The organism is Levilactobacillus mulengensis, from assembly GCF_003946045.1.
GTDB lineage: Bacteria > Bacillota > Bacilli > Lactobacillales > Lactobacillaceae > Levilactobacillus > Levilactobacillus mulengensis.
On the sequence record NZ_RHNW01000005.1, the window covers coordinates 1 to 57,671 of the forward strand.

Annotated in this window: 43 protein-coding genes; 11 read left to right on the forward strand and 32 right to left on the reverse strand. The window is 50.7% G+C overall.

Features of this window, described 5'->3' with window-relative positions; all coding sequences use genetic code 11:
- Nucleotides 1-270: 270 nt before the first annotated feature.
- Nucleotides 271-1,458, reverse strand: a complete 1,188-nt coding sequence (locus tag EKM84_RS06215) for an MFS transporter (protein WP_125764803.1) — start codon at nucleotides 1,456-1,458, stop codon at nucleotides 271-273.
- 309 nt (nucleotides 1,459-1,767) lie between these two features.
- Between EKM84_RS06215 and lysS the strand changes: the two genes are divergently transcribed.
- Complete coding sequence (gene lysS / locus EKM84_RS06220) at nucleotides 1,768-3,282, forward strand: lysine--tRNA ligase (RefSeq protein WP_125764805.1); 1,515 nt, start codon at nucleotides 1,768-1,770, stop codon at nucleotides 3,280-3,282.
- Between the two features lie 20 nt (nucleotides 3,283-3,302).
- Nucleotides 3,303-4,820, forward strand: coding sequence for a UDP-N-acetylmuramoyl-L-alanyl-D-glutamate--2,6-diaminopimelate ligase (locus EKM84_RS06225; protein WP_125764807.1), 1,518 nt, complete (start codon nucleotides 3,303-3,305; stop codon nucleotides 4,818-4,820).
- Between the two features lie 91 nt (nucleotides 4,821-4,911).
- Here EKM84_RS06225 and EKM84_RS06230 read toward each other — a convergent pair whose 3' ends face one another.
- The 7 genes from EKM84_RS06230 to ptcA all read right to left on the reverse strand — a co-directional run bounded on the left by EKM84_RS06230 (nucleotide 4,912) and on the right by ptcA (nucleotide 13,072).
- Nucleotides 4,912-5,874, reverse strand: a complete 963-nt coding sequence (locus EKM84_RS06230; protein ID WP_125764809.1) for a hypothetical protein — start codon at nucleotides 5,872-5,874, stop codon at nucleotides 4,912-4,914.
- A 152-nt stretch (nucleotides 5,875-6,026) separates the two neighbouring features.
- Entirely contained in the window at nucleotides 6,027-6,833 is an 807-nt protein-coding gene (locus tag EKM84_RS06235) for a MurR/RpiR family transcriptional regulator (RefSeq protein ID WP_125764811.1), read from the reverse strand.
- Between the two features lies 1 nt (nucleotide 6,834).
- Entirely contained in the window at nucleotides 6,835-7,941 is a 1,107-nt protein-coding gene (gene aguA / locus EKM84_RS06240; RefSeq protein WP_125764813.1) for an agmatine deiminase, read from the reverse strand.
- Between the two features lie 503 nt (nucleotides 7,942-8,444).
- Entirely contained in the window at nucleotides 8,445-9,389 is a 945-nt protein-coding gene (gene arcC, locus EKM84_RS06245; RefSeq protein WP_125764815.1) for a carbamate kinase, read from the reverse strand.
- Nucleotides 9,390-9,455: 66 nt separating this feature from the next.
- Nucleotides 9,456-10,550, reverse strand: a complete 1,095-nt coding sequence (gene aguA, locus EKM84_RS06250; protein ID WP_125764817.1) for an agmatine deiminase — start codon at nucleotides 10,548-10,550, stop codon at nucleotides 9,456-9,458.
- Between the two features lie 23 nt (nucleotides 10,551-10,573).
- A complete protein-coding gene (locus tag EKM84_RS06255) occupies nucleotides 10,574-11,974 on the reverse strand; it encodes an APC family permease (RefSeq protein WP_125764819.1) in 1,401 nt (466 codons plus the stop codon).
- A gap of 63 nt (nucleotides 11,975-12,037) precedes the next feature.
- The gene (gene ptcA, locus EKM84_RS06260) at nucleotides 12,038-13,072 is read right to left on the reverse strand and encodes a putrescine carbamoyltransferase (RefSeq protein WP_125764821.1); all 1,035 of its coding nucleotides are present in this window, start codon (nucleotides 13,070-13,072) and stop codon (nucleotides 12,038-12,040) included.
- A 465-nt stretch (nucleotides 13,073-13,537) separates the two neighbouring features.
- Between ptcA and EKM84_RS06265 the strand changes: the two genes are divergently transcribed.
- Nucleotides 13,538-14,707: an acetyl-CoA C-acetyltransferase gene (locus EKM84_RS06265; RefSeq protein ID WP_125764823.1), complete on the forward strand. Its 1,170-nt coding sequence runs from the start codon at nucleotides 13,538-13,540 to the stop codon at nucleotides 14,705-14,707.
- 54 nt (nucleotides 14,708-14,761) lie between these two features.
- Complete coding sequence (locus EKM84_RS06270; protein WP_125764825.1) at nucleotides 14,762-14,953, forward strand: hypothetical protein; 192 nt, start codon at nucleotides 14,762-14,764, stop codon at nucleotides 14,951-14,953.
- Nucleotides 14,954-15,023: 70 nt separating this feature from the next.
- Here EKM84_RS06270 and addA read toward each other — a convergent pair whose 3' ends face one another.
- Together addA and EKM84_RS06280 are read right to left on the reverse strand one after the other, a co-directional pair.
- On the reverse strand, nucleotides 15,024-18,815 hold the full coding sequence (gene addA, locus EKM84_RS06275; RefSeq protein ID WP_125764828.1) for a helicase-exonuclease AddAB subunit AddA: 3,792 nt from the start codon (nucleotides 18,813-18,815) through the stop codon (nucleotides 15,024-15,026).
- Nucleotides 18,799-22,407, reverse strand: a complete 3,609-nt coding sequence (locus tag EKM84_RS06280; RefSeq protein WP_125764830.1) for a PD-(D/E)XK nuclease family protein — start codon at nucleotides 22,405-22,407, stop codon at nucleotides 18,799-18,801. Before EKM84_RS06280 ends, addA begins: the two co-directional genes overlap by 17 nt.
- A gap of 362 nt (nucleotides 22,408-22,769) precedes the next feature.
- On the opposite strand from EKM84_RS06280, the gene EKM84_RS06285 reads away from it, so the two are divergent.
- On the forward strand, nucleotides 22,770-23,912 hold the full coding sequence (locus tag EKM84_RS06285; protein ID WP_125764832.1) for an ArgE/DapE family deacylase: 1,143 nt from the start codon (nucleotides 22,770-22,772) through the stop codon (nucleotides 23,910-23,912).
- Between the two features lie 57 nt (nucleotides 23,913-23,969).
- Here the strand turns inward: EKM84_RS06285 and EKM84_RS06290 are convergent, their stop codons facing one another.
- The 3 genes from EKM84_RS06290 to EKM84_RS06300 all read right to left on the reverse strand — a co-directional run bounded on the left by EKM84_RS06290 (nucleotide 23,970) and on the right by EKM84_RS06300 (nucleotide 26,241).
- Entirely contained in the window at nucleotides 23,970-25,004 is a 1,035-nt protein-coding gene (locus tag EKM84_RS06290) for a polysaccharide deacetylase family protein (RefSeq protein WP_225418158.1), read from the reverse strand.
- Between the two features lie 129 nt (nucleotides 25,005-25,133).
- Nucleotides 25,134-25,508, reverse strand: coding sequence for a hypothetical protein (locus tag EKM84_RS06295; protein ID WP_225418159.1), 375 nt, complete (start codon nucleotides 25,506-25,508; stop codon nucleotides 25,134-25,136).
- Between the two features lie 130 nt (nucleotides 25,509-25,638).
- Nucleotides 25,639-26,241: an NAD(P)-binding oxidoreductase gene (locus EKM84_RS06300; protein ID WP_125764835.1), complete on the reverse strand. Its 603-nt coding sequence runs from the start codon at nucleotides 26,239-26,241 to the stop codon at nucleotides 25,639-25,641.
- Between the two features lie 149 nt (nucleotides 26,242-26,390).
- On the opposite strand from EKM84_RS06300, the gene EKM84_RS06305 reads away from it, so the two are divergent.
- Nucleotides 26,391-27,374 (forward strand): aldo/keto reductase, encoded by a 984-nt coding sequence (locus EKM84_RS06305; protein ID WP_125764838.1) that lies wholly within the window; start codon nucleotides 26,391-26,393, stop codon nucleotides 27,372-27,374.
- 510 nt (nucleotides 27,375-27,884) lie between these two features.
- Nucleotides 27,885-29,195, forward strand: a complete 1,311-nt coding sequence (locus EKM84_RS06310) for an NCS2 family permease (RefSeq protein WP_125764840.1) — start codon at nucleotides 27,885-27,887, stop codon at nucleotides 29,193-29,195.
- Between the two features lie 60 nt (nucleotides 29,196-29,255).
- Here the strand turns inward: EKM84_RS06310 and EKM84_RS06315 are convergent, their stop codons facing one another.
- The 17 genes from EKM84_RS06315 to EKM84_RS06390 form a co-directional block, all read right to left on the reverse strand.
- Nucleotides 29,256-30,866, reverse strand: a complete 1,611-nt coding sequence (locus EKM84_RS06315) for an ATP-binding cassette domain-containing protein (RefSeq protein ID WP_125764842.1) — start codon at nucleotides 30,864-30,866, stop codon at nucleotides 29,256-29,258.
- A 473-nt stretch (nucleotides 30,867-31,339) separates the two neighbouring features.
- On the reverse strand, nucleotides 31,340-31,921 hold the full coding sequence (locus tag EKM84_RS06320) for a hypothetical protein (protein WP_125764844.1): 582 nt from the start codon (nucleotides 31,919-31,921) through the stop codon (nucleotides 31,340-31,342).
- A 4-nt stretch (nucleotides 31,922-31,925) separates the two neighbouring features.
- Entirely contained in the window at nucleotides 31,926-32,402 is a 477-nt protein-coding gene (locus EKM84_RS06325) for a hypothetical protein (protein ID WP_125764846.1), read from the reverse strand.
- Between the two features lie 2 nt (nucleotides 32,403-32,404).
- Nucleotides 32,405-32,734 carry a hypothetical protein gene (locus tag EKM84_RS06330; RefSeq protein ID WP_125764848.1) on the reverse strand — a complete coding sequence of 110 codons (330 nt, stop codon included), beginning with the start codon at nucleotides 32,732-32,734 and terminating at the stop codon, nucleotides 32,405-32,407.
- A gap of 148 nt (nucleotides 32,735-32,882) precedes the next feature.
- Nucleotides 32,883-34,103: an RNA-guided endonuclease InsQ/TnpB family protein gene (locus tag EKM84_RS06335; protein WP_125764850.1), complete on the reverse strand. Its 1,221-nt coding sequence runs from the start codon at nucleotides 34,101-34,103 to the stop codon at nucleotides 32,883-32,885.
- A 130-nt stretch (nucleotides 34,104-34,233) separates the two neighbouring features.
- Nucleotides 34,234-34,371: a hypothetical protein gene (locus EKM84_RS14160; RefSeq protein ID WP_164511335.1), complete on the reverse strand. Its 138-nt coding sequence runs from the start codon at nucleotides 34,369-34,371 to the stop codon at nucleotides 34,234-34,236.
- Nucleotides 34,372-34,465: 94 nt separating this feature from the next.
- Nucleotides 34,466-34,765, reverse strand: a complete 300-nt coding sequence (locus EKM84_RS06340; protein ID WP_125764852.1) for a hypothetical protein — start codon at nucleotides 34,763-34,765, stop codon at nucleotides 34,466-34,468.
- A 192-nt stretch (nucleotides 34,766-34,957) separates the two neighbouring features.
- Complete coding sequence (locus EKM84_RS06345) at nucleotides 34,958-35,872, reverse strand: prenyltransferase (RefSeq protein WP_125764854.1); 915 nt, start codon at nucleotides 35,870-35,872, stop codon at nucleotides 34,958-34,960.
- A gap of 144 nt (nucleotides 35,873-36,016) precedes the next feature.
- Nucleotides 36,017-39,115, reverse strand: a complete 3,099-nt coding sequence (locus EKM84_RS06350; RefSeq protein ID WP_125764856.1) for a YfhO family protein — start codon at nucleotides 39,113-39,115, stop codon at nucleotides 36,017-36,019.
- A 372-nt stretch (nucleotides 39,116-39,487) separates the two neighbouring features.
- Nucleotides 39,488-41,314, reverse strand: coding sequence for a DUF2207 domain-containing protein (locus EKM84_RS06355; protein ID WP_125764858.1), 1,827 nt, complete (start codon nucleotides 41,312-41,314; stop codon nucleotides 39,488-39,490).
- 998 nt (nucleotides 41,315-42,312) lie between these two features.
- A complete protein-coding gene (locus EKM84_RS06360) occupies nucleotides 42,313-43,863 on the reverse strand; it encodes a glycoside hydrolase family 43 protein (protein WP_125764860.1) in 1,551 nt (516 codons plus the stop codon).
- A 343-nt stretch (nucleotides 43,864-44,206) separates the two neighbouring features.
- Nucleotides 44,207-45,829, reverse strand: coding sequence for a glycoside hydrolase family 43 protein (locus EKM84_RS06365; RefSeq protein ID WP_125764862.1), 1,623 nt, complete (start codon nucleotides 45,827-45,829; stop codon nucleotides 44,207-44,209).
- A 180-nt stretch (nucleotides 45,830-46,009) separates the two neighbouring features.
- Nucleotides 46,010-46,795 (reverse strand): alpha/beta hydrolase, encoded by a 786-nt coding sequence (locus EKM84_RS06370; RefSeq protein ID WP_125764864.1) that lies wholly within the window; start codon nucleotides 46,793-46,795, stop codon nucleotides 46,010-46,012.
- Nucleotides 46,796-46,811: 16 nt separating this feature from the next.
- The gene (locus EKM84_RS06375) at nucleotides 46,812-47,669 is read right to left on the reverse strand and encodes an alpha/beta hydrolase (protein WP_125764866.1); all 858 of its coding nucleotides are present in this window, start codon (nucleotides 47,667-47,669) and stop codon (nucleotides 46,812-46,814) included.
- 35 nt (nucleotides 47,670-47,704) lie between these two features.
- Nucleotides 47,705-49,513, reverse strand: coding sequence for a family 43 glycosylhydrolase (locus tag EKM84_RS06380; RefSeq protein ID WP_125764868.1), 1,809 nt, complete (start codon nucleotides 49,511-49,513; stop codon nucleotides 47,705-47,707).
- Between the two features lie 37 nt (nucleotides 49,514-49,550).
- On the reverse strand, nucleotides 49,551-50,972 hold the full coding sequence (locus tag EKM84_RS06385) for an MFS transporter (RefSeq protein WP_125764870.1): 1,422 nt from the start codon (nucleotides 50,970-50,972) through the stop codon (nucleotides 49,551-49,553).
- Nucleotides 50,973-50,988: 16 nt separating this feature from the next.
- Nucleotides 50,989-52,422: an alpha-N-arabinofuranosidase gene (locus EKM84_RS06390; protein WP_125764872.1), complete on the reverse strand. Its 1,434-nt coding sequence runs from the start codon at nucleotides 52,420-52,422 to the stop codon at nucleotides 50,989-50,991.
- A gap of 209 nt (nucleotides 52,423-52,631) precedes the next feature.
- Between EKM84_RS06390 and EKM84_RS06395 the strand changes: the two genes are divergently transcribed.
- On the forward strand, nucleotides 52,632-53,540 hold the full coding sequence (locus tag EKM84_RS06395; RefSeq protein ID WP_125764874.1) for an ArsR/SmtB family transcription factor: 909 nt from the start codon (nucleotides 52,632-52,634) through the stop codon (nucleotides 53,538-53,540).
- 93 nt (nucleotides 53,541-53,633) lie between these two features.
- Here EKM84_RS06395 and cls read toward each other — a convergent pair whose 3' ends face one another.
- Nucleotides 53,634-55,091, reverse strand: coding sequence for a cardiolipin synthase (gene cls, locus EKM84_RS06400; protein WP_125764876.1), 1,458 nt, complete (start codon nucleotides 55,089-55,091; stop codon nucleotides 53,634-53,636).
- A gap of 118 nt (nucleotides 55,092-55,209) precedes the next feature.
- Between cls and EKM84_RS14165 the strand changes: the two genes are divergently transcribed.
- Nucleotides 55,210-55,365 (forward strand): hypothetical protein, encoded by a 156-nt coding sequence (locus EKM84_RS14165; protein WP_164511336.1) that lies wholly within the window; start codon nucleotides 55,210-55,212, stop codon nucleotides 55,363-55,365.
- Nucleotides 55,366-55,776: 411 nt separating this feature from the next.
- Here the strand turns inward: EKM84_RS14165 and EKM84_RS06405 are convergent, their stop codons facing one another.
- The gene (locus EKM84_RS06405) at nucleotides 55,777-56,601 is read right to left on the reverse strand and encodes a DNA/RNA non-specific endonuclease (protein ID WP_125764878.1); all 825 of its coding nucleotides are present in this window, start codon (nucleotides 56,599-56,601) and stop codon (nucleotides 55,777-55,779) included.
- 258 nt (nucleotides 56,602-56,859) lie between these two features.
- On the opposite strand from EKM84_RS06405, the gene EKM84_RS06410 reads away from it, so the two are divergent.
- Nucleotides 56,860-57,402: a hypothetical protein gene (locus tag EKM84_RS06410; RefSeq protein WP_125764880.1), complete on the forward strand. Its 543-nt coding sequence runs from the start codon at nucleotides 56,860-56,862 to the stop codon at nucleotides 57,400-57,402.
- Between the two features lie 57 nt (nucleotides 57,403-57,459).
- Complete coding sequence (locus EKM84_RS14170; RefSeq protein WP_164511337.1) at nucleotides 57,460-57,630, forward strand: hypothetical protein; 171 nt, start codon at nucleotides 57,460-57,462, stop codon at nucleotides 57,628-57,630.
- Nucleotides 57,631-57,671 lie beyond the last annotated feature (41 nt).

Below are 57,671 nucleotides of genomic sequence, written 5' to 3' on the forward strand. Positions count from 1 at the left end.
TTGATGGCTGCTTCCAACGAAGCAACTTAATTAATATATCATTTTGTCGTCATGCTTGTCAACAACTATTTTCAATCTTTCGAATTGGTCTAGTTGGTTAATCGCCGTGACAACGTATATAACTATACCAACCACAGCCCGCCCCGTCAACTAAAATAGGTGAAAAATGAAAATAATTTTCAAAGACGAATGGTCGCTGTGAAACCAATAAAAAACGACCGAGTTAATCGGTCGTTTTGCCAGGAAACGCCTGGTGATAGTTCGCATCAATTATGACTGCCGTTTGAGTACCGGGACAACGCCGACCAAAAAGCCTAGCGCAATCACCGCATTAACGACGGCACAGAACCAAAAAAGCAGGTGAAATGATCCTAAATGGGCAATGACCACACCGCCTAACACAGGACCCAATGCTTTACCTAATGAAGAAAACGCATTGACGAGTCCTTGATAGGTTCCTTCGTTCCCCACCGTGTATAAATTGATTAGTGCAGGGACCCCCGGAACGTACACGGCCTCCCCTATCGTTAGCAGGGTCATCGCGGCAAACAACACCACGACACCGGATTCACTAGTTAATAGAAGAAAAGAACTGCCAATTGCCACTAAGCCACCCAGGATTTGCCAAGGTAACACCTTGCTATGACTGACTTTTGCCATCAAAGCTTGCACCACAATTAGAAGCACACCGTTATACACCCAAAGCGTACTATACAGTTTAATCCCCAGGCCCTCATTTTGAATGTAAACCGACACGTTACTCATCCACTGGGCGTAGGTGATCCACATCAGCACGAGGCTCAGAAGAATGATGACGAGGCTCATTCGCGACAAGCGGCCACTCGCAGTTGGCTGAGCCGTTGCAGTCATCGGCGTTGCTTGCCGTGGCGTTTGACCTGCGGACTGTTTTTCAAAGCTGCCTGCCCGCCAACTCCAAAGAATGGCCGCGAGCACGTAGCAACTCAACAACAAGCCAAAGATGGGTTTCAAACTATTATGGTAGAGAACGCCGATACTTGCCGTCCCCACCACCAGGCCGACATTGATAAAAATGTAGAGCAGATTGAACAACCGACCGTCGAGATGGCTGAGCTGGGCGGTCATCGCCGTAATCAGCGTCAACATGCCCCCGGTCAATAGGCCAAAGACCACCAGCACAATTGGATAAGCGATGAGGCCATTCCAGAAAAAGCCAATCACCGCATCGATAATCAAGCCGACCAACATGCCGACGCCAACCGTTCTTGCCGAGTAGCGGTCCGTCAACACGCCACCGAGGTAGCCACCCAGGACATTACAGCCGGAATAGGCCGCCAGGATCAAGCCACTCTGAACCAGATTCAAGTGGAGATCGCCGTGCAGGTAGATGGTGGTTAACGGCCACATCACACTATAGGCCGTGTTCACCAAAAATCCGAGCAGCAACAACGGCCACATTTTGCGCATTAATCTTAACATGACTGATACCTGACCCCCTTTTAAAACGTGAATGAGCTAAGTCTATCATGTTTACCCGACCACTCGAAAGGGGGTTGCCGAAATCTCTAGCGGACTTTAGCCGGATTGGCAAAATTGCCTGAACGTTTCTCCTAATTACCAGGTCACTTGCGTCCAGCATTAGCAAAAAATTCTAGCGGCACCATTTTGTAAGCGTCTTCATTCGGCTAATCCCCCTTTATGGCTTGCTTATTGGGCGAAAATCAACTAAATTTAAGGGAGGTTTGGATTCATGACACTTTGAATCAATACTTAATAGGAGGACACAACATGGGTAACAGCAAAAATAATAAAAATGCCGCACCGGCCGATCTGAATGATCAGATGCAGGTTCGTCGGGATAAAATGGATAATTTACAAGAACAGGGCATCGCGCCTTTCGGTCACCGCTTCGATAGAACTGACGACAGCAAGTCGCTCACTGAAAAATACGATAAGTATGATAAAGAAGAGCTGATGGAAGACAAACATTATGTTGCTGTTGCGGGTCGGATTACCGGTAAGCGTGGCAGCGGCAAGGCCGGCTTTATCGATTTGCTCGACAGAACTGGTGTGGTCCAAGGTTACGCACGTCAAGACGAACTGGGCGAAGACAAGTACGCCCTTTACAAGACGTTAGACTTAGGGGACTTCATTGGTGCCAAGGGTTACGTCATCAAGACGAACACTGGCGCTTTGACGCTCCGTTTCACTGATTTTGAATTCTTATCTAAGGCTTTACGGCCATTACCAGACAAATACCATGGTCTGACGAATCCTGAAACCATCTACCGTCAACGGTACCTGGACTTAATCGCTAACCAAGATAGCTTTGACCGATTCATCAAGGTCACCCAAATCAAGAAAGCGATTCGCGAATACTTAGATAGCGAAGGCTACCTGGAAGTGGACACCCCCGTTCTCCAAACGGAAGCCGGTGGGGCCGAAGCACGGCCATTTGTCACTCACTCCAACGCCTTTGACATTCCTCTGTACCTGCGGATTGCCACGGAACTTTACCTGAAGCGCCTGATCGTTGGTGGGATGGAAAAAGTTTACGAACTGGGCAAGGACTTCCGGAACGAAGGGACCGACTTACGGCATAACCCTGAATTCAACATGGTTGAAGTCTATACCGCTTACGCCGACTACACGGACGTCATGGACTTAACGGAAAACATCTTCCGTTTCGTAGCCAACAAGGTTAACGGCTCCGGCCAAGTTTCTTATCAAGGTAAGGACATCGACCTTGATTCCGACTTCAAGCGGGTTCACATGGTTGATGCCGTTAAGGACGCCACTGGTATCGACTTCTGGCAACCAATGTCTGACGACGACGCTAAGAAGTTAGCTGAAGAAAACGGCATTCACTGCGAACCTTACTGGAAGGTCGGTCACATCATCAACGCCTTCTTCGAAGAAAAGGTTCAAGACACGTTGGTTAACCCCACCTTCATTTACGGCCACCCGGTTGAAATCTCACCACTGGCTAAGAAGAACCCGAAGGACCCTCGTTTCACCGACCGGTTCGAACTTTACATCGACGGGAACGAATACGGGAACGCCTTTACTGAATTAAACGACCCAATCGACCAAAAGAAACGGTTTGAAGCCCAAGACGCCGAACGTGCAGCTGGTAACGAAGAAGCCCATGGAATCGACAACGATTACATCGAAGCCATGGAATACGGTATGCCGCCTACTGGTGGTCTGGGTATCGGGATCGACCGGATGACGATGCTCTTAACTGACGCAGCTTCTATCCGCGACGTAATGCTGTTCCCTACCATGCGGCCTAACGATTAACCACGAAAAGAGGCAATTGAATGAGAGCAAACCAGCTGATTGCGCTGCTTCAGGAGCATAACTTGTTTCTGAGCACCACGCTACCATCAGACGACGTCGACTTTGCATCCTTAGCGTATGATTCACGCAAGGCCAGCGCCAACGGCCTCTTCGTCTGCAAAGGCTTCAATTTCTCAGTGGACTATTTACAGTCGGCGATTGCTAACGGGGCAACCTGTTACTTAGCCGAAAAGGATTACCATGTTGACGTGCCAGTCATCTTGGTCAACGACGTGCGCAAGGCCTTGTCCTTGGCCGCCCAACTCTACTTTGGCTTCCCGCAAAATAACCTCTTCGTCATTGGCTACACCGGGACCAAGGGGAAAACGACCTCGACGTATCTGACGACAAACATCCTGAGCCATGCGTTCCCACAGCAGGTCGCCATGTTCTCGACCATCAACCACATCATCGGCCCCAAGCCGGAAGACCAATTCAAGGCGCATTTAACCACGGCAGAGTCATTTGACCTCTTCCACGAAATGCGGCAAGCGGTCGACAATGGCGACAAGGTGCTGGTGATGGAGGTGGCCTCCCAGGCTTACCTGCTGGACCGCGTGTACGGGCTGACGTTTGACGTCGGTATCTTCCTGAACATTTCGCCCGACCACATCGGGGTTAACGAGCACCCGAACTTTGCCAACTACCTCTTCTGCAAAATGCAGCTGATGATCAATTCGCGCAATTGTATTATTGATGCGGACATGGACCATTTTGACGAGGTTTACGCGGCAGCCAAGGTCTCCACGGATCCCGAACACATCTTTACGTACGGCTTTAACCAGCCGGACGCCACGTTGTCCATCACCAGTAGCACGGCGACGCTGACCGATAGCGAATTTGGCTTGACGGTCCACGGTGCCGACCAGCTACAGGCCTTGGCCACGACGTATCACGTGTCCGTGCCGGGTGACTTCAACCAAAGCAACGCCACGGCCGCCATTCTGGCGAGTCATTTGGCCGGTGCCGCGGTTAGCGACCTGCAATACGGTTTGGCTCATACGACCATTCCGGGCCGGATGGAGTCGATTACGACCAAACATCATGGGACCATCTATATCGATTACGCCCATGATTGGGGCAGCATGAACGCCCTGCTGAGCTTCCTGCACACGCAGTTCCCCGACCACCACATCACTGCCGTTCTTGGCAGCACTGGTGACAAGGGTGAGGACCGCCGCGAGGGCTTCGCTAAGGCGCTCAACGATTACGCTGACACGGCCTTCCTGACGACGGACGATCCGGGTCACGAAGACCCCATCGCCATCGCTAAGGAAATCGACAGCCAAATTGACCACGATAAGGTCAAAACTAGCATCATTCCGCAACGGGAAGACGCCATTCAACACGCCATTACCAGTGCCACCAACGACGATTTAGTCGTGCTGGCCGGTAAGGGTGAAGACGCCTACCAAAAGATCAACGGTGTTGACACGCCTTACGCGTCCGACCCCGTTGTCGCGGAAGACGTGATTGCTGGCTTGGCGGACGAACAATAATCTAAAATAAATGGTTATAAAAAACGAGCAAGTGGCTCTCTTCAAATTGAAGGGAAATCACTTGCTCGTTTTTTTTACGTTTTAGAGGCCCTTAACGACGACGGTGCTTCCGCCGCTTCTTTTGGCTGTATTTGATTTGCTTAATATGCTTCTTGTGAGTCAACTGACGATCCGTCGTAAAGAGTTCCCGGCTGGTCGTGGGGTGGGCCCGCAGGTAATCCTGGGTGAAGGCATCCACCGCCTTGGCATCATCGGCGTCGATATTTTGCGCCTGCATGGCCGTGGTCAGGTCTTCAAAGAAGCTCTCTAACTTCGGGTCGTACATGGTCACTAATGCCGTGTGGTGCTCGCTGACCCAGTCCTGTAAGGCCGTGGCGGCCGGTAACTGTTGCTGGTCGGCCAGGTAGGCGAATAATGTTGTCAGAGCAAATGGCACCAGGTTGAACAACGCTGGCACCCGATCCTTTTCGTCTAGTAAATGGGTGAAGGGCCCAAACATGATTTCGCTTAACGTTTGCACGTCCCAGTCCTTAGGCTGTTTACCCTTTCCGGTAATCATCAGTTCAGCCGTTGTGTGGACGATAGTCATGAAGTTTTGTTGGTCAGCAGCCGATAAATTGGCGACATCTGGCTGGTCAGTCATGGCTTGGACCCACTGCTCAACGAGTGCGACTACGCCCTCGTAAGCTTCCTGCTCATCGGCCGCAGCAGCGTGCTTTTCGACCAAATCAGGGCGAGCAGCTTTCAGAGCGGCGTCCAAGGCTTTCAGATTGGACAACTTTTGGGCCTTAAAGTAAGCCGATAAGACCGGCACGACCGCCACGAAGTACAGATGTGGCTGGTCGACCATCGTTGGTAAGGCCGCTAACGTCGCAGCAACCTGTTGCGGCGTCCAGTCTCCCTGCGCCATGTCGACCGTCTTGCGGACGCGCAGCACGTCATTTAAAATGGCGGCTGCGTATTTTTGTTGATTAGCTGATAATGAAGCCAACCGTTGCGGCGTCAGGAATTCTGCCGGCGTCAACGATTTGGCAGTTGAATCTGATTGTTCCATCACTTTTATTCCCCTATCTTGAGTCCATTACCTACTATTATAGAGAAATTCCTTAAGAAAATGCAAATCTGGGTTACTTAGTGACCTAAAAAACGGACCGCAGACAGCGTGCCTGAAGTCCGTTACTGGTTTAAGTTGCTAGTGGTTGTCGGTTACTCTTCACGCTTGTGGAAATGGAAGTCACGACCACCATAGTCCTCAACGTATTGATACAAAATTAGTTCCATCACCGAAATCGTCGAAATCCGTGAACTAATGTCCGTGTTATTGATGGTGACCCCATCGGTAAAGATGTAAAAGTTAACGTCGCTCAAATTTTGAATCGTGTTATTATCCGGCTCAGTAATCGAGACCAACAGTGGCCGGGGACTCATATCGACTAGCCGGCTCATGTTGTCCAGCATTTCACCGTCGGAACCCTCATAGGTCAGAATAAAGACCAAGTCATCCCCGCCAATCTGGCCCAATGCCTGCTGCCGATAATCATGGTCGCGCGGGTAATGGGTCCGGAAGCCAGCCATCGCATACAGGTAATCAATATACTCGACGGCATGCTTGCTAACACCCTTAGCGAAGAAAAAGATGTCGGGATGCTGGGCTAGGCGTTCGACCACCTGCCGCATGCGTTTCGGTTGAATCACGTGAATCGACTCCGCAATGTTCTTCAAGTATTCTTCGCGGTAATCCGTTTGCTTAACCACAAATGGCGTTGCCTGGTCCGTGTCCTTCCGGTTGATCAATGTGAACTTGATGACGGTCGTAAATTCACTAAATCCGGAAAAGCCGATTTTCTTTACGAACCGCAGAAAGGTTGCGGTCGACACAAACGTGGCCGACGCAACCTCCCGGATACTTTGATTCTTAATTTGATCCATATTTTTAACCACGTAGTCAAACAGTTTCTGTTCGTTCGGGGTCAAGCTCCCCAAGTGTGCATTGACGATTTCAAAGAAATTCATGCTACTTTCCTCCCGTGTGACGTCCTGGAACGCCGGCCGCAATCGTATGGATGTTTCCCCCACCGGTTAAAATCTCGGTGGCTGGGACGTCGACGACCTGGCGCGTTGGATAAAGTTCAGCAAGCTGTTGGTGCGCGATGGCATCCTGGGGATCATTAAATGTTGGCATCAAAATAGCCTGATTTGTGGTGATGTAGCTCACGTAGCTCGCCGTCAACCGTTGCCCAGCCACTCGGGGCAACATCCCGTTGATGGGGTCAACGCCGTTCGCCTCTTCTTCACTCAACGTCAGAATCCGGGGCGTCTGTAATTTGTGAATCTTGAAGCGTCGGCCCTGGGCATCGGTTTCAGCAGACAGCCGGTTATAGGCATCTTGGCTAATTTCATATTGCGGGTCCGTTTCGTCATCGGTCCAGGTCAGGACCAACTCACCGGGTGCCACAAAATTCACCATGTTATCAATATCACCATTGGTTTCATCCATGAAATACCCCTCCGGCAGCCAAATTGTCTTGGTCACCCCTAGGTAGTCGTGGAAGATTTTCTCGGCATCGGCCTTTGACAGCCCACCGGGATTGCGGCCCTCAGATAAGACCACACTCTCCGTCGCAATCAGCGTTCCCTGCCCATCCACATGAATGGCACAGCCTTCGAGCACCGCATTGACCTCGTACACGGGGAAGTCCTGAAGATCCGCAACCTTCTTCCCAATTTGGTTATCCTTATCCCACGGGAAGTACAGGCCATCGAGGAGGCCACCCCACGCATTAAATTGGAAATCAACGGCACGAATGTCACCAGCGTCGTTGACCACGTAAAAGGGACCGCAGTCTTTCATCCAAGAATCATTGCTACTCATCTCAACGACCCGAACTGCTGGGGATAGGCTCGCCCGGGCATGACTGTACTGGTCCTGATTAACCAGCATCGTCACGGGTTCAAACTTGGCAATCGTTTCTGCCAAACGGGCAAAGGCCTTTTGCGCGGGCTTGCCACCCTCACGCCAGTTGTCTGGTCGCTCTGGCCAAATCATGTAGCTCGCAGCCTGATCTTCAAACTCGCCAGGCATGCGGAAACCATCTTGTGCAGGTGTTTCTGCTAGTCTCATTTTACTCACTCCGCTTTATATCATAATTATTAACCGATGCTTGCACTTTCATTCACTGATGATGAAATCATGTCATGCGCAATTACATTAGTCACTCATTGCATTCTTTACTTAGCAGACATCCCCGCTAATTTATTCACTTATTTTACACTAAATCCCCTGGTCAAACGCATAGCCCTTACAGCAAATATTGCCAGCTATGTACAACAGAGTCTGGGACAAAACCCCAGACTCTGTTTGTGTACCCATTTATATGGCCGAAACGTGCGACAAAAGGCACCCGGTTCCGCTTAAAACTGCTAACCAAACAATCCAAAACCAGGATTATTCGGTTAGCAGCCTTAATGCTCGCCGGCTAACCGCCTTTTGTCCCACTCTCAGTCAAATATTGTCAAAGATAAGTTTGGAAATTTGATGGGTCATGTGCAGCCCTAGACTGCTGGCACGCCAGACTATTCTGTTAGTTTCTAACTCACTGTGAGCCGCAGTTCCCCATCATTTAGTTACTTACGAATGATGGTCCCAGAACCGTTCTCCAGGAAATCACCCACGTTAGCCAACGAGGTGATGACAACTTTGCCTTCAGGCCGGTTGTTCACGAAGTCCAGTGCTGCCTGAATCTTGGGTAACATGCTTCCCTTGGCAAATTGGTTCTCCGTGATGTACTGGTTCAATTCGGCAGCGGTCACATCGGTCAATTGCTTTTGATTGGGTTGGTTGAAGTTGACGAAAACGTGATCAACGGCCGTCAGAATAATTAAGAGATCGGCGTGGACCAGCTCAGCCAATTTTTCAGAAGCAAAGTCCTTATCAATCACGGCTTCGCGACCAACTAATTGGTTGCCTTCCTTGACGACGGGCACACCGCCACCCCCAACGGATACGGGAATGATGTTGGCATCAACTAACGCGTTAACGACAGCCGATTCCTTCACATCGATTGGCTTAGGCGAAGCGACGACCCGGCGGTACCCCCGACCGGCATCCTCAACGTAAACATTGTCTGGGTGCGCCTGCTGTTCAGCAGCAACTTCTTCCTTGGTGTAGAACGGACCGATTGGCTTGCTGGGATCCGTAAAGGCCGGATCATCAGGTGAAACTTCTACCTGGGTCACAACCGTGGCAACGTCTTGGGTCAAGCCTTCATCGGCTAAGGCCTTGTCCATCGCATTTTCCAACCAGTAGCCAATGCTCCCTTGGGTCATCGCCACCGCCGTATCCAGTGGCATCGCTGGGTTCTTGGCCGTACTACCAGCGGATTGCTGGAGCAACAGGTTCCCCACTTGCGGACCATTTCCGTGAGAAATAATCAGTTGGTCCCCCTGCTTGACGAACTTGACCAAATATTTGGCCGTATCAGCTAAGGCTGCCTGTTGGGCCTTTGCGGAAGCATCATTTGCTAAGATGGCATTGCCACCTAAAGCGACAACAATTTTACGCTTTGTCATAAATCATTCACTCCTTAATTTTTAAAGAAAAAGGCCAGGCTCTTCACCTGACCTTCCGATTCCCGTTTAAGCTTCGGGAACTTGTTGCGTAATGCAATGGATATTACCGCCACCGAGTAAGACTTCACGAGCGGGAACGCCCACAACTTTGCGGTCTGGGTAAAGTTCTTCCAGCGTTGCTTTGGCCTTCTCGTCGGCTGGATCACCGAACAGTGGGAAGACGATGCCGCCGTTAGCTGTGTAGTAGTTCACGTAGCTGGCAGCCAAGCGGTCGCCTTCAGTCCGTGGTAAGGTTCCATCAACCGCGTCGACGCCTTCGCTTTCTTCCTTGGTAATGGTGATTGGCTTTGGCAAGTAGAGCTTAACGACCTTGATTTTCCGGCCTTTAGCATCCGTTGCGTTTTCCAAAATATCCAAGTTTTCCTTAGAAATCTTGTATTGTGGATCGTTCTTGTCATCCGTCCAAGCTAAGGCAACTACGCCTGGCTTAACAAAGTTGGCAATGTTATCAACGTGACCATTAGTTTCATCGAGGTAAATCCCGTTCTTTAACCAGATAACCTTCTTCAAGTTCAGGTTTTCCTTCAGAACTTCTTCAATCTGTTCCTTGGACAGCTGTGAGTTCCGGCCGTCAGACAACAGGCATTCTTCAGTGGTGATCAGCGTGCCTTCACCATCGACGTGAATGGAGCCACCTTCCAAAATGAAATCGTCTAACCGGTAACGGTCAACGTGTTCCAATTCAGTCATCTTTTCAGCAACCCGGTCGTCCTTGTCCCATGGGAAGTAGAGGCCATCAACTAAGCCACCCCAGGAATTGAACGTCCAGTCAACGCCCCGCAGGCCGCCCTTGTCGTTCTTAACAAAGGTTGCGCCACAGTCACGAATCCAGGAATCGTCATTAGACATTTCAACAACTTCAACGTCGTCAGGCAAGAGGTTTTTGGCATTGGCGTACTGGTCATCATTGACACCGACCGTGACGTGTTCGAATTGGGAAATGGCCTTAGCCACTTCAACGAACGTCTTTTGGGCAGGCTTACCACCGTTACGCCAGTTATCTGGACGTTGTGGCCACAGGATGTAAACACCCTTGTGTTGTTCGAATTCACCTGGCATGCGGTAACCGTCTTGTTTTGGTGTACTATCTAACGTCTTCATACTTATTTCAGCTCCTTATCAATTTAGTTGTTTTCGTTTGCAGGTTTCGTTTCAGAATCTTGTTTAGCCGGTTGATGATGTTCTGCGTAACGGACCACAATTTCACCAACAGCTAACGTAATGATAACCCCAATCAGGACTGGCATCTTGCTGGAAATCTCACTCGCAGAGCCGTTCATTGGAACAATGGAGAAGATAATCGTCAAAATTAAGAGCACTTCTGGTACCCAAGTCATTAAGTTAATCATGAGCTTGCCACCAGGAACCTTGAATGGCCGTTCTTTGTCTGGATCTGACTGCCGTAATTTCCAGAAAGCTGGGAATAACATGGTGTAGGATAAGAGCAAAGCAACCACGTTCAGGGAGAAGAAAGCCCAGAAAATGTCTTGGTTAGGAATGAATGGGGCAGCAATGACCAGCACACTGGCAATGATACCGTTCAGGTAACCCGTCCCAACGGGCATTCCTTTGGCGTTTTCCTTGGCAAAGATTCGTGGTAAAGCGCCATCTTTCCCGGCGTAGTCGGCAACGTAGTTAACCCCTAACGCCCAGGAAATCATTTCAGAAACTAAGATGTACAGGAAGAAGATCCCGATTAGAATGACGAACCAGTTCATGTGACCAATCAACAGCACAAAACTGTCGATCAAACCACTGGAAGCAGACAATTTGTCAGTTGGAATCGCAGCACCCATCCCGAAGGCCCCTAACAGGTAGAAGAAGGCAATCAAGATACCACCATAGATGATGGCTTGGGGGATTTGTTTCTTAGGATTGTCCATGTCATCGGCCATCGTAGCCACAACTTCAAAACCTAAGAAGTTGAAGATGATGACGGATAAGTTGGTCAAACCAGATAAGTTAAAGTGTGGCATCAGCGTCTGTAACGTGAAGGTGTTGGCCACCCCACGCGTCATGGCAACGTAGATTCCCAAACCACCTAACGCCAGAATAGTGAAAATCTTGGTGAAGGCCGCTAAGTTCATGATCCATTTACTCTCGGAAACGGGTTGGTTCCCCATTAGGACAACGACCCAAACAAAGACTAACTGAACAATAATTGACCCTAACGTATTAAGCTTGATATTAAATATCTGATCACTGACTTGGACGAATAACACGGCCAAACTCGCCATCCATAATGGGTAGTTAATCCAGTAGAGCCATGCTAACCGGCCACCCCAGCGTTGACCAAATGCTTGACGAACCCAATCATATAAGCCACCGTCCCCGGTGTAGGTCGTCCCCAGCTCGGATGAAATTAAACCATACGGGATGAAGAACAAGATTAATAAGAAAATCCACCAGAAGAACTGCGACGGGCCGATAGCAGCCGCCGGAGCGACCGATTCCACGACCATGATGACAACCACCGACATTAAGACGGCGTCAAATAGTCTAAACTTTTTCTTTTCTGTTTGCACGATCCTATCTCCTTAGTCCGCTATCCTTGTTCCGTTGCGCGGCACTCTAATCGGATAACCAGTTTATTTTGCGTTACGTTCGTCAACGGCGTTCCGTAACATTAATTCAAATTCTGCATCGTACTTGTCAGCAACAGCCTTAGAAGCGTACTTCAATTCTGGGTTCAACAGGTAAACGAAGATAGCACGCATAGCCGTCTTACGGTTTTCAGCTTCGTCCCAAACGATAGAGTAGTCGGAGTCAATGACTTCGTCGGTAACTTCTTCGCCACGGGTAGCTGGCAGGCAGTGCATGAACTTCACGTGATCGGAGGCCTTAGATACTAAGTCAGCGTTGACTTGGTACTTAGGGTAGAAAATCTTCATCCGGTCATCCTTGGATAATTCAGCTTCGTACAAGCCGTACCAAACATCGGTGTAGATAAAGTCGGCATCCTTCATGGCTTCGTCAGCGTCTTCAGTAACTAAGACAGAACCGCCAGAAACTTCAGCGTTCTTCTTACCAATTTCAAGGGTTTCAGGCTTGATTTGGAAGCCTTTAGGGCCAAATTGTACGAAGTCCATCCCCATCTTGGTCGCCATGAACATGGTTGAAACACAAACTTGGGTAGCGTCACCAACAAAGACAATCTTGCAGTCGCTAAGCTTCTTGCCCTTTGGTAAGTGTTCCGTCATGGTAATGATGTCGCCAAGTTCTTGCGTTGGGTGGTTGTAGTCACTCATGAAGTTAACCACTGGCACCTTAGCAAATTTACCAACTTCAGCAACGGTGTGGTGACGTTCAACCCGGGCACCGATGATATCAAGGATGCGGCCCAGAACTTGTGACGTATCTTCAATGGATTCGTGACCACCTAATTGGATTTGGCCTGGTGCTAAGTATTGAGCGTGACCACCTAATTCAGTCATGGCAGCTTCGGCAGAAGTCCGGGTCCGCGTTGAGGATTGTTCAAAGATCATCCCGAGCGTCTTGTTCTTTAACAATGGTGGGTAGTAACCGTTTTTGATGGATTCCTTAATCTTGATCCCCAATTCGATCATGTATTGGATTTCGTCTTTCGTGTAAGTGTTGGTATCAATAAAATCGCGTTTAGTCATGTCAATTACTCCTCTATATTTTTTATTTGTGTTGTTCGTATCAATTGATTACGTGCTTAGCATAATGTAAATATGCACTCTTGGGAAGCGTTTTCAGGCAAGCTGATTCTAGGGTTTTCGGGGTGTTTCTAGTTTCATTTGATGAAACATGTTTCATCGTTGGTGGAGCACTGAACGGTGTAGCCTGTGGTTGTGCTGATTCAATTTAGAGCATGCTCTGGACTCGTAACTGATGAAACACACTAGCACAATGCCTCTGCTCTAGGTCTAGTTGAATATATTATGTATAAAATTACATGTTATTTATAAAATGGATTTGTCGTTGCTCATCTTGCATCGAATTGAGCAACGCCGAATTCCTTAAGAAAATGCAAATCCCCAATCATCTTGGCACGTAATCCAAGACAAACCGGGGAAAGTCAGTTATATTTAAAGTTCGGATACTATCGGAAAAGGAGAGTTATCATGGCAGAAGAAGTTGTGATTGTTAGTGCGGTGCGGACCCCAATTGGTAAATTTGGGCGGAGTCTTCAAAAACTTTCGGCCGTTGACTTGGGAACCATCGCGGCACAGGCCGCCGTTAAGCGGTGCGGTCTTGCCCCCGCCATGATTCAGCAAACCATCTTTGGCACGGTGCTCCAAGCAGGGCTCGGCCAAAACGTGGCGCGCCAAATTGAACTGAACGCCGGCCTGCCTGTCACCAGCACGGCCATGACCATCAATCAGGTCTGCGGGTCCAGTCTCAAGGCGATTCGCCTGGGCCAAAGTGCCATCTTGATGGGCGACGCGGACGCCGTATTGGTCGGTGGAACGGAAAGTATGAGTAACGCGCCATTCTTAAACAACAATATTCGGTGGGGGCAGAAGTTTGGCCACACCAGCTTAATCGACAGTCTGGCCCATGACGGCCTGACCGACGCTTTTGGTGGCGAAACGATGGGTATGACTGCGGAAAACGTGGCTGAAAAATACCACGTGAGTCGTGCCGAACAGGATGCTTTCGCCCTGCGTTCCCAACAGAACGCAACGCAGGCTCAGCTCGACCACCGCTTTGACGCGGAAATCGTGCCGGTCAAGGTCGGCAACCAAACCATCACGGCGGACGAACCCGTCCGAACGACGACATCGGCGGATCAACTAGCCGCCCTGAAGCCTTCCTTCAAGGCAGATGGCACCGTCACGGCGGGGAACGCCGCTGGCTTGAACGATGGTGCCGCTGCTATGGTACTGATGCGCAAATCGACTGCGCTGGCCGCGGGTATCCCTTACCTGGCAACCTTAGGTGCATATCAAGAAACTGGTATTGACCCCGCCATCATGGGGTACGCGCCCGTCACAGCGATTCAAGGCGCCCTGGCCAAAGCCAATCTAACGGTGAACGATGTTGATCGTTTCGAGGTTAATGAGGCCTTTGCTGCTCAGTCCGTCGCCATCACCCGTGACCTTCACATCCCCAACGACCGGTTAAACGTGAACGGTGGTAGTATCGCTCTCGGCCATCCCCTGGGCGCATCCGGCACCCGCATCGTGGTTACGCTACTGCACGAACTCATCCGGGCAGACCTGCACCGCGGCCTGGCCTCTATGTGTATCGGCGGCGGGATGGGTATTGCGCTCACCATTTCGCGCGATTAGCCACGAGGTCTGGTATAATGACGGTAACTATTCAACGTAAGGGAAGCGGACGCAATGCTAACAGCGGATTTTGACGTTAAACTTAAACTGATTATTTTACTCGTCGTCGGCCTCGTGGTGCTCGCCAGTGTGGTCGGTTACCTCTGGCACCGTGATCACCACTACAGCCAGTCATTCACCGGTGTCTTCGGCGTGATGGTCGTTCAGGCTTTCGTGCTCGTCTCTTTACTCCTCATTCATCAATAAATTAAAAAAACGAGGTCGACCCTGCCAATTTGGCGGGATCAACCTCGTTTTTGCATCTAATCATTTTATCTTAATCTGGTAAATTCTGAATCTGTTTAACCGGTACCGGCAATAAGTCACCACTAGCCAACAGATACAGGTACTGCGCCAGCACGGGTTTGCCCGTCATCTGTTTCAATGCCGCTGCATACAGATTTACTTGACCCCCATAACGGTCGAGCAATTTGGCTTCGCTTTGGGCAACGGCCTTCATGTTGACGTGATCGGTCTTGTAGTCAAACAGGATAACCCCGTCCGCCGTTTCCAAGTAACCATCGACAATCCCATGGACCAATACCTGTGAGTCGGCTTCCTTAAAGTCCCGGAACAAGCTTCGCGCCGGCATCAGTAGGGAGAATGGCACTTCACGATGAAGATCTTGTGGGTCCGCCAGAATCTGCTGGCCGAGTTCGCTGCTGTAGAAGCGCAAAATGAATTCCGGTTGAATACGCTGCGCCACCTCTGCTGACAAGACTTGGTCAGCTACCAGTTGATCAATGACCTCCTGAACGCTGTCGGCCGTGGGTGCGGTCGTGACGTCTAGCTTCTGGAGCACCAGGTGGGTCGCGCTCCCAATTTCAGTTGGCAAGGGCTCCCGCACCGTTTGTAAGAAATATGGCCGCGCAAAATCGTGGGTCACGAACCGGTTCCCGGTCGTCTGGCCCGTGGCGCTGGCTCGGTACTCGCCAATCGACGCGTTGTCGGGATCCTCAAACAATCGCTTGGCCTCGGAAACTGACTGGTAGGCTGTGGTCATCGTTGCCGCCTGGTGCGGATAGTGGAAGTCCATGATTTGCTGGATTTGTTCACCAGAAACCGCCTTAGCAGTCACCTTGGCGGCCGTTTCACTGGTCGTTTGGAGCCAATCCGTTGCTGCTTCATTAACACTTTGGGCGGGTTCCAAATCATTAGCCGTCGCAAACGCGATACCAAAATCAGCAGGGTCGCCAGCTAAGCCTGAGAAGGTCGTTGACCCTTGACGTAAGTCGGCCGAGAATTTGGGATCACGAACCAGGCACATCCCAATCCAGTCGAGATAGTTCGCTTGTGTCGACTTTTCCCGCAAGGTCGCGTTCAACACTAGATCAGGACTCTGATAGGCCTGCTCCCACGCCGCAATGGCCTCCGCCTGGGTCTTGTGCGACCCAACAATGTAGAGTCGAGATTCTGCCCGGGTTAGGGCCACGTACAGTTTCCGCATCTCTTCGGCCAGGCTGGCCCGCGAAATGGCCTGGGCCGTGACCAGCTTCTGCAGGCTCGGCGCCTTGACACGGCTGTCCGGGTCCAGATAATCAATCCCAATCCCGGTCTTGCCACTCATGACGTAGTTCCCCTGTTGGTCCTGCTTATTGAACTGACGGGACGCATCCATGATGAAGACCACTGGAAACTCCAGTCCCTTACTCCCATGAATGGTCATGACCGACACGGCATCCGTTGCCGTTTGTACCGGCGCACCCGCCAAATCGGCATCGCGCTCCTGTAGGCGTTCCACGAACCGGACAAACTGGAATAGGCCTTTAAAGCTACTCTTTTCATAGCTCTGGGCCCGTTCATACAGCGCATGTAAATTGGCCTGACGCTGCTCCCCAGCTGGCATCCCTCCGACATAATCGAGGAAGCCGGTGTCCTGGTAAATACGCCAGATCAAGGTGACCAATTCATTTTGCTGGGCCACGTCCCGGAAGGTTTGTAGCTGTTCCAAGAAGTGGGTCACTTTCGTATGGACCTGTTGCTGGAAATCACTCGCCTTGGGGCCCGCAAAGGTCTGCTGGAAATGCAGTAGCGCCTGGTAGTAATCCCCCGTCTTCTGGTTGATTCGAAGCATCGCCAGTTCATTTTCGTTTAACCCTACGATGGGCGACCGTAATACCGCAGCCAACGGAATATCCTGATAGGGGTTATCAATGATTCGCAGTAACGCCATCATGATTTGAATTTCAGTCGTCTTGAAATAATTCTGCGCATCGTTCACGACCACCGGGATTCCCAGTCGCCGGAGCTCATCGGTAATGATCAGGTTATTGGTTCGGGTCGGCGTTAACAGCGTAATATCCCCGTAAGTCATGTCCCGAACTTCTTTTTCATCCCGGTCATAAATGGGCGTCTTAGCGGCAATCAATTCCTTAATTTTTTGACCTACCATCAGGACTTCGCCTTGGTGTTTGTTATCGACCTGGAAGGTGGGGTCCATGGGTTCACCATCACCCGCGGCCTCTTCAGCCCCCTCGGTCAAGTAAACCAGCAACTCAGCGGTGCTCTTGGCACCAGCGCCCTGCTCATCGTAATAGGTCGCCCCATACTTCAGCTGCGCGGAACCGGTGTACGCGATTTCTCCCAGCTCACGGTCCATCAACTGCTTAAAGATCAAGTTGGTAAAATCATCGACGTTTTTCATCGACCGGAAGTTTTCGGCCAGAACGATCAACTGACCGGCGTCACCATTGGCTTCGTAGTGGTCCGTCTTGTCCATGAAAAGCGTCGGGTCCGCCTGCCGGAACCGGTAGATGGACTGCTTAACGTCCCCCACCATGAAGAGATTGCCGTGGGGAGCTGGTTGCGCGATGGCCGTTAAAATGGCCTCTTGCAGCCCGTTGGTATCTTGATATTCATCGATCATGATTTCCTGATACTGCTCGCGTAATTGTGCCGCGACCTGGCGGGATTGGTCCGTATCGCTGGTTAGGATTTCCAGTGCCGCGTGTTCAATATCCGCGAAGTCCAGGACGTGGCGACGCTGTTTCTCTTGCCGATAGGCATCCCGAAAGGCGCCCACGACCCGGGCCAGTTCACCGACCAATTCGCCGGACTTGGCAATCGTGGTTGTGGCCTGCTCCTCGGTCTGCAGCAGGTAGGACTTCTGTAATTTTTCCAACTGCTTCTTGGCTGGATCATAGTAGGTCGACTTCAGCTCATCGTAAACGGGATAGTCTTCGTTCGTCTTCCGAATCGACGGCATGCGGCCCCAGGAGAAGCCCTGAATCGCCGCTCTCAGCGCGTTCCAACTCTCGCCATCTACTAACGCGATGATGCCTTCTAAGTCGCTCAGCAGGGGCGTCAGGTGGTCCAATTGCTTGGTTAAGTCCGCCTGCGTGGCAATCTGTTGGGCACTGGTCAGGTCGGCCTTGATCTGTTGTAATTGCTGACTAAATAGCGGCTTTAACCGTTCCTGATAGAAGGTCGTGCCGGTCAAATGGTCACTATCCAACTGATACGGTTGCGGCAAGGCCGCTAACCAGGCCGCTGGGTCGGGCGTGGCGTTTGCAAACGTATAGGTCTGCTGTACCAGTTCGGCCAAACCATCATCGCTCCGGTCACCGGAGAAATTCTCCGTCAACCGTGCGAATAACCCAGATTCATCATTGGCGTAGAGATCTTCACGAAGGTCCGACCAGACTTCGTCACGGAGCAACGCATTTTCCGTTTCATCCGCCAACAACCGGAAGACCGGGTCCATATCGATGACATAATAATAGTGCTGCAAAATCCGCAAGCAAAAAGCATCCAGGGTACTGATATCCGCGACGGGCAGTTGGTTGAGCTGTCGTAGATAAAACTGTTGCTGTTCGCTATTGCCCTGGCTTGCCGTGAGTTCGGCGCGCAGGCTGGTTTGAATCCGGTCACGCATTTCCGCGGCTGCGGCCTTGGTAAAGGTCACAATCAGGATGCGATCGATACCCATCCCCGCCTTCAGGTGCTCAATCACCCGTTGGACCAACACCCGGGTCTTCCCAGAACCGGCCGAGGCCGAGACCAACAAATTATTACCCGTTTGATAAATCGCATCGTGTTGACTCTGCGTGTACTTAAATTTTGTGCTCATCGGGACCCTCCTGTTCCTGTTCGGCCTTGATGCGGGCCATAACGTCATCCTTCTTCAACGCCGCTAAATCGCGGTAATTGTTTTCTTTGAGTAACGGGTCAAACTGCATGATTGATTTGTACGGTGAATACTGGAGCGCCGTCTTGCTCTGTTGCCGGAACGGTGCCAGGTCGACGTGCCCGTCGAAAATTTCCGTGGCTGCCCGTTTGATCAAGCGTTCCGTATGGTCTAACAGCAGACGCAACTCGCCAGGATTGACCAGCATCTTACCGTAGGAGGTAATGGCCCCCTTCTTAGTCCGCCGTAATCCCCGGTAGAGTAAGGAACTCCCACTAAAATCGGGGTCAGCAAATAACGTGTCCAGGTTCGTTAATAAATCGGGATCATCCAGCAATAACCCTTGGTACTGTTCCGCCTTGAGCAGCGCATCCTCGAGGTCCTCGCCCAACACATCGGCCGCCTTTAAAATCGGGTTCTGCAGGTGCAGGTACACGGCCCCGGCCAGCTCGGCATCTTCGGGTGAGACATCCGTCAACAGGTCTGGCATATTCTTCTTAACGGCATCCAAATACGTCAGCATCTGCATGGCTTGGCCGTAGTAAGCGTCTTGATAACTAAATTTATGCTCGGAACTCTTATAGTCCACGATACCCAAATAGGTCTTGTTGTTGACTTGCATGGCATCCAGCCGGTCAATGCGCCCACGGACGGTGACCTGACGCTGCTTGCCGACATCAAAGGACAGGGCCGTCAGTCCCCGCTCGTCACCGAAGCCAAATTGTAATTCGGTCCGCTTAGGCCGGAACTTGGTCCGCTTGCTTTGTTCCTGTAGGGTTTTGGCCATCCGCCGCATGGTCTTGATCAATTGCTCGCGAATATAAGTCATCCGGTGAGAGCTTTCCAGAATGGCGAATTGCGGATTCTCCGTGGTATCCAAGATTTTGGCAATCACTTCATCCGTCATTTCCCGGAGTTGCTGGTCATCCAGCTCAGCCAGGTCCAGCTTCTGTTGATTGACTAACTTCATCAGGTTATCCAGTGTCGCATGGAAGAACTCCCCAGTACTGGCCGGCGACAGCTCAAAGACATCCCGCTCCTGCAGCTTCAGCCCATATTTCAGGTAATACGCGTACGGATTGGCATAGTATTCTTCCAGTTTAGAAATGGAGGTACTGATCTTATTGCCATACAACTGGGTCACAATATCTGGCGTTAACGCTGTTGGAACGTTGCGGTAACTCAGGCTCCCCAGTAACTTGGTCGTCAGCTCGCCGTAGGTGGTATCCGCCCGTAAAACCTGAAGCACGTACAACCACGCATTAGATAGCGGCTTCTCACGGAGTTGACTGTCATGACTCGCCTGTACCAAATGCCGAAGCGTGGTCCGACGGGTCCCCACAAACGGCAAGATATCGCCATCTTCGGCCGTTGGGGTTGCCGCCGCAATCTGCGTTGGCAACTGGAAGAAGTTCTGAATGCGCGCAACATACGGCGACAGTTGCAGGCCATTTTTATCATCATCGCTGGTCGCAGGATAACTAAAGATCAACTGTTCACTACTACTGAGAAAGGCCAGGTAGTTCAAGTACGGTTCCCCTGCCAGTTGGGTCGCTGCGTCATCGCGGAGATAACTATCGGCATCGACCTGCTGGAGTTGCTCACTCAGGTCTTGGCGGTCATTATCCGCCAGCAAGGTCGTCGGAATCTGATTGTCCGGCATGGTATCGGCCGTGGCCCCCATCAGGAAGGTCACCTTGCGATGATTGGTTTGCACGATCCCGCTTTCAGAAATGGTGACCTGATCCAGCGTCGATGGGATTTGACTGAACTTCGCCCCGGCAAACCCAGCCTGGAGCAGCGCTTGGAAGTCAGCCTGCACAAATGGTGTGTCTCCCAGAATCGTATGGAATTCATCCAAAATTTGGCAGAAGGTCGACCAAGTCTGTTCCGGTTGCCCTGCCCGCACTAAATCACCACCGTCGATTGCCTGGTCCCGCCAAGCCATTAAGCGATCCATGACGCCGGCGTTTACCAGAAATTGGTAGAGCACGGCCACGGCGTCGGTATAGGTCTTAGCCCCCTTCAATCGCGCAAAGAAAGGCGGCAGGGTATCTTTCACAAAGTGGCGAATTAAATTAATTTGCCGTGAGATTTTATCGTCTTGGGTGGTTTGCACGCCACCATCCCCGGTAGCAAAGCGGTTGAAGACCCAATCCTTGTCCTGGGTCCAGCGATGTTGGCCCTCATACCCGTTCTTCAAAACAAGATTTTCCGTCAGGGCCAGGGCTTGGCGGTAGGTCGTCACAGCGATTGGCTTGCCATCGGCGTCTTGTGGCAGCAATAATTCTGACTTCAAAACCCGAAAGACATCAGCGTAGCGGTAGTTCCGCCGTTGCACATCAAATAGCGCATTCAACAGCTCTACGAAGGGGTGATCGGCCATCTGCACATCGGCGTCATCAAAGTACGGAATCGACTGTGCACTAAAAATAGGGTCAATCACCGTCTGATAGGCATCTAAATGGCGTGCCAACACCAGAAAATCTTGATACCGGTACCGACCGGTCGCCACCATTTGGCGAATCTGCGTGGCGACCCGAGAGACCTCCACGTAGCGGTTATCCGCCTGAACAATTTGTACATTAGTCAGCGATTGGTCGGCATGCTCTGGCTGGGGTGACAGTGTATTGCTGGCCTGCCAGTAGCTATCTAGCGCCTGTAAGTCGGTGCTGACGCGTGGTGTCCGGGCCTGGTGGTCACGTAACACGTGAACGTGCGCGGCCTGGGCCACCACGTAGAGTTGGTGATACGTTTTGGCCGACTGAAAGAAGAGGTTCGTCGGATCGGGCAAGTCCAGGGGGTAGCCCTTATCTAGGTTCAGCGCTACCGTTACGCTGGCAGCATGTTCGATCAGGACGGCCACCAATTGCCGTTCCTGCGCGCTTAATTGTGAAAAACCCTCTAGGTAGAAATGGGCGTGGCTGAGGTCGACCCGCGTTGTCAGATAATCTGCCAATTGGTTCAGTAAGTCGGTATTTTCGACGTATTTTCCCAGCATCTGGGTCTCAAACGCCTCATAAATAATCATCAAATCGTGGAGTTTAGCCTGTAGATCGGCGTTCTTGCCCGGAAATTGGTCAATCGCGGCCAACAGATCAGCGGCCGTGACCTGACCCACTTTGAATTCGGCTAACTGCGTTGTCAATTGACTGATAAAGCCGGGCCGGTCGACCTCACCGCGGAAAATCGTCAGCTCATCGGCATGACTTTGGATGATTTGGTAGATCAGCATGTTCAGCCCGGCCGTCGAGATGCGGGGCAGCTGGTAAACGGGTTCATTCTTCATGAAGAACCAGGCCAGTCGCGTGAACGAGAAGACTTGTACCTGGGTCTGGGCGAAGAGCAGTTGGTCTGGTGCGACCTGGGCCTTCAAGGCAGCCAGCACGTCGACTTCAGTTTCAAATTTAATATGGTTGGGAACCAAGTAATAGCTCTGATCCGTCGGCTGGTCCGTCACCTGCTGGGCCAACGCGTCCACCATGGGCTGGCGGTGATCCTGACCGGCACTTCCTAAAATAAATTGTAAACTCATCTGCGAACCTCCATCTCTTAAGTTCTATTGCTATGTACTGCCCGGCTTCATGACAGGGACCGGACAGGCTGATTAGGTGACTAATCGCAGCTGTGTGGACGATCGTAACCCCGCACCTAATCGCTAAATTCATGATATCAAAGGCACCCGTCAATAATTGTCGTTTTCACCAGTTATGGGCAACTTTAGTGCAATTCGTCCATTGCTTAGGTTGATTATATTCTAGCATACGTCATCGCAAAAGCGAACACTTGTTTGGCACGAATTTTGTCATAATCTGAGAACTTCGCGGGCCATTTTTCTGAAAGCGTGCTACACTTAATCATAATATTAAAAAATGGTGAGAAAGCGGGCTTGCATTTATGAAAGATAGTGAAGAAGTTCAGATTTTACAGGATTTAGTCAGCATCAATTCCGTCAACGGCAACGAAGACGCTGTCGCGACATACATTAAGCAACTCTTCGGTGAGCACGGCATCGACGCCAAGATTATCCCCTACGCGACCGGCCGCAGCAACATCGTCGCCGAAATTGGGGACCCGACTAGTGACAACGTCTTCGTCCTAGCCGGTCACTTGGACACTGTCGCCACAGGCGATTTAGCCGACTGGCAATTCGACCCCTTCGCCGCACACATCGAAGGCAACACGCTGTATGGCCGTGGTGCCGCCGACATGAAGAGCGGGCTGGCCGGCATGCTGATCACCTTCGTTAACCTGGCCGACGCCAAGGTCAAGCTGAATGGTCGCCTGCGCTTTATCGGGACCGTTGGTGAGGAAAATGGGGCCATGGGTTCGCGCATGCTGACGGAACAGGGCTACGCCGACGACGTCCGTGGCATGGTCATCGGTGAACCTACCGGCGGCAACCTGGTTTACGCCCACAATGGTTCCCTCAACTATCACGTCTATTCGCGGGGGGTCGGCGCCCACAGTTCAATGCCTGAAAAGGGGGTGAACGCCATCACCAACTTGATCAAATACGTGACCGCCGAAGCCACCGAATTTGACGACGCACCGGTCAGCCCCGAACTCGGGCCGCTGGTCCACAGTGTGACCGTCTTTAACGGTGGTGAACAGGTCAACAGCATCCCCGCCAAGGCCGAGCTGCAAGGCAACATTCGCCCAATTCCAGAATTCAATAACGAGGCCGTCATTAACCGGTTAAATGAAACCGTCGACCGTCTCAATCAAGAAGACGGCGTTGACCTGAAGCTCCACGTAGACTACAGTTTCAAACCTATCATTAGCGCGCAGGACTCCCCACTGGTCAAGACGACGAAGGCCATTGCCGATGCCGAATTCGGCCATCCAATCGACCTACAAGTCATCCATGGTGCGACCGACGCTTCCGAATTTACCAAATCAACGAATCAGTTCCCCGTTATCGTTTACGGTGCGGGTAAGTGGTACGACGCCCACTCCTTGAATGAATCCGTGGACCTCGACGAATTCCGCCACGTCCAACGCGTCTACGAACAACTCGTAAAACAGATTTTAGCCTAACTAAAAACGCTCAGTTTCCGTGAATGTTCCACGTGAAACTAAGCGTTTTTTATTTCCCTATTTGCCAGCCGTTCGGAAATCATGCGCCCCGAAGTACTGAAGTCCTGGTAATGCCTGATAATTCAGTAACTGACTGACCGTGACCAACTTGTAGCCCTTGGCCTTTAAGCGCTTGATAATCGTCGGTACCGCGGCGACGGATTGCTTGTGAATATCATGCATCAACACGATATCCCCGCCACGGGTGTCCTTCATCACTTCATTAATATCCTTTTGCGTGTTCAGGTAAGACCAATCGCGTGAGTCGACCGACCAACGGATGATGGGCTGCTGAATCTTTCGGCCCTCAGCCGCGGTGATATTCCCGTATGGTGGCCGAACGTACTGTGGCAACGTCCCGGTCGCCCGGTAAATGGCCCGGTTGGTGCGCATGACCTGACTGGCCGTGTTACTGGTGCCAATGCTGTTGAAGTCGGGATGGTTCCACGAATGGTTTCCTAACTCATTGCCCCCAGCCAGCACGGCCCGGGTAATCTTAGGATAACGACTCACGCTCTGCCCAACTTCAAAGAACGTGGCGTGAACCTTATTTTTCTTCAACGTTTTCAGTAGCCGTGGCGTCAGGGTTGGGTCTGGCCCATCGTCAAACGTCAACGCCACCATCTTGTTCGTCTTGACCTTGCTCGTCTTGTCGGCCTTAGGGAGGTAGCGGTTCAGCACCTTCCCCTTAAGCTCACTGTAAGGGACCGTGACGTGTTTGAGCTTGAAACTGTTCTTCAGCAGTGGCATCCGCAAGCCATCCTTGGTCAGCTTAGCGGTCTTGTTCATGTGCGTCGGTAACTTCACCTGATAGACCGCGGCCACCTTGGAACTCTTCGCCTTAGTCGTCTGTAAAATAGACTGGCGCGCCGCCTCCCGAATTGCCGCTAAGCGGTGCGGTTGCTTATTGGTTAACTGGCCATAGGTAACCGTCTTGGTCGCCGTCTTGATTTTCGCCTGGGCGGGGGCCTGAGCGGACAGCGTTCCAGTCAGTAACAGAACCGCCGCGGCCGCCATAACCCCCGTTATGATGCTTCGTTGTCGTTTTCTCATTAAAATCCCTCCTAAAAATAGACTCCCCTGAATCTACTCTTATGTTACCAGTTTTGGCCTTGAAATGAACGCGTTCCGCCTAAATAATTCGACATCAAAAAAGGGCCACCAACCGAAGTCAGTTTCCCTTTAATCTTCCGCACTATCTGGCGGATTAATCGTTTGGTGATTCTCTTTCAAAACCTCATTGGTGTAATGTTCCAAGTCGGCCAAAACGCTGGCACTGTCGCCCTGTTGCGCGGCCATGTTTTCAGCCACCGCCCAGCGCGCCAACGTGTCCGTGATTGGCACGATGTCTTGGATAATTGCCATGTCCGAGTCATCCTGATGCTGTTCCTGAATCGACCGAAAGCTCTCGACATCGGTGATCAAGCGTAACACCTTGCCCGTCTCACGTTCAACGGATTGAAAAATCACGAAATGAGCCTGTTGATTGGCCTCACCCATGCGTTCGCGAATCGCTTGTAATTGTTCATCATCTATTTTTAATGCCAATGCTTTCACCCCACTGGGTCTATTCTAACAAACATTCCGTGGTGCCACGCAAAATTTCGTCAGGTTTTCACAATCTTTAGGTTCTTGGGGCAAAAATGAGCGTGAGCTTTGCCTCCAAGGTGAGAAAAACTGGACCTCTCTAGCAGATAGCCAATGATTGGTAATCGTAGCCACCATCAACCATCAGGTCAACGACCACGCGTGCGACTGTTTCATGTGAAACAGTGCCCGCGGGAACTGGGTCCCCCTCTTTAATAATCCGTGGGTCACGCCCCGCGCCATCCGCCAAGGTGACTGGCCGCAAGATGGTGTAAGGGAACTCCGCTTCGTCGACCAATTTCGCCGCATACCGTTGTTGGTTCAGGTATTCCTTGACGTTATCGATACCGGGGTAGGCTAGGTCTCCCGTCACCTCTTGATCCACCCCCGCCGTGCTGAGCATCACGAAGCGCGTCAACTTGAGCCGTTGGTGATATTGCGCGTCGAACAAGGCTTCAAACGCCAAGTCGACATCCATCCCGCTCAAGGCTGAGAAAATAATCGGGTTATCCTGCAAGGGGGTCACGTAGGTTGCTTCCGCCGTTAAATCTCCGCTAAATTCCGTGACCAGACCGGCCACATCCGCTGCCAGCGTTTCCGTTGCGGCGTGCAGCACACGGACCGTTGTGTCCGGTTGCTGGGCCAGTTGCCGGGCGACCGTTTGTCCCAGTGTCGTTGCGCCCACGATTAAATAAGTTGTCATCATATCCGCTCCTTTTTCCTTGCCTCCCAGTTTACCAGAAAGTGGCGAACGCTAACACCGGACCAAGATATTTTTCACCACAAAACAAATCCGTTATAATAAGAAATGTATTTGAATCCGGTTTCACAATTAATTAGGAGGGTCTTTGTATGACACACAAACAAGTCACGATTGGTAAAACTGATGTGCAAACAACACCGCTAGGACTGGGCACAAACGCCGTTGGCGGGTATAACCTCTTCCCGAATTTGAAAGACGAAGACGGGCTGAACCTGGTCAAGGCGGGCTTAAACAACGGCATTCAGTTATTGGATACAGCCTACGTTTACGGTCTGGGTCATTCCGAGGAACTTGTTGGTCAAGCGATGCACGACTTTGACCGGCATAGTTTTACTCTGGCAACTAAGGGCGCCCAAGACTTTTCCAGCGGCGAACAGGTCATCAACAACGACCCTAAGTTCTTAACTGAACAAGTCGAGGCCAGTCTGAAACGGCTCAACACCGATTACTTAGATATTTATTACATCCATTTTCCAGACAAACAGACGCCCAAGGCCGAAGCGGTCGGCGCCCTGCAACGGTTGCGGGAACAGGGCAAGATTCGCGCGATTGGCCTGTCTAACTTCAGTCTGGACCAGGTCAAGGAAGCCAACGCCGACGGTTACGTGGACGTGGTCGAAGACGAATTCAGCCTGTTACACCGCGACCATGAGGCCGATCTGATGCCGTACCTGAAGGATCACCAAATCAGCTTTGTCCCTTATTTCCCATTGGCATCTGGCCTGTTGACTGGGAAATATGACGCTGACGTGTCCTTCCCGGCCGATGACATCCGCAGCCAAATCAGTGACTTCCAGGAACCGCGCTACAGCCAAGCCCTGAAGGCCATCGAGGCTATCCGGCCAATCGCCAAGGCACACAATGCCACGGTTGCTCAAACCGTTCTGGCTTGGTACATGCAGGATCCCCTGGTTAGTGTCGTCATCCCCGGTGCTAAGCGCGCCGCTCAAGTCGAGGCCAACGCCAAGTCTCTGGACGTCACCCTGAGTGACACGGAATATCAAACGATTGATACCGCCTTCGCTGGCTTCAAGACCATCGAAAGCGGCAAGTCCTTAGCCGACCCAGACTAGGACAACTGGCTGGTTCACTGCCTCCGGGCTGGTGAAAATGGGCCGGGACGCGGTGGGCGGACACTTGGAGCCAAAGAACGGTCTCCAAGCTTACTTTGAACCGCCAAACCCGCGTTTCAAAGATACCAGTTCTCTAGCTGGCAAAAATCGCCACCAAGAGAACTCCCACGGCTGAGCCCATTTTCACCAGCCCTGCGGCTAACTGTGATTTGTCCCGTTACACCGTTACTGGGTAACTCCTATTGGATATTTCACTTCGACAAATTTAAAGCACCACACTCCCCCAAGGGTTCGAGAAAATTTTCTCGGACCCTTTTATTTCGTCTAACGCTGGCGTCATGGGATGTTCGCGTTTTACGAACTTATTTATAATAAAGCATTTCATGATTCGTGATTGCATTTCATTTAGAGAAATGATAAGCTCTATAAGTATTGTTTAAGAGAAAAACACGAACGATAGTTGATAATGTTCGTATTTTACATAAATTCTGCTTAAAGGAGCAATTATTCATGCAAAGAATCGCTGACTTTTTTCATTTTGAAGAATTGGGCACCAACTATAAGAAGGAAACGCTGGCTGGGTTAACCACCTTCGTCTCCATGGCCTACATCCTGTTCGTGAACCCCCAAGTTCTGGGGGCATCCGGGATCAGCCAAGGTGCCGTGTTCACCGCAACGGCCTTCGCTTCCGCCTTCGGGTGTATGTTGATGGGCATTCTCGCCAACTATCCGATTGCCATCTCCGCTAGTCTGGGGATCAATGCCTTCTTCTCCTACTCCGTCGTTATTGGCATGAAGATTCCTTGGCAAACGGCGCTGGCCGGTGTCTTCGTGGCCTCGATTCTCTTCATGATTTTGACCGCGTTCAAGCTGCGGGAAAAAGTCGTCGACGCCATCCCTCGTGATTTAAAAATGGCCATCAGTGCTGGTATCGGGCTGTTTATTGCCTTTATCGGTCTGAGCCAAGGGGGCTTGGTCATGGCTGACAAGTCCACGGTGGTGACGCTGGGTTCCCTGCAAGTCGGCAGTACCTGGTTAACCATTTTCGGTCTGCTGGTAACGCTGGTCCTGATGAGTGCTCGCGTGCCGGGCGCCATCTTCATCGGGATGGTGGCCAACTCCATCTTAGGCTTAGCCACTGGCCTGATTGCCATGCCTAAGCACATCATTTCCGGCGTGCCATCCATCAGCTCGACCTTCATGGTTGGGTTAACGCATGTCACAAGCATTAATTCCCTGCAATTAGTAGTTGTCGTCTTAACCTTCTTACTGGTGACCTTCTTTGACACCACTGGAACGTTAGTCGGTTTGGCCGAACAGGCTGGCCTGGTCAAGGATAACAAACTGCCGCGGATCGGCAAGGCCCTGATGGCCGACTCCAGTACGATGGTCGTCGGCTCACTCCTCGGGACTTCCCCCATGGGCGCCTTCGTGGAATCCTCCGCCGGGATCGCCGTGGGTGGTCGCTCCGGATTTACCGCCATCGTGACTGGTATCTTCTTCATCCTGGGCGCCTTCTTCTCCCCACTGCTGGCCGTTGTTACGAACCAAGTGACCGCTCCAGCATTGATCATCGTTGGGGTCCTGATGGCCCAATCCCTGAAGAACATTCACTGGGAAAAGTTCGAAGTCGCTGCTCCAGCCTTCCTGATTGTCCTGGGCATGCCCCTGACTTACAGTATCTCTGATGGGATTGCCTTAGGGTTCATCACCTACCCCCTGACCATGATTGCGGCCAAGCGCGGTAAGGAAGTCGGCGCAATGATGTACGGGTTAGCCGTTGTCTTCGTGCTGTTCCTGTGGATCTTGAACGCGGGATAAGCTATCTTACAAATAATAAACGAAAGCCGTTCGCCTAGTCATTTGGCGAACGGCTTTTAGTTATAACCTAATGACCTGATCAAATTGATTTAGGTACGTTGCCTGCCAATTGTGGGTCACCACAACGACCGTTCTATCTTTTAATTTAAAAATCAACTGCTGAATTGTCCTAGCCGAAGCCGGGTCCTGTCCACTATCAGGCTCGTCAATCATTAAGATAGGTGCCTGAACCAAGAGTGCGCGGGCCAGAGAAATGCGTTGCCGTTCACCACCGGATAGTTCGATGTCCCCATTCACTACATCCCGTTGCACTAAATGGGTTAGCCTGAGTTGCTGCAAAATTTTGGCCATGTCCGGCGAAGCAAGCGTACCAAATAATGTGATGTTCTCCAAAACAGTTCCCGCAAAGATGACTGGCGTCTGATTCACGTAAATAACATTACGATGAAATTGTCTGGGGTCAATTTTCGTGATTGCTTGGCCCCCAATCGTCACGCAGCCTTGATAATCCGTTAATTCACCGGCAACGAGTCTCATCAAGGTACTTTTACCACAACCACTTTCACCAATAACCACCGTCTTCTTCCCCGATGCAAACGTCACATCAAAATCAGTGAATAACGGTGCATTCTGTGGATAGGCATAGTCCAAATGGGAAACCACGATATCTCCATTAATAAACTGATGAGAAGCTGAATTGGTTGTAACTTGTAAAACTGCGGCACACTCCTTTCGTAAGGGAAGCGTGGCTCTACCAATCAAGTACGCGGTATTAAATGCCGTAATCGTGGGGACAATAAAGTTTAACAACTGAGTCGTCACAATAAGATTCCCAATGGAAATCCTGCGATTTAACACGAAAAAAGCGGCTATTAGCATGCAAACAATTTGCGCACTCATCGCTAACAAGGTTGAGAGCCGACCAATTCGGATGTCCCAAAGTTTAGACCGTTTGCGTTGTTCTTCCAGTTGCTCGTCCATTGCCTTCAACTGTCGATTGAAAATTGCCCCACCCGAGAAAGCCCGAATCGTTGTCAGTCCCTTTAAGACATTGGTCATCAGGCTCATATGGTCCATCGTTTTTGCATTCAACTCTGCCTTATACCGGCCAAACTGACGGCGAATAACTGGATTCAGAAAGAACGGAATCGCTGACACAACGACAAACAATCCAAAAATTTCCAGATTAATGACTAACAGAGCTAGCGAACACAAACTAATCTGAATGACGCGGCCGATATTAGCTAAGTTATTACTAAAGTAATCGCTAGCCACTGCTGGAACACTATTTTCAGTCAGATTAAAAATGTTCTGCCACCTAAACTTCCTTATCCCCTGTACGTCCCGATAAAGAATAACCTGATAAATAGTAGCCTTCAGCGATTTTTGCATCTGCTTGGTCATCTCTAATTGGGTCGCAGACAGTGTGATTGTTAGACCATAGCCCAGACCCAGCGAAAGCAAAGCCATGCCACCGGCAGCCCAAACGCTAAGCATTCTACGGGTAACAGCACCATTGACGAACCAGCCCATCGCGTACGCCAGTGTAACTTTACTTCCCGTATTTAATAGCGCTAAACTGACTAGCTTCACAAGTTGCCCCCGATTGCTTCGTAATTGTTTTTTGAAAAAGAGAGCGCCACACTGATTTACCTTTTTATAATTTTTCATGCGGTTCACCCCGTTACCCGCTGCATTTTACGGTTTGATTCAAATAGTAGTGCACTACTCACCAGAATAAAATAATTTACGACTAGCTATAGTCACCTAGAGTATCGATCAGTGATTGGCGGCCATTCTTTTTGTTCAGTGAGCGACCTAACTGCCATTGGCTGCTGCCCCCTAAGTTAGTCCTTTTTTTGCAAAAAAAGAGAGGGTAACGGCAACCCGTCATCCTCTCCACTCTGATTTCACTTAAGCTTAACCAGCATAAATCCTACTTCTTCGAAAAATACTTCTTGAGATACGACACACTCACCAAAGCAACCGTAAAAAGAAGCGCCGTTTTAAAATCAGTAACAAAAAAGTAAACCAAGAAAGCAACCGCACCAATGACCATTAGCAGCGCGACAATCCCGTCAACCTTCCTCATTGACCTTCCCCTATTCTAAATTATCCAGTGCCATCACAATAACACCAACTACTTATGTATTCGACGAATTCTTGTGACGCTTGTCTGGCCAAAAACTCCCCACCGCAAAGCAGCCAATCACCCATACCGCTATCTGCCAATTAAGCTGACCAACTTGTGGCCACACCAACCGTGCCAGCCAACTGGCGCCTAGGAAAGCAACAGAAAAAATCAGGATACGGATCACTTTTCGACGCACCGTTGCCACCTTCTCAGGTACACGTCGGTGATACCAAGCCTGACTAACCTCGTAGGCCGCCACTAAAAACAACGCAATCGCCAGGTAGTTTGCGACGTTGGCCACCAGCCATAAACTAGTCTGCCACCCATGAACGGCCGGGCTGATGCCCAAGAACCCGTAAGCCAGATCTCCCAGCACCAGCCACACCAGCTCTACAAACCGGTCAATCGTGCCGTGCCAAAATGTCTGCCAGTGCCGTTGCCAAAAAATCAGACTGAGGTTAAACAGCCCCATCATCAGCGCTAAATGCCCTAACCGCCACGGGAGCGTTGCCTGCATGGCTAATGAACTGTACAGAATCCCCGCGTTACCTAGAACAATCACGAGACCCCAAATAAATTTCTTTCGTGTCATGCCCCTACCCCTTTCTGGCTGTCCGCCGACCACGCGTCAGTAGCCAGCGCAAAACATTTACGCCTACGATACCCAACACGATTGCCGCGCTATCCAACCCCAAAAACAGGTTGGTCGTGGGCGGTAAGCTCATCAAATCCGCACTAAAACTAATGACCACCATTAAAATCGCTAAGCCGCCGAGAAGTCCCTTCGACCAGGTCCACCAATTTTGTACCGGATTAGAGCTGTGCTCATTTAATAAATAGAGCCAATCCACCGTCTGTTCGGGCGTTAATGACCGTGGATTCTGCCAGAACAAGTGCCCTAAACTCACGGCACTCAGGCCAATCACGGCCACGGTAAAACCAGCCCCCGCCAGGAACCGCCAAGCCCACTCGCCATCCCATTCCAACAGCATCATGGCTAGTTGGAGCGTCACCATAATTAAGATAATATCCCCGAAAAATTGTTGCCAGTAATCTCTTGTTTGCTTCGTCACGCTTATTTCCTCCCCGAAAATTGTTTGTGCTGGACCCATCGATAGCCCCATAACCCGATATTCATGAGGTAAATCCCTGTGGTCAGGCCGGCCACTCCTAGGCCCACCTGCTCACGCCAAAGCGATACTTGGCCGACTTGCAGACTGAGGGCCCCCAACGCGGCCACGATAATAATGACCTTGGACCAGGTCAAGTTCATCTGATGATAGTCCCCATTGGGCTCATTTAATAGATAGAGCCAGTGTCGCCGCTGTTGCCAGTCGAAATCGGCGGGGTCAGGCTGCGGCTGCCATAAACTAAGCAGTCCCTCAATCCCTAACAGAATCAGCATGACTAATAGGTCAATTGCCCCTGAATAAATTCAGAGGCTTGTCGCTCACGTGTCTGACGACACAGTAGTCCAACATGCCCATTGGCACTCCTACTCGTAGTGGCAACATCATCGGGTAATTGACGGCTACCCGTTTAACTGTCAGGATCTACCCAACAGTCCTTAGTTTCTTAATCTTGGGATGCTTGACACCGCTTAACCATTCTTGACCAAGCATCTCAATATTCATTGCGCCTAATCGGTCATCATTACAACGATACTGACATTGAGAGCACCAATACTCGTGAGTTTCGTGATGACGATTAGTCTTCTCAACTAGGCCACACTTCGGACATCTCTGTGAGGTAAATGCTGGATTCACTTTCACAACGGTACTCTGAATGGCCTGAGCCTTGTATGTTAAAAAAGACTCTAGCTGGAAAAAGGACCAAGAGCGATGGCTATTCCGAAGGGACCTAGGTAAGTCATCGGTGTTGAATGTTACGTTGGTTAAGTCCTCCAGGACAAAAAGTGTATGCGAACCGTATCGTGCAACGAGTGTCTTAGCTAGCTGATGATTCACATCAGTCATCCAGCGGTTCTCTCGTTGCGCTAGTCGCTTCAGCTTTTTCTTGGCAGACTTGGTACCTTTACTTTGTAGTTGCCGACGAATCTCCAGGAACTTCTTTCGCTTAAGTAAGATTTTTTGACCATCAAAGAATAGTACCTTGCCTTCACTATCAAAGATAGTCGCTAGAAAGCGCAGGCCACGGTCAATACCCACAATTTGAGGGCTATCCTTGGGATTGAAATCACTAACTTCCTTTGTGATACCAATATGCAAAAACCACTTGCCCTGGGTGTGGACCAGCTTAGCGGTACCCAGTTTCCAGTCGTCGGTGAAGTACTTCTCGAATCCTTTATCAGTGAACCCCAACTTAGTTCGTTTACCTAGAGTGGTGATTGAGATCTGTTGCATCTTGTCTACAAAAGAGTAATTACTCTGACGTACCAAGTCTGCTTGTGGCCGACGAAACTGGATGGGATTCACCAACCAGTTCAGGTCTCTAGGAACTTGAACCCACTCCTTTTCTTCGTTCTGGTAACGGTAAGGATGCTGCTTCATTTGTTCTCGGACGGTCTTGTAGCGAGCCACAACTGTCCGAAAAACAGATTGGACCATCTGACTGTTGAGCGGTGATTCTTGTCTGAATATTTTGTACAGATAGTGATTGATTTTTAGCCAGCTTAACTGAAACTCATGGTCAAAAATCCATTGACTAACAACATTAGCTACGCGTTGATATTCCTGGCTCATTGCTAGAAATTGATCTGCTTGATTCGTGTTTGGATAGAGTCTCAGCTTGATTGTTCGTCCTAGTTCAACCAATGGATACCTCCCCTGTAGATTGGGTCAAGTATACCATGTCTAGCACTTTAGGGGAACATATGTTTCGAGAAAAATCACTAAGTGCTGGCATTCATCTTGCGATTAAAATCGCAGGTTTTCTGCTTAGTCCTTAATAAAAGTTACTTCCCCGCTGCCAATACCACTCACTGAACTTAGGCACAGCTTGAATACCTATGTTGACCGCCACGATGAAAAAGAAGCCGTCAAAAATCTGTTGCCGCAAATAACTACGAACGTGTGCTGTCATTATTTTCCTCCCCAGGAAAGACTATTCTGTCCGACTTATAACCCGGGTTAACCCGAGCATATTTTCCCCGTTAGAGCAACGTCCCCACGTTAATCTAACTGCCCTGTATCCGTGCAACTGCCGCCAGCAAAATTGCCAACACCACCATCACCGCGAGTAAGACCAACACCACTCGGCGCAACTGCCAAGCTACGCGGTAGTAACCATAATTTTGCTGATATCGTCGTAACGCTAGTGACCGCGTCAGCCAGTCGCCGATGCCCACGCCAATCAAGACCGCATACAGCAGCTGATCGCGAAACGAGGCAAACACCAACAGAGCTGGCAACGCGACCAGGCTCCCGATACAACAGATATCATAAATGATTAAGTAAGGTTTCATACTTCGGTTCATGGCTAGCTAGCTCCTTCACCTGCTGACTACACCTTCCACAATACCTTACTTTGGGACGCTTGCATAGCCAAAATCGCCACGCCCCCAAACAATCTCACCGGAGGAAAAATAAAACGCCGATTCCCGGTAATCACCCCAGAATCGACGCCACTATTTCAAACTATAACCCGGGTTAACCCCGGCATTTCCAGCCTATAACCAGGCACCTAACGCGAACAGTAGTGGGTACGCCACGAAAAATAAGGACGCACTTTTGACCATTGTCATGAACGTTTGGCGCTTGTCCTGGACCCGAAAGAACGGCCGCATTCCCCGCCACATCACGGGCAACAACAGAACTGCTAGCACGGTCCACACCGGCGCGAGGCCCAGGGCCACGTTGACCAGCGGCCACAGACTACCCAGAACTACAACCCCTTGAATCAACCGCACGGAACCCCGTTGCCCCAGGTAATAGGCCAGCGTGTAGCGATGATTGGCAATGTCTTCCGACCGGTCAGCCGTATCGTTGGCCATTTGAAGCGTAAAGAAGATCAACGTCAACGGCAGGCACAGCAAGAAGGTCGCCCCCACCATGGTCCAGGTGAGCGGCCGCTGACCGTAGATGGACACGTAAACGCAGGTCAGCTGAATCAGAAAGGCAATCGCCAGCGCCACGATGATTGCGGAGAACGGCGTCGCGTTGATGGGCCGCGGTCCGGCCGTGTAAAAGATGCCAATCAAATAACCCACGATGCCAAAGACCGCCACCGGCCAGCCCGTCCGCCAAACTAGGATTGCCCCCGGCACCGCAGCCAACGCATACAGGCCCCAGGCCAGTTGGGCGACCCCCATTTCTGGCAAGGCTAATCGGCCAACCGGATTGGTCTGCTGCGCGTACCCCGCTCGGTCGTGGGCGTGCTGATAATCATAGTAATTGTCGGCCACGTTGACCGCCAGATCAAAAATAAAAACCACTACCAGGCACAATCCAACGTTCACCCAGTTGACCGTTCCCGCATAGAACTGGGCAATCGCTGCGCCCAGGATAAACCACATAACGTTGAGTGGCGCCGTGTAGATCTCCGTTAACTCGTAAAACACTGGCCACGTTAGCCACCGTGACATTTTCCTCACTCCCCACATTGTTTGACACTGTCCCCAGTTTACCAAATTTACAGCGCAAAACTGGCCCCCAAGCTCACCGAAATTTCTGTTATTAAAAGAGGGTGTCACTTCCGCCCCATGGACAGTCGCGATACCCTAGTCTGTTTACTTCAGTTTGCTTTGCCGTTTCCTCTGACGCCAATGCCACCAATCGACTTCACCAGCTAAACCGATGAGTCCGACCACCGTCAGCATCCAGCCGAGCTTGAGCCCCGGCGTTTGGTACGTTAACTTGATTCGGTGCGTCCCGCTAGGCAGCCGAGCGCCAACAAAACCGTCGTTGACCACCAACGTCTGGGTTGACCGACCATCGACCGTCAGCTGCCAGCCCGTTGAGTACGGAACCGACGTTGTCATGACACTGGTCTGGCGCGTTGTCAGGTCCCCGGTGATTTGATTGTTCGTGACCCGCGCATGCTGCAGGCCCCGCCGTTGAACGCGATGAACCTGTTGATTATAAGCTTTGCCAAATGGGACGGCAATCAACCGTGCCGATTTGAAATTGATCTGCTTCGTCGCGTTAAAGGTCACGTCAACCGTCTTGCGGAGCTGGCGCGAATACCCCAGGTTCAACAGCACATGCTGCTTGGGCTCGTAGTCGGACAGGTTATCGATGCCAAATTGGGAGAACGTCTTGGCCGCGTTACGCGTTTTCGCCGTGACCCAGTAATCACCCAGGTCAGGTGTCCGCGTGGCGGCGCGCCAGGCATTCAGTTTGGTCAGCGCCGAGCGCGGTGTGGCGCCCAGCACGCTGGTGTTGTCTTGTGCCTGGAGCTGACCGGCCGTGGTCAATTGCTCAGAGGTGATACCGTTGAGTTCCAAATACAGCTCAGTCCCCTGCGCCCGCTTTGGCCGGTTCAGCGTCAACGTGTAGCTAAGTGGATTGTCCTGTGCATCACTAGTTAATTGGTGCAGGCCCGTGGCATTCGCCGTGGTTGTTTGCTTTAAAATTGTCTGATTCTTCGTCAACACGCGGTTCAACGCCTGCCGGTTCTGCTTCAGTGCGACCATTGGCCCATACTGCCGCATATCTTGCTTGCTGATCAAGCCATTCTCATCCACGGCCAGCTTGGGCGCTTTCAGCGTGCTGCCAAACATATCCTGTTGCTTCTCGTTAAGTCCGGCCTTGATCCCCGCTTGCCCCTGTTTCAGGCGATACTGGACGACCTTGTTGGTGCTGTCGATCACCGGCACGGCATTGGGCGTGACCGTGTACCCCAGCGTCCGCTTAGGCGACTGGTAATCCACTGTCTTCACACCCTTAACCGCAGTTGGCGTGACGGCGCCCTGTGTCAAACTCCGTTCCCGGTCGACGCCACTAAGCTGATGCCAAGCCGCGGTTGTTAGGGCGTGCGGTTGCGTGTAGACCAACGGGAAAGCCAGTTTAGTCGTCAACACCTGGGTGCCCACCCCATTGGATAACGCGTAGACCGGTTTCTCGGTGAAGACCTTCTTCTGTGCGTGATAACCATACGGTAAGGCCTGGTGCGCGGCCACCTGATCCTCGCGAGCAAAGAGATACTTGACCCCCAGCAGCTGGTTCAGTGTGGTCCGGCTATCCCCCTGTCCAATCGGCGCGTTCATTGCGTACTCCGAGTTCTGCAGGTCGCGGCTAAACTGCCCCACGTAGCCATTTTGGACGGAAAAATACGACATTGTGCCGTGGAGGCCGTGGGTCATGGTCATATTGTTGCCGACCGTGCGAAAGAGATTAAAGTTCCGCGTGGCATCGACCCGACTGAACGTCGATGCCTTTTGGGCCACCGTTTGGGCACCATCAAAGTAATCCTGAATGTAGTGGGTCGCATCGCCCCGCCGAAGTTCCTGGGTCGCCTGGACCCCCGCGTTCGGGTCGTAATAGCCCCAGGCGTTATTGACCAAATTGAGACCAACCAGCGTCCAAACCAAGCCCAGCGTGACGCGAGCTGGCGCATTGGCCACAAGAATCGCCGTTAACGCCAGTAGGAGGCCGTAGGTAATTAGGTCGCGGCCAGGATTGCTAAAGACCAAGCCATTACCGAGGTAAACCAGCGCCAGCAGGCCAGCCGCACTGCCCGCCAACCACCAGCGGTCCCGGTTAGTCAGGGTCGGCAGCTGGTCGGCTAACGTCATGGTCGCCAATCCGACTGGCACGGCTGCCAGCAGGATCCAGCGGTTCGATGGCGTCGACAGCACGTTGAAGACCGCGGCCACGGCCGGAAACAGCAAGCCGATGGCTACGGCAACGAGCGTCCCCGCAACCCATTTATGCTGCCGCCAATGAACCAGCGTATAGACACAGCCGAAGAAGGAAATGCCGCTCAACCCCAGCACGCTCCAATAATCTAGCGTATTCCCGGTCGTCAGGACGGCGTTACCTAATTTCAAATAGTAATCAATCGGATAGAGCCACAGGCCGTTGGCAAAAATTGAGCCGGTCCGCGTGGAATTGAGCATCATTAAAAGTGAGGGAACTAGCAACACGCCAGAAACTAAGATACCCAGCCCGGCGGCGGCCAAGAAACGCCCAATGACCACCGGCAATTTCACAGCCAGCGTCCCCTGTTGCTTGACGTGCAGGTAGCGAATCACCGCGTAAATCAGACTCCCCAGTCCCAAAATATAGGCAAAGTAAAAATTACTGAGGATCGTCACCCCGGTCATCAACGCCAGCAGCCCCCACCCCTTACCGTGAAGGATCCGGTCGATGCCAACGAATAATAGAGGCAGCCAGATCATGGGCAAGAGGAAGAAGGGGTGATGGACACCCACCATCAGCGAATAGCCGGTAAAGGCATACGTGACGGCCCCCAACAGACGACTGCTGGGCTTAAACACGTATCGTTTGGCCAGTGCTAGGAAGGCTAGTCCGGTGGCGTAGAGCCGCAAAATAATGGCCCAGCCGAACCCCGCCTCTAAAAATTTCGTTGGCAGTAGCGCTAGCACGTAGGCAAACGGGTCGCCGAGAACGTAATAGGCCAGCGTTGTCAGTTTGTCGGCCCCCAGCCCCATCGTCCAGGACCAACCAGCTAGCCCGCCGACCCCCTCTTTAGTCAGTAGGCGGTGCAGCTCTAAAATGACGGGATAGTGTTGCGTCACCCCGTCCATGTACCAGATCATGGTGCGATTGGCCAGGCCAAACACGCCAAACCCCAATGCCGCAATCACCGTAAACGCTAAGGTGTAAAGCCCCCACAGCGGCCACTGGCGGTGTCCGATTTTCATTTCGTTCCCTCCGTTTTCATTTGGTTACTGGTCTGATCCGTCCCCTGTCTGCCGACTAATTCGGACCAACCAACAAATTATCATTTTTTTGATTACAATTAAAATGTCACTTCCAAAGACGCCGACCACAATCTTAAATGGCGTCAGTGTTAGCTAAGTTAACCTCAATTTTTGCAAGAAAACCGCTCCGTGTCAATGATTCTCGCCAGACGATACCCGATTGTAATGTTTCACATGGAACATTTTGCTAAAACCACCCTTTTGCTGGGAACGCCAGCGTCCGTTAACTGGTCCACACAAAAGGTCGCCACGAGCTTGGAAACTGCTCATGGCGACCGAGGTCTAACGATTTTTTGTTGTAGGCGACCGGCCTTAGAACGCGCCACCGCCGGAACCGCCACCAAATCCGCCCGAACTACCGCCGGAGAACCCCCCGGAGCCACCAGATGTGGAACTCAGGTCGTTCGATGTTTTAATCGAGCCGGCAACACTACTGCCAATCGCATCGCCCAACGGTTGCCCCGTGACGTTAGCGAAGTACAGTGGATAGAAATCGATAAAGCTGGCCTCTACTTCTGCCCGGCCAAAATCAATTTCCAGTTTCCGAGCAACTTGCTTGGCTAATCCAAAGGCCGCGGCGTACGGCAGGATTTGTTCCCACAAGATCAAATCACCAATCTTAGCCGTGTTAAAGTGGCCAATGTCCTTGAGCATCCGCCGAAAGCCTTGGATTTCGTTGACCAAAATCAGGCCTTCTGTGTTGTTGCGGTCGATGCGACGCCGTTGAACCAAGGCGTAACTCCAGACGCCAATCAGCAAGATCACGCCGCCACCCGCGGTCAGGGCAAACTCGTCGATCCCCATGACCCAGGCGAAAATGACCAACGCGATAACCAGCGCACTGATGCCCGCTGCCAACCAGACTAACCGTTGGCGCAAGGTGATGTTCGCGTCATCCTGGTATTGGTCGGTTTGCTCGTCGATGCCCGTTTGCCAGTGTTCAAACCACTTACCGACCTTCCCCTTCTTATCCTTCTTCGCAAATGCATTGAGCTCTTTTAACGTGAAGCTGTCGTTGGCACCCAGGCGAACGAAACATTTCTGCAAGAAATAATTGTCCACGGTCCCCGTCTTGGTGATCCGGACGGTGTCCCGTCGGCCAGCCTTCACCGTTTCCACTTTGAGCTGGTGATTGCCCGCCGCCATCATGATGTCCCCCGTTAATGCATTGGTATTTGGCCACCGCGCATCAACTAGCGATTCCGCCAAGGCTGGTGTCACGCGAGGAACGTCGAAGAAGTGGTCGACTGGAATCGGCCGCGAATAGACGTTGGCCGGATGGCGTTTCAGCCACCACCAGGACCCACCGAGGGTCGCCACCAACGCCACGAGTAAGCCCACGTAGCCACCGTAAACGAGCCGGCGCCGACTCTTTCGTTGGGCATTGGCATCCGCGACCAAGGCGGCTTCCTGCCGTTGGACCGCGGCTTTACGATTTTTCGCGACGCGGTTGGGGTTGGTCGCCGTCACGCTGGTTGGAAAGAGCAGGTGACTCTCAATAAAGCTGTTTGAAGGATTATTGGCCACCGTCATCGTCACGGTCCCGGCCGCGCGATTGACCTGCGTGTGGCCGTCTAAAGGCCCGTGCGTCCAGCCCTGCAGCTGGGTGATGTTTTTCGCTGGTAACTGAATCGTGACCTTCACGTTGGTCAGCGGTACCTCCCAGCCTCCCCCAATGACGCGCCAATTGAGCTGAGCGGTGTCGCGGTAGTTCGTGATGACACCACGCAAGTGAAATTTATACGTGACTTTCAGCCGATTACCCGCATGTACTGACCGGTACAGCTTGGCCTTGAGCCGCTTAGAGGTCTGCGTCAGCTGATAAGTATTGTCTTGTTGATTGCTGGCTGGCTTGGCCGTCACGACCTTGCCACCATTGAGTTGCGTCTGCACCTCGGTGAGTTTGCCGCCCCGAATGCCCCGCAGATCCTGCACGTTAAAAACCCCGTGAAAGTCCGAATTAAAGTGGTACGTCAGCGTTTCCGTGACGTTGGCATCCCCATTTTTCAAGACAGTCACGTGCACGTTAAATGGTTGAATCTTATAGCTGGCTGAAGCGGTCACGGGCGTACTGCCCCACACCAATAGCAGGGTCAGCACTGCCACTAAGCTCCAAATCAGTCCCGTTCCCTTTCGCATGTTCATTCCCCCGTTTCCCCGTATTTGTTTTAGTGTAGCATATTGCCCTCGAGGTGGGTATTCGTTGGCCAAGAAACTTCGGGCTAGCCAGTCGGTTTCCACTAATGGCTTGGACTACGCGAAGATTCCTTTCTACAACTAATAACCCAGTAACACGATTGTCGTCATCTTTGATTGCTATTTACTGGTTAGCCAGATACTATAATGGAGGGAAAAGAATTCAGCACACCAAACACCCCAACGATTGCACTCGTTGGGGTGTTTTTTTAGTTCTAAAAGCGAACTGGTGGGCTAAGGAACACTTACTTCCGATATTTACGACTTAACCAATCCGCACAACTAATAACCCCATAACACGATTGCTGTTGTCTTTGATTGCTATTTCAACACCATCCTTGTATCATGTATTTGAAAGCATTCAACAAACACGCCAAACACCCCAACGATTGCAGTCGTTGAGGTGTTTTTTAGTTTTAAGCTACAAAACTGGCGAGCTAAAAATCGAAAAAATTATTTCCGATGTCTGCGACTTAGCCAATCGGCAAACCAAGCGACCAGTAATCCCACCGCCAGTGGAAATAAGAAAGCATCCAACAAGTTGCTCACTCCTCTCAATCGTCACCTAAATCGACGACTTCTTTAGAATACAGGAGTGACACCCATTCACCGCCTAGTCTGTCTCGCTTTCGTACCCACCGGCTTAATAGCCCGCCAACTCAACCAATCGCCCGGTAATCCGATTGTGAAGCACTTTGATTGTGTTTCCCACCTTGCTCAATTACTATTAAGCCTGTAGATGGGCGTTACCAACCAGCACCCACCTATGGATTGCATTGGCACCCCTAACTAGTCAAACCAATCCAGTACCTTCAGTCAAGAATTAAGAAACACATGCATTTGCCAGGCCCCGACGACACGCCTCGCTGGGGTCTATTTTTGTGCAGAAAAATAGGCGAGCCTTCCGGTATTGGCCGGAAAGGGTCGCCTATTAGATATTCCTAAAAACTATCACTCACCGTAATCGACCGGACTTCAGCGGTTCCTTGACCCTCTGGCCCGTAGCAATAAACGCCATCCACACAGCCCACAAAGCCACCAGCGACCTCGGTGCTTAGGAAACTCGTTGCCATCTGAGTCGCTAGCCAACGATAATTGCCGATGGCCTCGTCAAAGTACCCAAATGACAGCTTCTGACCGTGCTGTTTGAGAATCAGTTTCTTCGGCATCTCTGGACAGGTGATCGTTTCAACGACGGTCTCCTGATCATCCAGATGCTTCGTCACCGTCAACGCAAATTGCCCGTCAACTTCACCGATCATAAATGTCACAAAGTGCGTATGACTCTGATAAACCGCCAGGCCCACCTGACTGTTCGGGATGACGACCTCGCCAAAGGCCACTTCAAAGGTCCCCGTCATGGTGCTTTGCCGAATCCCCAAGAATGTTGGCGAGTCCATGGTTGCCAACGACTTCGGGGAAGAAACTAGCTTCAACACCTGTTTTTGCTGGTCCAAAACGTAGTGGTCGCGGTAAGGATTACGTAGATATAGCGTCCGTAAATCTGCTTTATCCGTTTCAAAAGTCAGTTTATTCGCTAATTGTGGAACTGTCTGGCTAGGAAGATTCAGTTCTCCGTGTGTTGCCAGGCGACCGAGGCCGGGATTCAAAACCGGCCAGCCATCCTCCCATTGGACCTGACCCAGGAACGTTTCCCGGCCCAGATTGACATAGCCCTCACACTGTCTACTACCGAGGCACACAAAGTACCAGTCGCCCGTATAAGCCTGAACAAAGTCGCCATGGCCAACGTTTTTAACCGGGAAGTCTTTGCCCAAGAAACGATGTGTGAGAATGGGATTATCCAAATCCCCTTCGTAGGGCCCGAAGATATTTTTACTTCTGGCAACCGTCATCGCGTGCTGGTGCGACGTCCCCGCCTCTGCTATCAGTAGGTAGAAGTAATCGCCCCGGTGATACAGGTGCGGACCTTCTGGCCAAACAACGTTCCGTAAGGCCCCTTGCCAAACCGGCGTCGTGTCCCCAATTTGACCCGTTTCCAAATCATATTCAGCAACGTAAATTTCCTTATCTCCAGGATACTTTGGCCCAGCTGAATTGTCATGCGTCGCGGCAAAGTAGCATTTGCCCTGATAGAAGAACAAACTCGGATCAATCCCATCGGCCGCATCAATAAAACGCGGTTCAGACCATGGCCCTCGTGGGTCTTGGGCTGTGACAACAAACATGCCACCACGGTTCTTCGTCGTTTCATGGTCTGCGATAATGTAGTAGGTTCCTTGATTATAGCGAATCGTGGGGGCATAGATGCCCTCGTAATCATCATTTCCCCGCAGACTCACCTGCGAATCCCGATTCAAGGCATTGCCGATCTGTTCCCAATGAACTAAATCTCGACTATGAAAGACTGGAATCCCTGGGAAATAAGAGAACGTGGAATTGACCAAATAGAAGTCCTGCCCCACCGCACAAATTGAGGGGTCCGGATAAAATCCATGTAAAACGGGATTTTCATACTGTACATTTGCCATTATTTACGCCACCTAGTTTTATTTTCAAACATCTAATAACCTCAATACCTGCCATTTACCCACAAAAATAGACGACCCTTCCGGCAAGAACCGAAAAGTGTCGTCTATTTACACATACAGTCTAATTTGCTACGCGGGTGCCCCGCCAGCTGACCAGTTTCCCGGCCTCAATCCAGCCAACGGTGACAAAACCACTTGAGCGGGTCCATCATACACCCACCACTAATTTCCGCCAATTAATCTGCTTAACGACATATTCAGTCACCCATTGGGCAAATCGTGACCCTAGATTGATAACCCGGCCAGACAAACTCTCCACACATATAGTGCCTGAGAAAATCGTTTAGTCAGGAAGTTCTTGGTAGTCGAAGTGGTCAAACGTAGCCACCTGTTCGTACCCTGCATAATCGACAGCTGCTAGCCCAACGAAGGCGCCAGTGAAGAAGCCACCTGACGTTTGTAGGACGTAGTCATCGGACAGGATAGCGGCGTCTAACGTGACTGGCACCGTTTCCCAAGTCTTACCGTCAAAGGAATACTGGTACGTGTAAGATTCCTTGCGCGCTTGGACTCTGAACCAAACGGATTTCGCATCTGCTGGAACCGGAATTGCGTTGTCCTTCAGGAAAGACGTGTAGGTATTGTCGTCGTTTTGAGCAACTTCAATCACGCGACCCTTCTTCTCATCGTTCGTGATGAAAATCCAGGAATAGTGCTTATCGTTATAGAAATTAGCCAAACCAGCCATTTGTTGGTAGCTGAATGGATCGAAGCTAACTTCCGTTTCGGCATCAAAATTAAAGGCTTGCCAGCGCCGCGCCACGAAGGACACGTCGAAGGTGCTAGATAAGGATTGTTGCCCCACCAACTTCAGCTTGCCGTCGCCGACTGTCCCCAATTTAGGGGTAAATGGCTGACGCAGCGTGTTCCAGTTGAGGTCCAGCGTGGATTTGCTAAAGTCATCGTGTTGCGAGTGATCCTTGGGCGCATCGGTTAAAATAGCGTCCTTAGGGGCTTCCACCTCAACTTGACCACCGTGACCGCCAACAACCCGTGGCCAACCAGCGTCATCCCATTCGACCTTTTGAATGGAAGTTTCCCGGCCTAACGTACTCCAGCCACGCGGATCATGACTGGATTCGTTGGCGTGGTTCCAAGGACGGGCAACCAGCGAAGCGTAGTACCATTCGCCACCCGGCGTTGAGGCCAAGGCCCCGTGGCCCTGCTTTTGCAGGTAGAAATCAGGCGTGTCCACGTTCGTAATGAATGGCCCGTCTGGTTCGCCTTCAAAGGATAATTCATCGAGCGTCTTGGAGCGTGCCACGATTTCTTGGTGGGTAAAGACGGTCCCGCCTTCAGCGGCAAACAGGTAGTAATAACCGTTAATTTGATACAGGTGTGGCCCTTCGACCAACTTAACATCATCACCGTTGTAAATGTTGCGGGCCGTTTCCGGCTTCAGTTGCATCGTATCCAGATCGAACTCGGTCAATGTAATCCCGTTAAAGGATTGCTTATACTCACGGTGATCCCAGGTTTGTTGCACCAGGTACTTACGCCCATTCTCATCGTGGAACAGGGAGGCATCAAAGCCGACCCCGTTGATCTTGATGGGATCCGTCCATGGCCCGTGAATATCGGTCGCCGTGGTCAGGTAGTTGATCATATCCTTGAATGGTCCATCGGTAATTTTAACATCGGTGTAGATCAGCCAGAATTTACCATCGGCATAGCTCAAATCTGGCGCCCAAATGCCCCCAGAGGACGGATTACCCGTCATGTCGAGCAGGGTCTTCGTGGACAGTGGTGATGGCAACAGGTTCCAGTGAACCAGATCTTTAGATTCGTGTAACCGCACGCCAGGGAACCACTCGAAAGTTGAGTTGGCAATGTAGTAGGTATCACCCACCCGAATCATGCTGGGGTCGGCATTAAAACCAGGTAACACAGGATTTTGAATTTTCATAAGAAATTTATCCTTTCGTGTAAACTGAAATTTAATTTAACAGGGCCTTTCGTTCGACCGTAAATACTTCTGATAACAAACTTGATAGCACGAATAACGAATAAATGGGGATTCAAACCTGGCAAGCTCGCCAGACCTGAATCCCCATCTTTCGTCATCATTTTGGAACCGCCGTGACGGCTATTTCTGGCCTAGCAACGTCTCCTTGAAGAACCCGAGAGTTTCTTTAAGCAACGTTTCTTTCACAGCAACTGAGTTCCAAGCATGACTGGCGCCTGGCACAACAACCAGATTTGTTGGCTGTTGATAAACGCTTTGATATTTCTTTGAGTAGCTGAGCGGTGCAATGTTATCCGCATCCCCATGAATGATGGTTACTGGGCCCTTAAATTTGGCAGCCTCTTCGTAGATTTGAATGTTTTGTAAATCCGCAAAGAACGCCGGTCCTAGTTTTAAGCTATTGAAGTCCAGATAACCCGTCTGGGAAACCGTATCCGTCGACTTGCCCTGCAACACGTGTTTGTTGGCAATCTCATCAACAAAGACCGCCGCTGGTGACCACATGCACAGTGACTTGATCTCGTTTGGGAGCTGCCCCGCTGTCATACTAGCGGCCACACTGCCCAAACTCATGCCAAGTAACGACAAGCGCTGGGTATCAACGAAATCCAGTGTCTGAACAAACGCAACCAGTGCGCGGCTTTCCTCGAGTTCCTGACTGAAGGTAAAGTCGATGAAGTCCCCGTCACTCTCGCCATGGTAACCGTAGTCAAAAGCAATTGCTGCGATGCCATTTTTGTTGAGTAAGCGACTCATGTAGACGAAGGAATTAAACGCCTCGTCACGATTCGAACTGAATCCATGAAACATCAGGACGGTTGGCTGTTGACCCGTCACGCCGTCTGGGATATGCGCCGTTCCGCGCAAGGTCAACCCGTTGATTTCCGTTGATAACTGTTTAATCATTGCCTATCTCCTCCCGCTATCGACTGTCGGTTGGCAGATGCTTCGTGATAAATCTGGCAATCTTGTCCCAAACAGCCGCACTCCAAAAATTACTCTCATGGTCGGCACCTGATACCGTAACCGCTTCCACTTCATAGCCGTTGCGGTCAAGACATTCGGCCATTTCTGGCATTTGTTGATAGGGTACCAAGGTATCCTTGGACCCGTGCATCAACAGAAATGGCGGATAACTTTGGTCGGGGCGAACTTGATAGACGGGACTCATCTGTTCAAGTGTCTTGGGAAACTCGGTATTTTCCAAGTGCTGGGTCACTTCGACAAATTCCTTTTGATTCTTCAAAGCAACGACATTTGACACGCCGAAACAGCTAACAACCACGTCAACCTTGTCCGAGAATCCTGCGTAATCAGCCGTTTCGTAGCGCGGATCACCCGCGGTCAACCCGACCAACTGCATCGCATTGCCCCCGGAAGAGGTACCCAGGCCAATGACCTTATCAGCATCAATCGCATACTGCGCGGCATGTGCCCGCAAAAACCGAATGGCACATTTGACGTCCTGGAGAAAGGCTGGGAACGGATGGCCCTCAAACGCATTGCGGTGTTTGACCATGGCCACCACGTAGCCCTGCTTCGCTAGGTTTGCTAATTGAATAACTTCGAAACCATTATCACCGGTTTGCCAGCCGCTTCCTTGAACAAAGACCACCACAGGAAACGTTTGATCCGTTGGGCCCTCTAAGGACAGGCGCCACGGCACAATCAAATCCAACACTTGGTTGGGTTCTCCGCCGTCTTCACAGTAGGAAATGTTTGGGATCACTGAGTACATCCCCGCGTAATGATCATTCGACGACAAGTAACTGCTAATCATTCACTCAACCCCTTGTTCTTGGTTCTCTAAACAACTTAGTTTTTCTTCGGGTCAATCTTCACCTGTAAGGCAACATTGACCAGTTGTGGCTTGAGGTCCAGGTCCTCGGTCATCCCTAGGTCTGGCTCGCCATCAACATCGAAGTGCACGCGCCGAATACCAGAACTCCGTGGCCCCTCTTTACCTGGGTGCGCATGGTAACTGTTCCAGTAATGACCGTCATCATCAATAACATAGGCATTGTGACCGGGGCCAAATTCGCCGGCAACCGTGTTGGACGTCAGGATTGGGTAGTTACTCTTCTGCCAATTCTCTGGGTCTAACGGGGACAACTCCCGGTCGATTTGCATCAGACCAACCACGTAGCTGTCATCAATCAGCGCCCCAGAATAGGTCAAGTACACCTTACCGTTTCGTTGAATCGCAAATGGTCCTTCATTAACTGGCGCGCGGTTGTTTTCCCACCCATAGATGGGTTTGGCAATCACGACGGGGTCCGAAATCATTTGCCAAGGATGAGCAGCATCCACTTCAGCAATGTAGAGCCAAGCACCTAAATCGTTGGGCACAAACTGCCGTTGCGACCAGGTCACGTAAATGTGATCATCGATTTGAAATTCCGTCATATCCAGCGTAATCCCTTGCTTGATCAGCGGGTCACCGTTGGGCTTAACCACCCGTTTAGGTTCACACCAGTCACTAGCTAACATGGGGTTGCCGTTTGGCTTCAAAGCCATGACATACGACTGCACGTCTTCAAACCGGTCGATAGTGGCTGAGTGGAACACGAACAGCTGGCCATCGATGATATGAAATTCTGGCGCCCAGAGCAGGTTGCCAATCGTATCGTACATGTTACTGTCCAAGATTTTAACTTCTTGTGCCGTCACTAATTCAGGAACTGAATTGGCTTCACGGATGTACAAGCTATGATTCCGGTCCGCATCATTCGTGGCAATGAAGTAATACTTATCTTGCCAGCGACCAATGCAAGGATCTGCACGGTCTAACGCCATTGGGAAGATAAAGTGATCTTGGTGAATCCGACCCTTGATTGTAAGACTTTGTGGCTTGGTAAAGTCAATGTTGCGACTGTACCAATCGACACGTTTGTTGGTCTCGGTCCCATCGCTATACTTCGCGACAGCCTTAACCTCTTCTAATTCTTGCTGACTACCGACTGTGACTTCCTTAGGGAGCTCATTAGCCGTGTTGTACGGTTCATCTAACTTATTCAGCAGATAATCACCGATGGCATCACTAATGCTAATCTCCCCACGAGGAATGCAGCCATCAATATTTTCGGCAGCAACCTTGGGCTGGTTCGGAATCGTAGCAACTTCACTTTGTTCGTTACCACTGATTTCAAATGCCTGGGTGTCTGCATTAAACCAGAAGCTGGCGGCGTAACACTTGCCGGAAACTTCCCGCCAGAAGACCTTCTGGGCCATCTGACCATCGACTCTGACCTCTAAGATCACGTCGTTGCCAACCTTGATTGACGCCAATTGTTGATAGTGGACAAAATCTTCGGTCGTGAAGCACAGGAGTTCACCTTTGCTGGTTAAGTCATTCTCAGCCTTGGAACCCGTTTGAATCGCAAAGATACCAAATGTGGTGTCATTGATTTGGAAGATGCAGGGTTGAATCAACGTTTTCGCGTCGATACTGCCGTCGTCCTTTTCAATACCCTTAGGGAAAAGCACCCCATAATTGTGATTCAACGCTTTAAAGGCTGACCCATTTTGGGAAATCCCTAAATGCATTGAGTGAGATAACTTGGCGTCATAGCCCTCATCGTTCCACGGATCACGTTCATAACAAAGTAATTGATAATTTTTCATAAGCTAACCACCTCGTAAGTTCTCCTGGATCGACTGACTAGTCTTCGACTGCTTGTTCTTGTTCAGCCTTTTTGTTACGAGCATCAATTTCAGCACTCATTTTGTTCATGCTGCTGTCGGTGATTGGGTAGAAGATAAACAGAATCATCCCGGCAATGATGAAGATCAGTGGCAATAAGGATTGCATGGTCAAGATACCGTGTAAGGTACTTGCGGTTTGCATCTTCAAGCTAGCGTTGAAGCCGATAAACTTCAAGAAGTAACCAGGAACCACACCACCTAAAGCCAAACCTAAGGCAACGGCGAAGGAACAAACGGAACTGATGATAGCGTTTTCACGTTTGCCTAACTTCCAGTCACCGTAGTTAACAACTTCGGTTTCGAAGGCCCACATGTAACCAGTGGTAACGATCATCCCGATGGAAGCTAATAATTTACCAGTCATAACCAAGCCAACGCTGTGGGCGTTACCAAAGTACATGATCAAGAGACCTAACATTAAGACGCCACTGAAACCGAGCATCAACCCTTTACGACCCATGTGACGCTTAAACCATGGGAACAATGGCACTAAGATAAATGAAGGAAGTGACCCTAACAAGTTAAAGTACTTCAATAAATCAGGACGGCCCATGTTGTAAGTTACGTAGTAAGAACCGGATGAGTTAACAATACTCATGAAAATGAAGGCCAAGATGAGGTAGGCCAGTAAAATAGCAAATGGTTTGTTGACTTTCATTTGAACAAAGATATCTTTAAAGGAAACATCGTCCGTTGCTTGAGCAGACATGTGGTAGTGTTCGTGAATCATGGTGAAAGCAAAGAGTAACCCAATCAGACCCATGATGGCGAAGATACCCATCGTCAGGAACCAACCTTTTTGAGAAGCTTGGCCGGTGTAGGCGCCAGAGAAACCAGTAACTAAGAATGGTACCCCAAATGAGATCAACATCCCACCAACGTTTGAGCAGAACATGCTGTAAGCGTTCAGTTGGGCAATTTCATCGTTGTCCCGCGTCATGGCAGCTGGCATCGCACCTAATGGTGACAGGAACGTGTTCAGTAAGGATAACCCAACGTAAGTCGTGTACGCGTAAACAAGTTTGAATGTGTAAGCGCCACCAATTGAGTAGAAACAAAGGACGGATAAGACCGCATAAGGAATGGCTAAGTAAAGTAAGTACCCACGATATTTACCAAATTTAGTCGTTCGTTTGTCAACCCACGTCCCATAAACTGGGCTGGCAACCGCATCAATAATTCTAACGAGTAAGAACATTAACGCGGCATCTGCTGGCTTCAATCCATAAACGTTGGTATAGAAGAATAACAGATAGGTACTGACCACGTTAAAGATCAGGTTGACGGACATCGAGCCAATCCCTTGACCCAACTTTTCTGTGAATTTCAGCTTTGGCATTACCTGAGCTTGTACGCTTTGCGCTTCATTATTTTCCAAAAGATTTTCCCCCACTCTATTTGATAGGAAGCTTCATCGTCACAATTTCTCGTGGATCCAAGTTCATCTTGAGTTCATTACCCGTGACCGTGTAGTCTGCGTAATCCTTGTCGACGACGGCATCTGGATGATCAAGATCGTTGTGCGCATTCATTTCAGCTGGGTTCAAGCACTTCGTGTAGGTGATGTCGCCAATTGCTTTAGGCAAAGTCAGGGTTAACTCGTGTGCTTTATCAGGATTAACGTTACATACAGAAACGATGTAGTTGTTGTCCTTTTCTGAAACGGTGTAGTTTAAGTCATTGTTCATTTCATGGAATGCTTGTAACAACCGGGCATCTTGATGTAGCTGGTACATCTTGAAGACATAGTAGGTTGGCGTCAAAATAATCTTGTCGCCTTCGGTCATCACCATACTCTGCAAAACATTGATCATCTGTGCAATGTTCGCCATCTTAATCCGGCCAGCATACTTGTTAAAGATGTTCAGTGACGTGGCAGCAACAGCGGCATCCCGCATCGTGTTTTGTTGAATCAGGAAGGCGGGGTTCGTGCCCTTCAACGGCTGGAACCAAGTCCCCCATTCGTCGACAACCAAGTCCGTGGACTTTGGCATCAATTCCAGGTGCCGGGAGATCATGTCGTCAATTTGACGGGCACTGTTCAATAAGCTCGTCCAATCTTCAGCGTTAAAGTCGACCGCGTCACCCTTGTCGTTCCACCCATTAGTTAAGGCGTAATGGTGTAAGGCTAAGCCATCCATAAAGGGTTCAGCGCGTTCCGTAACTTCCTTGGTCCAGGCATAATCGTCATCGCTAGGACCACTAGCAACCTTGTACATTGGACCGTTGTATTCTGAAACGTAGGTCTGGAAGCGCCGGTAAACGTCTGAATAGTACTCAGCGCTCATAAAGCCGCCGCCCATCCAAGCTTCGTTGCCTAATCCCAAGAACTTAATCTTGTAAGGCGCCGCATGACCATTTTGCCGCCGTAAGTTAGCGAAGTAAGAATCGCCATCGGCCGTCATGTATTCGATCCAATCAACCATTTCCTTGACGGTCCCACTACCTAAGTTAATGTTGATGTAGGCTTCACACCCCAGTTGGCGGCAAAGTTCAAAGAACTCGTCCGTCCCGAAGGAGTTGTCTTCAACTACGGCACCCCAACTATGGTTGATGGTCTTTGGCCGCTGATCCACTGGCCCAATCCCATTTTCCCAATGGTACTCATCAGCGTAGCTACCGCCGGGCCAACGTAGCACTGGAATATGTAAGTCTTTCAGCGCATTGACCACGTCGCTCCGCAGTCCATTGACATTTTCAATTGGGCTGTCCTTGCCAACCCAGATACCATCGTAAATCCCATGCCCCAAATGCTCTGCAAATTGTCCTTGTAAATACTTACTAATCAGAATCTTGTCATTTGACTCATCCGTAACTTTCGCCTTCATAGGCTCACTCTCCAAATAAGTAATAGTTAAGATATCTTGTATTCCTGTGCACAACCCTATGTTAGCGCTTGCAAAGTCGAAGTCAATATCGTTTTTGTTGATTGCTTAACTTTATTTGAATCTACTAATCATTTTCGTTATCAAGGGAGTATAATTGACCTATCGGTAAGATGGCTTAGTAACATATAGACTACTTAGGAGATGTATTCATGGATTTATCACTTACAAATAATTCATTGCCGGCGTTCTCGGCGTTAGATAATCCGGTCAGACTAGAAATCATCAATTTACTGTCAAAATCAAAGATGAACGTGAAGGAAATTGCGACGGCTGTAGGCCTCAGCAGTACCATCACCATCATGCATTTGAACAAGTTAGAAGCTGCACATATTATTCGCACCGAAAAGCACGGAAATCAGCGAATCTCCATCTTAACGGTCGACAACATTACCATTCATTTTCCCCAGCAACTTTACGTCCCCTATGAAAAATACGAATTCAATATTCCCATTGGGCAATACACCCATTACCAAGTTGCCCCAACATGTGGCCTAGCTGGTCAAACCGGCTTCATTGGCAAGGTCGACAATCCCAAATACTTTATGAATCCTGAACGAACCGATGCTGGGATGCTGTGGTTCTCCAACGGCTTCGTTGAATACACGGTACCCAACTACCTGGCCCCCGACCAACAGATCAAGATGATTGAATTTAATGTTGAGCTGAGTTCAGAATTTCCGTTCTCAAATAACAATTGGCTGTCCGATATTACCCTTTCCTTGGCGGGTAAGACGCTGGGCACCTGGACCAGCCCCGGTGACTTCTCCGACGTTCGGGGGAAATTCACGCCCGAATGGGTCTACAGCGATATGAATCAATATGGTTTACTAAAAACGATTCGAATCTCTGAGTATGGGACCTTTATCGACGGTCACCATTTCTCCGATGTCACCATCTCAGATATCGATGCTAAACGTGACAACTGGACGCTACGATTCTCCGTACCTAAAACCGCTGAACACTGCGGTGGCTGCACGATCTTTGGCAAGCACTTTGGTAATTACAATCAGGATATTAGCTTCCGGACCTACTACCAGGAGAAAATTAAGAGCGACTAGCTGGGCATAAAAAACGGCGCCACCGTGGTTAAACCGCGATGACGCTGTTTCTTTGTGCACTGCTCGCATCCTTATTGATGCCGAGTATCTGGTTTATAAAATTGGTGATAACAGCCGTGAAGCCGTCTGCTTAAAGCGCAGGTAGGCCGACTGCTGCTTGAATTTCTCTGGGGTAATCAGCTCACTGTGACGCATGTCAGCCTCGTAAATCTCTTCCAACTGCGTGGCGACGACCGGGTCGTAAATGAACGCGTTGATTTCGAAATTTAATTTAAAACTCCGATAATCCATGTTGGCCGAGCCCACGGAGGCAATCCGGCCGTCGACAACCATGGTCTTGGCGTGGATGAACCCGTTGTGGTAGAAATAAATCTTCACGCCATCATCGGCAAGCTGGCGGGCATAGTACTGGGTTGCCCGGTAAACGAAGGCGTGGTCCGGCTTGTCCGGGATCATGATTCGCACATCAACGCCGGCCATGGCCGCAATCCGCAGGGAGTCCAAGACACTGTCGTCTGGAATCAGGTACGGCGTCTGAATCCACAGGCGCTTTTCTGCCGTCTGAATCAGCCGCATGTAGCCCATTTTAATCTGTTGCAGGTCGGAATCCGGCCCACTAGAGACAATCTGCAAACTGGTTTCCCCCTTAACCTTGGTCAGTGGGAAGTATTTGTGCTCGATGCGGTCGTCCTTGAACGGATGGTCGCGGTCGGTGGCGTTCCAGTCCAGCATGAAGCGCGCCTGCAGGGAGAAGACCCCGGAACCCACGATGCGTAAATGGGTGTCGCGCCAGTAGCCAAACTTTTCCTTGCGACCAAGGTACTGGTCCCCGATGTTAAAGCCGCCAACGTAGCCAACCTGGCCGTCAATTGTGACGATCTTCCGGTGATCACGGAAGTTCAGCCGGAAGTCAATCACGGCCGAACGCGTGCCCAGGAAGGCTTCCACGTGGCCGCCCACGTCAATCAACGGCTTGAAGAACCGTTTCCAGGTACCCATCGATCCCCATGGATCATAGATCACCCGAACTTCGACGCCGGCCTGAGCCTTCTTCACCAGCAGGTCCAGGATGTCATTTCCAATCTTATCGTTGTAAAAGGTGTAAAATTCAATGTGAATACTGGAGTGGGCCCGCTCAATGTCCTCCATCATGAGATGGAATAAGTCGTGACCATCCGTAATCACTCGTACCCGGTTCTTTCGGGCCAAGAAGGCGTGGTCGGTCTCCATAAACATATTAACCATATTGATGACCGAATGACTAATTTGGTCAGCCGGCATAATTTTGTCGCCAATTTCTTCACGTTGCTGATTGAGCCGTTCCTCTAGCTGAACCGCTACCTGCCGCTGCAGTCGAAACATCCGACCTTTCGGCAATTTTCGCCCAATAAAGGCGTAAGCGATAAACCCGACGACGGGCAGTAGGACCAGCACTAGCATCCAAGCCCACGTCGCGGCAATATCCCGCTTCTCACGGAAGACCGTCACGAATGCCAACGCCGAGTTGACAACCACAATGATTTCCAGGATGAGCATGTAATTCACGTTCACGGGTAATCCCCTCCTCTAACTCTCTGTGATTTTATGATACGCTAAATCATCAAAATGTCTTTAGTTTTTCTTAACTTTTTTCAATTAATTCACCCTAAATCGACCAGGAGGCGTTTCCATGTTTTCTCACTTAACCACGTTGATTGGCGGCTTACACGGCACCAGCCCCTTTCGCGTTTTACACTGGATTTTCCGGGATAACCCGACCATCGGGATCATTCTGTTGGCGGGCATTATTTTGTACAGCATCTACCGCTACATGAACCGGCGCTAACATGCCGTTCCCGCCGGCGGGTTCAAGGTGACCTGCTATGGGGTCGCTTCCAGCCTGAGAAGCGGTCTTCCAGCTCGACTTTGAGCCCCTAAACCGGTCTCAAAGGTCGTCCCGTGGTCTAAAACTGAGAAATTCACTCAGTTAAGACCACCGACACAGCTGGCCACCTTGCCCCGCCTCTGGTCACTCACGTTAGCGAATTCCCTTTCTTACTCGCTTTTCGTGTATCCTTTGCGCTAGCGTTGCTCCTATGACAATACTCATTTATCCCATTCAATGTATCTCCATCGTTCTACTACTATAGTTTTCTAAGTCCTCACTTAACAATTGAGGCTTATTCTTATATCACCGGTTATCAAAAAAATCACCCAGCCACAAATCAGTGGACTGGGTGATTTTAAATTTTTCGATTTAAAAGCTGCTGGCCGGGTCGCCGTATTGGCTGGTCCCGGTTGTGTAATTAATTTTGACGCCGGCCTGGATGTTAAAGATGTAGACGTTGTAGGAAACGCCGGGGTTATTGACCGACTTGGCCTGCATGTGGACGCCGCGGGCGACTAGCTCGTTACCGCGGAAGACCGGTTGCACCTGGTAGCGAATGTAATCGCTGGGATGGCTCTTCAGGTAGCTGGCCACCGGATTTTCATAAGCCGTCATGCCGGGGTCGTTCAGTGAACGGGTCCCGGTCATCAGGTTCTTCAGATTGTTATTTTGCCCGGTCAGTTGGTAGCCGATTAAATGACTTCGGTTGTACAGGTAACCCCGCTTGCCATTGACCGTATATTCCTTGTTCTTCCACCCAGTCGGGTTGACGTTGAGCGGCTGGCGCTTGGCCGTGGGCATCGTGCTCTTACTCAACAAGGCATTCGCGGTGGTCACCCGATTCAAGGTATCCAGCTCGCCGTACGTTGCCCAGGGGCCCTTCTTCGTGGATAACTGGGCCGCCGTAAACGTCGGCTTATTGTGGTTGACCGCTACGATTTGCGTGCCGGTGTATTTCTGATCTGCTAGGGCTTTTGTCGCGACCGACTGCTTGGGCGCCGTAGCCGTGGTGCCCGAATTCGTTGCCTGATGGCTGGTACTCCCCACTAAACTCGTGGCCACGTTGGTAATTTTACGGGCGGTCGGGTTGCCCTGACTACTTAAGGTGCCCACGACCCCAATCAAAATCACCGCAATGGCGGTGTAAATGGACACGCGCCCACCCCGGCGGCGTCCCCGATAACGTTTACTCATTTTTCTCTTCCTCTCAGCTCTCATAGTGTTACCCTCTATTTTAGCAAAAGAACATACGTTTGTCTTCTTTCATTAGTTATTAATCGCTATTTTTAATTATTAATAATTGATTATTACAGCCAGTCACGCCAACTTAACACTTTTTTAACTGCGCGTCCCCCTTTTCTGGTGGGATGCCATGCTATACTATAGGGGAGAAGTAGGCGGTTTGTGTGAACAACATAAAACTGTTATCATTTGCGATGAGGTGATTGAGATATGAAGAAATCCCGTACGATTGCCGCCGCTCTGAGCCTTTTGGCTGTATTTGCCATCGGCTTGGCCGGCTGCAGTAGCTCCAGCAGTAAGTCGGGGAGCAACCAACAAGCTAGTTTTAAAAACAAGACCACGAAAAAGGCTGACGTGAAGTCCACGTTGACGGGTTCCAAACAACTCTGGTACGTCAACGGTTCGATCAACGCTAAGAGCAATTCGGGCCTGGAAGCCTACCGCTTCGATTCCAACGGTAAGGTTACCGTCTACAACGTTAACAAGTATTACAAGTCATTTAGCGCTGCCAAACAGGACAACGCCTTAAACAAGATTGGGATCCTGAACACCACCTTTAAGACCAAGGGTGACGATACCGTCATCAACTTTAAAGGGAAGCTGTCAGACATTCCGATGACGCAAAAGTTCACGGTCAAGAAGACGGTCACTGGTAAGAATGACGCCGCTAAATTAAAGGTCGCCGGTTACCACATTTCTCGTGACGTCGATGATGACGTGACGCAGGCCGTTTTGGTTAAGGTCGCTGAATAAACTATCCGAGAAACGGCGCTGCGCTGGCAGAGCCGTTTTTTGTTTGGAGGAAATTTTATGAAGAAATTGGGTCCCTGGATCGGGGCGATTCTGGTCGTGGGCGGCGTCCTGGTCTATCAGCAGCACCGGCACCTCCCCGCCATCGTCCTCCTAGAAACGGGCGTGCTGGGAATCGCCGTGGTCCTAGGAATTTTCCACCTGATCAGCCTCTGGCGTAACCGCCGTTAACCCGTCGCAGAGAATGGCTGACAGCGCTTTCTCTTTGGGGT

Excerpts from the sequence above, each read along its gene's own strand:
- EKM84_RS06215 (WP_125764803.1), bottom strand. The coding sequence starts at position 1,458 with ATGTTAAGATTAATGCGCAAAATGTGGCCGTTGTTGCTGCTCGGATTT.
- lysS (WP_125764805.1), top strand. The coding sequence starts at position 1,768 with ATGGGTAACAGCAAAAATAATAAAAATGCCGCACCGGCCGATCTGAAT.
- EKM84_RS06225 (WP_125764807.1), top strand. The coding sequence starts at position 3,303 with ATGAGAGCAAACCAGCTGATTGCGCTGCTTCAGGAGCATAACTTGTTT.
- EKM84_RS06230 (WP_125764809.1), bottom strand. The coding sequence starts at position 5,874 with ATGGAACAATCAGATTCAACTGCCAAATCGTTGACGCCGGCAGAATTC.
- EKM84_RS06235 (WP_125764811.1), bottom strand. The coding sequence starts at position 6,833 with ATGAATTTCTTTGAAATCGTCAATGCACACTTGGGGAGCTTGACCCCG.
- aguA (WP_125764813.1), bottom strand. The coding sequence starts at position 7,941 with ATGAGACTAGCAGAAACACCTGCACAAGATGGTTTCCGCATGCCTGGC.
- arcC (WP_125764815.1), bottom strand. The coding sequence starts at position 9,389 with ATGACAAAGCGTAAAATTGTTGTCGCTTTAGGTGGCAATGCCATCTTA.
- aguA (WP_125764817.1), bottom strand. The coding sequence starts at position 10,550 with ATGAAGACGTTAGATAGTACACCAAAACAAGACGGTTACCGCATGCCA.
- ptcA (WP_125764821.1), bottom strand. The coding sequence starts at position 13,072 with ATGACTAAACGCGATTTTATTGATACCAACACTTACACGAAAGACGAA.
- EKM84_RS06265 (WP_125764823.1), top strand. The coding sequence starts at position 13,538 with ATGGCAGAAGAAGTTGTGATTGTTAGTGCGGTGCGGACCCCAATTGGT.
- EKM84_RS06270 (WP_125764825.1), top strand. The coding sequence starts at position 14,762 with ATGCTAACAGCGGATTTTGACGTTAAACTTAAACTGATTATTTTACTC.
- addA (WP_125764828.1), bottom strand. The coding sequence starts at position 18,815 with ATGAGCACAAAATTTAAGTACACGCAGAGTCAACACGATGCGATTTAT.
- EKM84_RS06280 (WP_125764830.1), bottom strand. The coding sequence starts at position 22,407 with ATGAGTTTACAATTTATTTTAGGAAGTGCCGGTCAGGATCACCGCCAG.
- EKM84_RS06285 (WP_125764832.1), top strand. The coding sequence starts at position 22,770 with ATGAAAGATAGTGAAGAAGTTCAGATTTTACAGGATTTAGTCAGCATC.
- EKM84_RS06290 (WP_225418158.1), bottom strand. The coding sequence starts at position 25,004 with ATGAGAAAACGACAACGAAGCATCATAACGGGGGTTATGGCGGCCGCG.
- EKM84_RS06300 (WP_125764835.1), bottom strand. The coding sequence starts at position 26,241 with ATGACAACTTATTTAATCGTGGGCGCAACGACACTGGGACAAACGGTC.
- EKM84_RS06305 (WP_125764838.1), top strand. The coding sequence starts at position 26,391 with ATGACACACAAACAAGTCACGATTGGTAAAACTGATGTGCAAACAACA.
- EKM84_RS06310 (WP_125764840.1), top strand. The coding sequence starts at position 27,885 with ATGCAAAGAATCGCTGACTTTTTTCATTTTGAAGAATTGGGCACCAAC.
- EKM84_RS06315 (WP_125764842.1), bottom strand. The coding sequence starts at position 30,866 with ATGAAAAATTATAAAAAGGTAAATCAGTGTGGCGCTCTCTTTTTCAAA.
- EKM84_RS06320 (WP_125764844.1), bottom strand. The coding sequence starts at position 31,921 with ATGACACGAAAGAAATTTATTTGGGGTCTCGTGATTGTTCTAGGTAAC.
- EKM84_RS06330 (WP_125764848.1), bottom strand. The coding sequence starts at position 32,734 with ATGCTGATTCTGTTAGGGATTGAGGGACTGCTTAGTTTATGGCAGCCG.
- EKM84_RS14160 (WP_164511335.1), bottom strand. The coding sequence starts at position 34,371 with ATGACAGCACACGTTCGTAGTTATTTGCGGCAACAGATTTTTGACGGC.
- EKM84_RS06340 (WP_125764852.1), bottom strand. The coding sequence starts at position 34,765 with ATGAACCGAAGTATGAAACCTTACTTAATCATTTATGATATCTGTTGT.
- EKM84_RS06345 (WP_125764854.1), bottom strand. The coding sequence starts at position 35,872 with ATGTCACGGTGGCTAACGTGGCCAGTGTTTTACGAGTTAACGGAGATC.
- EKM84_RS06350 (WP_125764856.1), bottom strand. The coding sequence starts at position 39,115 with ATGAAAATCGGACACCGCCAGTGGCCGCTGTGGGGGCTTTACACCTTA.
- EKM84_RS06355 (WP_125764858.1), bottom strand. The coding sequence starts at position 41,314 with ATGCGAAAGGGAACGGGACTGATTTGGAGCTTAGTGGCAGTGCTGACC.
- EKM84_RS06360 (WP_125764860.1), bottom strand. The coding sequence starts at position 43,863 with ATGGCAAATGTACAGTATGAAAATCCCGTTTTACATGGATTTTATCCG.
- EKM84_RS06365 (WP_125764862.1), bottom strand. The coding sequence starts at position 45,829 with ATGAAAATTCAAAATCCTGTGTTACCTGGTTTTAATGCCGACCCCAGC.
- EKM84_RS06370 (WP_125764864.1), bottom strand. The coding sequence starts at position 46,795 with ATGATTAAACAGTTATCAACGGAAATCAACGGGTTGACCTTGCGCGGA.
- EKM84_RS06375 (WP_125764866.1), bottom strand. The coding sequence starts at position 47,669 with ATGATTAGCAGTTACTTGTCGTCGAATGATCATTACGCGGGGATGTAC.
- EKM84_RS06380 (WP_125764868.1), bottom strand. The coding sequence starts at position 49,513 with ATGAAAAATTATCAATTACTTTGTTATGAACGTGATCCGTGGAACGAT.
- EKM84_RS06390 (WP_125764872.1), bottom strand. The coding sequence starts at position 52,422 with ATGAAGGCGAAAGTTACGGATGAGTCAAATGACAAGATTCTGATTAGT.
- EKM84_RS06395 (WP_125764874.1), top strand. The coding sequence starts at position 52,632 with ATGGATTTATCACTTACAAATAATTCATTGCCGGCGTTCTCGGCGTTA.
- EKM84_RS14165 (WP_164511336.1), top strand. The coding sequence starts at position 55,210 with ATGTTTTCTCACTTAACCACGTTGATTGGCGGCTTACACGGCACCAGC.
- EKM84_RS06405 (WP_125764878.1), bottom strand. The coding sequence starts at position 56,601 with ATGAGTAAACGTTATCGGGGACGCCGCCGGGGTGGGCGCGTGTCCATT.
- EKM84_RS06410 (WP_125764880.1), top strand. The coding sequence starts at position 56,860 with ATGAAGAAATCCCGTACGATTGCCGCCGCTCTGAGCCTTTTGGCTGTA.
- EKM84_RS14170 (WP_164511337.1), top strand. The coding sequence starts at position 57,460 with ATGAAGAAATTGGGTCCCTGGATCGGGGCGATTCTGGTCGTGGGCGGC.